Here is a 55,752-nt window from a genome sequence, read left to right as displayed (position 1 = left end):
GTCGGGGTGCGTGCGCGCGAGGTGGGCCGCGGTGCCGGCCTGCGCGTGGGCCAGCGCCAGATGGTGGGCGACGACGTCGTGCAACTCCCGGGCGATACGCATCCGTTCCTCGGCCACCCGGTGCCGCGCCTCGTCCTCGCGGCTGCGCTCGGCGTACTCGGCCCGCGCCTGCACCGCCTCCAGATACGCCTCCCGCAGCCGGACCGCGTTCCCGGCGACGACCGGCAACAGCAGCCAGGCGGCCGGGCCGACGGTCCTGAACGGCCAGGGGTGATGCACCGGCTCCACCACCGTGGCCGTGGCGATCACCAGCGTGACCGAGGCGAAGAAGCAACGGCGGGCCGTGCCGCGGCCGGTGAGAACGGCCAGCCGGTACAGCGCCAGCATCAGCGGCCCCAGCATCAGTGGGGTGAGCAGGTGGCCCAGCGCACTCGCCCCGGCAGCCGCGACCGCCGTGACCGCGACGACCGTACGAGGACGGCTCCGCTGCCGGAGCAGGGCCGCGCAGGAGACCGCGGCGAGCGTGATCGTGGGGCCCACCGCGTCCGGCCGGGGACCGCCGGAGGCGCCCAGCTCGCTGCCGAAGAGGAACATGGCGAACAGCAGGACGGCCGACATGGTGTCGACGGTGCGGACGTGCTCGTCCGCGTAGCGCTGCAGGCTGTCGTTCATGGGTGTCTCCGATGGGGCCCGGTCGATCGAGGAAAGCAGCCGGGGGACCGTCCCGTCGTCCTGCGGCTGCCGACAATCGCGACTGCTGAGAACGCGGTACGCACCGCCGGCCGTGTCATCCCCGGGTACGAGCGGCGGCGCGCGTCACACGTTCTGCAGATACGCCAGGACCGCCAGCACCCGGCGGTGCCCGCTGTCGCTCGGTGGCAGGCTCAGCTTCAGGAACACGTTGCCGATGTGCTTGCTGACCGCGCGTTCCGTGACGACCAGGGTCTTGGCGATCGTCGTGTTGTCGTGCCCCTCCGCCATCAGCTTGAGCACCTCGCGCTCGCGCGGGGTCAGTGAGTCCAGCGGGGAATTGCGACGCCGGGTGAGCAGCTCGGTCACCACCTCGGGGTCGAGCGCCGTACCCCCGGCCGCCACCCGGTCCAGCGCGTCGAGGAACTCGTCCACGCGGCCGATCCGGTCCTTGAGCAGGTAGCCGATTCCGCTCGCGCCGACTCCCAACAGCTCGGCGGCGTACGACTCCTCGACGTACTGCGACAGCACCAGCACCGGCAGCCCCGGGATCTTCTCCCGTGCCTCCAGCGCTGCCCGCAGCCCCTCGTCACGGAAGCCCGGCGGCATCCGCACGTCGAGCACGGCCACGTCCGGCCGGTGTTCGAGCAGCGCGGGCAGCACCTCCGGCCCGCTGCCGGCGATGGCCACGACCTCGTGCCCCGCCGATGTCAGCAGCAGGACCAGGCCTTCCCTGAGCAGGGCGTTGTCCTCGGCGAGCACCACTCTCACGACAGTTCCGCCTCAACTACGCTCACCAGACGCACGGCAGCTCCACTTCGATCACGGTAGGTCCCCCCACGGGGCTGGTCACAGTCACACTGCCGTCGAGCGCGGCGACCCGGCGCCGCATGCCCAGCAGCCCCGATCCGCCCGCCTCTCCCCCAGAGCCAACAGCCTGGGAGGGGCCCCCAGCCCCACCCCGGCCCTCGTCGCGCACCCGGACGCGCAGTCCGGTGCGGGCGCGGGCGAGATGCACGTCGGCGCGGTCGGCGCCGCTGTACTTGGCCGCGTTGGTCAGCGACTCGGCGATCACGAAGTACGCGGCCGCCTCCACCGCGGCCGGGGCCCGCGGCCCGTCGTGTCCGTCGGTCAGCCCGTCCACGGTCACGGTGACGGTGAGCGCGCTGCTGGCGGCGAGCGCGCGCACCGCGCCGACCAGGCCGCGGTCGGTGAGGATCGGCGGGTGGATCGCGCGCACCACGTGCCGCAGATCCGTCAGCGCCTCCTCGGCCAGCGTCTGCGCGTCGTCGAGCATCCTGCGCGCCGCCTCCGGATCCTGGTCGTAGGCCCGCTTGGCGAGACCGATCCGCATGGAGAGCGACACCAGCCTCGCCTGCGTGCCGTCGTGCAGATCGCGCTCGATCCGGCGCAGCTCGGCGCCGTGCGCGGCGATCGCGCCCGCCCGGGTCTGCACCAACTCCTCGACCCGTACGGCGAGTTGGGCCTTCGGGGAGGGTTTCAGCAGGACGGTGGACCACTGCGCGTCGAGATCCGCGAGCCGGCTGATCAACGGCAGGACGACGGACCGGCGGCGCAACAGCCCGCACCACACCCCGTCGACGACCAGACCCAGCGGCCACAGCGGCAGCATCAGCACGGGCAGCGTGCCGTAGGCGTAGTAGGCGACCAACCAGCGGAAGTCGGTCAGCGTGCTCGGGTCGCGGACCGCCGTGCGCACCCGCTCCCGCACGGTGCCGGTGAGCGGCTGGTACGCCTCGGGGATCTTCCGGCCCGTCCACCTGCCCGCCTGCTGCCGCTTGGCCCCGGCGATCCGCCGTATCAGCAGCACCGTCTCCGGGAGCATGAACGCGCCGACCACCGCGGCCGTGGCGATCGCGGTGATCAGGAGCACGGTGATGAAGATGTACGACCCGAAGGCCATCGCGGCGGAGACGACCAACTGGAGGGTGGCTCGGGCTGCCTGCCGCGAGGTAGCGCGCATGGAGATCAGGTTAGGCGCATGGGCCCGGGCACGCGGGAGCGGACGACCCGACACGGGTGCAGCCCGCTCCACCACGGGTCCGGGAGATCGCTCCCTCGTGGCGTCGGGCGGACGACGGAATCGTTGAGGCAACACGTCAGCCAAGATCCAAGTCTTCTCGATCCGGAGGAAACCACCCATGACGCCGATGCTCGCGTCGAGACCCGTGCTGTGGTTCCTGTTCCTGTTCAACCTGCTCGTCGCCACGGCCGCGCCCCTGGTCACCGACGGCGCGCAGGCCGTGCTGACCACCGTGGGCATGGGCGCCGTCGCGCTGGGAGCGGGCGTCAGCCTGTACCGGACCCGCAGGCGGGCGGCCTGACGTTCGCCTGCTCGGCGGCGCGATGCGCGGCCGGAACTCGACAACACCCGGGAGTTGATCCTCACCACGGCGGGACGGCTGTTCGCCGACCCGGACCGCCTCGACTTCCCCGGGCTGCCGACCAGGATGGGACTCCAGGTCGTCCACAGCACGTTGTACCGCCGCATCCCCACCCTCCGCAGGGCTACCGACCTCGACAGGATCCCGTTCAAGCACGACGGCGCCCTCTACGGCATCCACGAACCCCTCGGCGCGTGGTGACCGTTGGGCCACCCTGACCCGCCCGGGGCGGCGGCCGTGCGTGCCCGTCATACGGCGCTCCAGCCGTCGTCGACGGGCAGCACGGCGCCGTTGATGTGCCGGGCGGCGTCGGAGGCCAGGAAGACGAGCGCGGCCGCCTGCTCCTCCGGGAAGGCGATCCGGTAGGAGACCACGAGCCCGGGACCGATCACCCCGGGGCCGTGGGCCCGCGCGTCGACGTCGTAGGTGATGCCCGTCGCGGTGGCCCCGGGGGCGATCGCGTTGGCGCGGATTCCCTGCGCCCGGTACATCACGGCGAGGGACTTCACCAGGCCCACGATCCCGTGCTTGGCGGCGGTGCAGGCGGCGCCCGCCGCGCTGCCGCGCAGGCCGGCCTCGGCGGCGGTGAAGACGATCGCGCCGTGTCCGGCGGCCAGCATGTGCGGCAGCGCGGCCCGGGTGAGCAGGAAGGGCGCCGTCAGGTTGACCCGGAGGACCCGCTCCCACTCGGCGTCGCCGGTGTCCGCGAGGGCCGACATCCGGTCCATGATCCCGGCGTTGTTGATGAGCACGTCGAGCCCGCCGTACGCGTCGACGGCGGTGGCGACGACCTCGTCCACGACCGCCTGCTCGCTCAGTTCGCCGACGACACGCACGGCGGAGCCGCCGTCGTGCTCGATCTCCTTGACCGTCCGCTCGGCGCCCGCCCGGTCGAGGTCCGCCACCACGACCTCGGCACCCGCGAGCGCGAACTGCAGCGCGGCGGCCCGCCCGATCCCGGACCCCGCGCCGGTGACGATGACACTGCGACCTTCGAGACCGATGCCGTGCATGGCGTACTCCTTGGTTCTTCGCGGGTCCGCCGCGGTCATCCCGAGGTGGGGGAGAGGGGTTGTCCGCGGACCCGGCGCCGATCTGGGGGAGTGGCCGGCGACCGGGTCCGGGACGGCGCCGACCCCCGTCCCCACGGGTTCGGCGCGGGGGCCGCCTTCCGCTAAGGCGGCCCCGGTTCTGGTGAGCGAGGGCTCAGCTGTGCTCCTGACTCCTGGTGGCCCACCCTCACGGCGGGCTTCCTTGAGTTAGGCAAGCGTATCTGACTTACTTGACTCAAGCAATCGAATGTATATTGCTTGAGTCAGGCAAGCAGAACGGTAGGGAGACGCTCATGTCCACGTACGACAGCATCAGTGAGGCACGATCACTCGCCCGCGGTGGCGGGCAGCATCTGCTCGTCGCCGTGGACGACCCGGACAACGCCGAACTCCTTTCCACGACACTGGAGTTGGCGGGCTACCGGATCAGGACGGCCGGCAACGGCACCGAGGTGGTCTCCCGGCTCGCGGAGCAGCGGTTCGAACTGGTCGTCATCGACGCGGAGTTGCCCGAGATGGGCGCCCTCGCTCAGGGCCGCCGACTCGTCACGCACCGCCCGCCCGTCCTCCTGCTCACCGGCTGGGACGCCCTCGACAAGCTGCTGCCCGAACTGGGCGCGGGGGAACGGGACTATGTCACCAAGCCCTTCCGGATCGCCGAAGTGCTCGCCCGTATCCAGGTGTTACTGCGCGGCCGGGGCGGCGGACGCGACGGCGCGCTGCACTACGCCGACCTCGTCCTGGACGACACCACCTGCCAGGCGCGGCGCGGACGGCGCACCCTCGACCTCACGCCCGCGGAGTACCGGCTGCTGCGCCACCTCCTCGTCAACGCGCACAAGGTGCTGTCCAAGGAGCAGATCAGCCGGTACGTCTGGGGCGACTTCCGCGGCGACAACGCGATGGAGCAGCTCCTCTCCCGCCTCCGGCGCAAGGTGGACCAGGAAGGACCGGCGCTCGTCCATACACGCCGGGGCTTCGGCTACTGGCTCGGACGGGCGGCCGGTGAGGCGTGAGCGCGTGAGTGCCCCACAGGGGAGTTGCGAGGGATGCGCGGAGCAAATATGGACACCCTGTGAAGCGGGGTGCGGGGCGGTGTCACGGTGACGTGGCACGTTCCTTTTCTTGTTGCGTTCGTGAGGCGGTGGCGTCACGTCCTCGTCGGTCAACTCACCGTCAATTCATGTGAGTTGACTCTCGCTGGCATCTCTGTCCGGTTCATTGCAACAGTGCTGACGTGTGATCCGGGCCGCGTCAGGTCGTTGTCAGGGAACTGACCGGAAGGCGTCAGCCCGCTCTGTTTGCATGTGCTCATCGAGGTCTCGATCCCAGTACCCCGGCGCTCGCCCCCACGCAGAGCCCCCCACCACCGAGGAGAGACATGGCCGACACCCTGACCGACACCCCGCCCGGCACGGCCGCGGCCCCCGAATACCCGATGCGGCGGGACGCGCGCTGCCCCCTCGCCCCGCCGCCCGCCGTGCACGGGCTGCGCGACGGGAAACCGATCAGCCGCGTCCGCATCTGGAACGGCGCCACGCCCTGGCTGATCACCCGCCACGTCGACCAGCGCGCCCTGCTCACCGACCCCCCGTCAGCGACGACGACCTGGAAGCCGGCTTCCCCTACGTCAACGCGCACCGCGCCGAGATCGCCCCGCACACCCCGCGGATGATCACCAACACCGACGCGCCCGAGCACACCCGGCTGCGCCGGACGGTCAACGCGCCGTTCGTCGTCAAGCGGATAGAGGCCATGCGGGCCCCCATCCAGAAGATCGTCGACGAGCTGATCGACGACATGCTCGCCGGTCCCAACCCGGCCGACCTGCTCACCGCGCTCGCGCTGCCCGTCCCCTCGCTGGTCATCGCCGAACTGCTCGGAGTGCCGTACGAGGACCACGACTTCTTCCAGCGCAACAGCAGCATCGCGCTCGACAGCGCCGCGTCGCCCGAGGAGGCGCGGGCGGCGGGCGGCGCGCTGGTCGCCTATCTGGACAAGGTCATCGGGCTCAGGCTGGAGAGCCCGGCGGAGGGCGTGCTGTCCGAGATGGCCGGGCGCGTCGACAACGGTGAGATGACCCGCACCGAGGCCGTCCACATGGGCGTCGCCATGCTCGTCGCCGGGCACGAGACCACCGCCACGATGATCAGCCTCGGCACGCTCGCCCTGCTCCAGAACCCCGGCCAACTCGCCCTGGTGCGCGACACGGACGACCCGAAGGTCATCGCCGACGCGGTCGACGAACTGCTGCGCTACCTGACCATCGTGCAGACCGGCGTCCGCCGCGTCGCCAAGGAGGACATCGAGATCGGCGGCGTCACCATCCGCGCCGGCGAGGGCATGATCTTCGACCTGCACGCCGCGAACTGGGACCCCGAGGCCTTCCCCGAGGCCGACCGCCTCGACATCACCCGGTCCGCCCGCCGGCACCAGGCCTTCGGCTACGGCCCCCACCAGTGCCTCGTCCAGAACCTCGCCCGCCTCGAACTCCAGGTCGTCTACGGCACCCTCTACCGCCGCATCCCGACCCTCCGACTGGCCGCCCCCGGCGAGCAGTTGACCTTCGACCGCACCGGCACGACCTACGGCGTGGCCTGCCTGCCCGTCGCCTGGTGACCACCCCCCTCACGAACGAACCGAGAGCAAAGGACCCAGCCATCAAGGTCGAACTCGACGAACCGAAATGCGTCGCCTCCGGGCAGTGCGTGGTCGCCGCCCCCGACGTCTTCGACCAGCGTGACGAGGGCGGCGTGGCGATCCTCCTGGAGGAGCAGCCCGGCGCCGAACTCCTCGACGACGTACGGGAAGCCGTGGCGGTCTGCCCGGCCGCGGCCATCCGACTGGTGGAGCGGTGACACGGATCGTCGTCGTCGGAGCCTCGGCCGCCGGACTCGCGGCGGCCGAGACACTCCGCCGCGAGGGCTACACCGGCACGCTGACCCTCGTGGGCGATGAACCGCACCTGCCCTACGACCGCCCGCCGCTCTCCAAGCAGGTCCTCGCCGCCGAATGGGAACCCGACCGGATCGCCCTGCGCACCCCGGCCGACCTGACCGGGCACGACCTCGACCTGCGGCTCTGTGTCGCCGCGACCGCGCTCGACCTCGCCGCGCAGGAGGTGTGGCTCTCGGACGGCGCGCAGGTGGCGTACGACGGGCCACCGGGGTGCGGCCCCGGCGGCTGCCGGGCGAGGGCGCGCATGTGCTGCGCACGCTCGACGACGCGCTCATGCTGCGTGAACGGCTGGGTCCAGGGCGGAAGTTGGTGGTGGTCGGCGCCGGGTTCCTCGGCGCGGAGGCCGCCGCCGTGGCCTGGCGTCTCGGCGCCGAGGTCACCCTGCTGGAACCGGCCCCCGTGCCGCTGGCGCACGCCGTCGGCGAGCAGGTCGGGCAGGTGCTGGCGCAGGCGCACGTGGACCACGGCGTGAACCTGCGCACCGGTGTCTCCGTCACCGAAGGTGACCGACGAGGGCGTACGGCTCGGCACCGGCGAGGAGATCGAGGCCGACGCGATGTCGAAGGCCGAGGCCGAGTCGCCGCACGGCGGGCACATGCTCAAGATGCTCGACGACTGCGGAGCGGGACGCACCGGCACAGCCGACGAGATCGCCGACGCGGTGGCCTTCCTCACCGGCCCGCAGGCCCAGTTCATCACCGGCACCGACCTGCTCGTCGACGGCGGACAGGCCGCCTGGGTCCGCCGGCACATGCGGCACTGACCGACCCACCCCGGACGCCTGTCACCCCACGGACACCGGCGTCCGGTCTGTCGTACCGCATCACACCCTCGACAACCGCAGAGAGGACCAGCATGTCCGTCGCCCCCACGCCGGCCTCGGCTTCGACCCCGAGACGCTGCGCGCCAAGTACCGGGCCGAGCGCGACCGCCGTATCCGCCCGGACGGCAGTGCCCAATACCGGGGCAACATCGGTGAGTTCGGCTACTACGCGGACGACCCCTACGCCGACACCGACCTCACCCGCGAACCGCTCTCCGACCGTGTCGAGGTCGCGATCGTCGGCGGGGGCTTCGGCGGTCTGCTCGCCGCCGCGCGGCTGCGCCAGGCCGGTGTCCACTGCGGCATCGAGTCGTACATCTACATGCCGCTGCTGGCGGAGGTCGGCCACGTCCCCGGGTGGAAGTACGCGCCGGGGGAGGAGATCCGGCAGCATGCGCGCGCCATCGGGCGCCACTTCGACCTCTACCGCAATGCCTGTTTCCAGACCCAGGTCACCGAACTCACCTGGGACGAGGGCGAGTTGGAGTGGCACGTCGCCACCGACCGGGGCGACCGCATCAAGGCCCGGTATGTGGTCGTCGCACTCGGCACCCTCAGCCGTCCCAAACTGCCCGGCATCCCGGGGATGGAGACCTTCCGCGGCCACACCTTCCACACCAGCCGCTGGGACTACGGCTACACCGGCGGCGACGCGGACGGCGGCCTGACCGGGCTCGCCGACAAGCGCGTCGGGCTCATCGGCACCGGCGCGACCGCGATCCAGGTCGTGCCCCATCTCGGGCGCGACGCACGGAAGTTGTACGTGTTCCAGCGGACCCCGTCCTCCGTCGACGTACGCGGCAACCGGCGCACCGATCCGCAGTGGGCGCAGACTTTCACTCCCGGCTGGCAGCAGCGCCGTAGGGACAACTTCCTCGCGCACGTGGCCGGTGGGGGCGCGGCCGAGGACCTGGTCGACGACGGCTGGACCACAAGTGCCGCGCTGCTGCGGACGCTTCTGTCGGGGAGCGGCGAATCGGGCTCGGCGGACACGGCCGAGGTCGCCGACTTCCGGAAGATGAACGAGCTGCGGGACCGGGTGGACGAGCTCGTCGAGGACCCGGCGACCGCCGAGGCGCTGAAGCCCTGGTACCGGTACATGTGCAAGAGGCCCACGTTCAGCGACAGTTACCTCCAGACTTTCAACCGGCCCAACGTCACGCTCGTCGACACGGCCGACCAGGGCGGCGTCGAGAGGGTCACCGAGAACGCCGTGGTGGTGGGCGGTGTGGCCCACGAGGTGGACTGCCTGATCTTCGCCACCGGGTTCGACCTCAGCGTCGGGTCTGCCCAGCGCATGGGCATCGACATCCGGGGCCGGGGCGGGGTGACCCTCGCGGAGCGCTGGGCGGACGGGCCGAGGACGCTGCACGGGGTGACCGTGCACGGCTTCCCGAACCTCTTCCAGTTCGGCTCGATCCAGAGCGCCTCCGCCGTGAACATGGTCCACATCCTCGACGAACGCGCCACGCACGTCGCCGGGGTCGTCACCGAGGCCCGCAAGCGCCAGGCGCGGTACGTCGAGCCGACCGCCGATGCGGAGACCGCGTGGATCGCCACGATCCGGGAGAAGGCGCAGGACACCTACGCGTTCCTCGCCGAGTGCACCCCCGGCTACTACAACAGCGAGGGGAGGCCCTCCGAGCGCAGCGAGTCGTACGGCGGCGGACCCGTCGAGTTCCACGCGCTGCTCAGGGAGTGGCGGGAGGACAGTGACATGGGCGACGTCCTCGCCGAATGACAAGGGCGGGCGTGCTGCGGTCGTTCAGTCCCGCGCGGTGAGAATGCTCAGCGCGTTCGCGGCCACGACGGCACCGATGCCCGCCCACTCCGCCCAGCCCAGCCGCTGCCCGAGACCGATCCACCCGACCACGGCGGCGAGCACGGGATTGACGCTCATGAACAGCCCGAAGGCCGGAGCCGGCACCCGGCGCAGCGTGAACAGATCGGCCAGATACGGCACCGCCGACGAGAGCACCCCGGCCGCCACCGCACACGCGGCCGCCGTGAGGGTCGGCGGATGCCGGACCGTGACGACGATCCCGACCGGCAGGAACATCAGCGCGGACACCGCGGCCGCCGTCGCCGAACCCTGCGCCCCGGGGATGCGGCGGCCGACGGTCCGGTTGAGCAGGATGTACGACGCCCAGCACCCGGCGGCCAGCAGCCCGAGCCCCATGCCCAGGTAGTCGGCCGAGGGGCGCGGCCGCATCAGTGTCACCACGCCCGCCACCGCGATCAGCGCACAGCAGGCGTCCACGCGCCGCCGGGTCGCGGCCAGCGCGATGGACAGCGGACCCAGGAACTCCAGCGTCACCGCCAGGCCGAGGCCGACGCGGTCTATCGCGGTGTACAGGGACAGGTTCATCGTCCCGAACACCACGGCCAGCAGCAGCACCGGCCACCACTGTCGCCGGCTGAACTCCTGCGGCCGGGGCCTGCCCACGGCGAACAGGACGGCGGCTGCGACGTACTGGCGCACCGCGACGACCCCCACGGGCCCGATGACCGGGAAGGCGAGGGAGCCGATCGCCGCGCCGAGCTGGTTGGACAGCCCGCTGCCGGCCATGGTGGCGACCCCGGCCAGGCCCACGCGGGACGGCTGCGGGGTGCCATGTGGCTTGGTGCGCAAGGGAGTTGTCGCTGAGGAGGCTCCAGGCATGGTCCGATCGTGCGCCTGATCGGCACTTGCGCAAAATGCAACAGCGGGGCGATCTATACGCTGGAGTCATGGATCTGGAGCTGCGACAGCTGCGGTGTCTCGTCGCGATCGTCGACGAGGGCACCTTCACCGACGCCGCCGCCATGCTCGGCGTCTCCCAGGCCGCCGTCTCCCGCACCCTCGCCTCGCTCGAACGCGCCCTCGGCGTACGGCTGTTGAGGCGCACCTCGCGGGCGGTGACCCCGACGGGCACCGGGCTGCGGGTGGTCGCACACGCCCGGCGGCTGCTCGCCGAGGCCGACGACCTCGTCCGAGACGCCACCTCGGGCCACACCCATCTCCGTATCGGCTACGCCTGGTCGGCGCTCGGCCGTCACACGCTGCCCTTCCAGCGCCGCTGGAGCCGCACGCACCCGGAGACCGACCTGCACCTGGTCCGCGTCAACTCCGCCACCGCCGGCCTCGGGGAAGGCGCCTGCGAACTCGCCGTGGTGCGCCGGCCGTTGGACGACCGGCGGTTCGAGTCGGCCATCGTCGGACTGGAGCGACGACTGTGCGCGATGGCCTCCGACGACCCGCTCGCCCGGCGCCGCTCGGTCCGGCTGGCCGACCTCGCGGGGCGCACCCTCCTCGTCGACCGCCGTACCGGCACCACGACCGCCGACCTGTGGCCGCCCGACTCGCGCCCGGCGACCGAGGACACCCACGACGTGGACGACTGGCTCACCGTGATCGCCACCGGCCGCAGCGTCGGCATGACCGCGGAGTCGACCGCCAACCAGTACCCGAGGCCCGGAGTCGTCTACCGCCCCGTGCGCGACGGCGAGCCCATCGCCGTACGGCTCGCCTGGTGGAAGGACGACCCGCACCCCGCCACCCAGCCCGTGCTGGAACTGCTCACCGCGCTCTACCGCGAGGCCTGAGCCGGTCACCCTTGCGGCCCACGGTGGTGGCCTCGCCGGGGGCCGGCTCGACGCTGACACCCTGAGCCCTGGTCAAGCCCACTCGCCGAAACGGACGAGGATCGTCCTCCTGGTGGCCGTCATCGCCGCGGCCCTGGTCACCGGCCTCGCGCTGCTGCCCGACACGTTCCCGGCGGACGCCGACGCGAGCGCGCGCGAGCGTCACGAGGGTGTCCACCAGCCCCATCGCAAGGGGTGATGTGGGCAAGGACCTGCCGGTCACCAAACCGAAGATCTCCTGCGCCGACCTGTTGCGGAAGGACTTCGGCGCGCTCGACGACGCGGCGACCTTCGTCGCCTCCGCGAGCGTGGTGGCCAAGAGCGGCTCGAACGCGTACGAGTACTGCGACGTCAAGGGCACCGTCGCCCCGCAGATCCAGTTCGAACTGCGGCTCCCGACCAAGACGTACCGGCAGCGCTACCCCCAGGAGAAGGGCGCGGCCGACTACCGCGCCCACGCGCCCGACAAGCTGCCCGACGACCAGCCGTCACAAGCCGTGGACAGTATGAGAAGGTCGTAGAAATCCGCTGTCCACTGCCCGTCCATGGCCGGTCCATGGGCGGGCAGTGGCGTGTCTGCGGTAAGTATGGGCGGAAGCACGCCTGCAATACGGCGGACAAAATTGTTGACAATCTTGTTTGGCTAGATTTAGGTTCGACAGGCACTCACTCAGGAGGGCAACGATGCCGAAAGAAGCCCGTCCGAGCACCGGGGAGCAGGCCAAGCAGCATGCGCTCGCGCAGCTGCGGCAGGCGATCCTGCAGGGCGACATGGCACCGGCGCAGCGGTTGGTGGAGAACGAACTCGCCGAGCAGTTCGATGTGACGCGGGCCAGCATCCGGGCGGCGCTGATCGATCTGGCGGCCGAGGGGCTGGTGGAGCGGATCCGCAACCGGGGTTCCCGGGTGCGGGTGGTGAGCGTGGAGGAAGCGGTCGCCATCACGGAGTGCCGCATGGTCCTGGAAGGACTGTGCGCGGCCAAGGCGGCCGTCGCGGCCGGCGACGACCAGCTGACCGAACTGGCGGACCTGGGCCGGGCCATGACCAAGGCCGTGGCCGACGGCGAGCCGGTCACCTACTCCGAGCTCAACCACGAACTGCACGACAAGGTGCGGGAGTTCTCCGGCCAGCAGACGGCCGTGGCCCTGCTGGAGCGGCTCAATGCCCAACTGGTGCGTCACCGCTTCCAGTTGGCGCTACGGCCGGGGCGTCCGCAGCAGTCCCTGAGCGAGCATCTGGCGATGATCGAGGCGATCACGGCCAGGGACCCGCAGGCGGCCGAGGCGGCCGTCCGCGCCCATCTCACCAGTGTGATCGAGGCGTTGCGCGACTGACGCGCGGCCGATCGGCACACCTGGGGCGGGCGCACACCTGTCCATCAAGGAGATTCGAGTCATGACGCACGGCAACGCGCCCGCCACCCCACGATCGACACTCGTCGTCACGGCGCACGCCGGGGACTTCGTCTGGCGGGCGGGCGGAGCCATCGCCCTGGCCGCCGCCCGCGGCGAGAAGGTCACTATTGCCTGTCTGACCTTCGGCGAGCGCGGCGAGTCCGCGAAGGCCTGGCGCGAGGGCAAGAAGCTGGACGAGATCAAGGCGATACGCCGGGACGAGGCCGAGCGCGCCGCGGCCACCCTCGGCGCCGAGGTCCACTTCTTCGACGCGGGCGACTACCCCCTGGTCGCCACCGCCGAGCTGACCGACAAGCTCGTCGAGGTCTACCGCGCCACGCAGCCCGACGTCGTGCTCACCCACCCCACCGAGGACCCGTACAACGGCGACCACCCGGCCGCCAACCGGATGGCGCTGGAGGCCCGCGTCCTCGCGCAGGCCATCGGCTACCCCGGCGAGGGCGAGATCATCGGGGCCCCGCCGGTCTTCTACTTCGAGCCGCACCAGCCCGAGATGAGCGGCTTCAAACCCGAGGTCCTGCTCGACATCACCGAGGTCTGGGACACCAAGCGCAAGGCGATGGAGTGCCTCGGCGCCCAGCAGCACCTGTGGGACTACTACACCGACCTGGCCGTACGACGGGGCGTCCAGCTCAAGCGCAACGCCGGCCCGAACCTGGGCCTGGCCCACAAGACGATGGCCGAGGCGTACATGCGCCCGTACCCGCAGATCGCGAAGGAGCTGGCATAACCATGGGCGGCGTGATCGTCACCAACCCCCCGAAGGCGGACGCGAAGGACGTCGAGGCGCTGGCCGGCTTCGGTGTGGCCACCGTCAGCGAGGCCATGGGCCGCACCGGTCTTCTCGGACCGTCAATCCGCCCTGTGCAGCAGGGAGTTCGGGTCGCGGGCACCGCGGTCACGGTGCTCAGCTGGCCCGGCGACAACCTCATGATCCACGCGGCCGTGGAGCAGTGCGGCGAAGGCGACATCCTCGTCGTCACCACCACCTCCCCGTGCACGGACGGCCTGTTCGGCGAGCTCTTCGCCACCGCGCTGCAGAAGCGCGGGGTGCGCGGAGTCGTCCTAGGCACCGGCATCCGCGACACCCAGGAACTGCGCGACATGGGCTTCGCCGCCTGGTCCCGCGCCGTCTCGTCGCAGGGCACCGTCAAGGCCACCGGCGGCTCGGTCAACGTGCCGATCGCCATCGACGGCCAGGTCGTCCGCCCCGGTGACGTGATCGTCGCCGACGACGACGGCGTCGTGGTCGTCCCGCGCGAGAAGGCCCGCGAGACCGCCGAGAAGTCCGAGGCCCGCGAGGCCAAGGAAGCGGCCACCCGCGCCGCCTTCCTGGAGGGCCAACTCGGCCTGGACCGCTACGGGTTGCGCGACACCCTCAAGCGACTCGGCGTCGAGTACCGGTCGTACGAGGAGTACACCGGAGCCGGGTCGTGACCGGGCCCGCGGAGGTCCGCTGCATGCTGATGCGCGGCGGCACCTCCAAGGGCGCCTATTTCCTTGCCGAGGACCTCCCCGCCGACCCGGCCGAACGCGACGACCTGCTGCTGCGCGTCATGGGCAGCCCCGACCCGCGCCAGATCGACGGCCTGGGCGGCGCCCACCCGCTGACCAGCAAGGTCGGCGTGGTCTCCGCCTCGGCCGACCCCGAGGCCGACGTCGACTACCTGTTCCTGCAAGTCGCCGTCGACCGCCCCGAGGTGACGGACCGTCAGAACTGCGGCAACATCCTCGCCGGCATAGGCCCGTTCGCCGTGGAGCGGGGGATCGTGGCCCCCGGTGACGGTGAGACCTCCGTCCGCATCCGGATGCTCAACACCGGGGAACTGGCGATCGCCAGCTTTCCGACTCCGGGCGGGCGGGTCGACTACACCGGCACCGCGGAGATATCCGGCGTACCTGGAACCGCGGCGCCCGTGGTGATCGAATTCCCGCAGGGCACAAACCCGCTGCTTCCGACCGGCCGAGTCCGTGACGTGGTCGCGGGCACCGAGGTGACGTGCGTCGACAACGGCATGCCGGTCGTCCTGATCCCGGCCGCTGCACTGGACGTCACGGGGTACGAGACGCCCACCGACCTGGAAGAGAACCTCGCTCTCGCCGACCGCCTGCGGGAGATCCGCCTGGCCGCCGGGAAGCTGATGGGCCTCGGTGACGTCGAGCACGCCACGATCCCCAAGCTCAGCCTGCTCGCACCGCCCACGGACGGCGGCGCGGTGATGACCCGCACCTTCATCCCGGTGCGCTGCCACACCTCCATCGGAGTCCTGGGCGCCGCGAGCGTGGCGGCGGGGCTCCTCGTCCCCGGCGGGGTGGGGGAGGGCATCGCGGAGGTACCAGAACAAAGTGACCGAATTCGCATCGAACATCCCGGCGGATTCCTAGACATCGAAACTAGCGTGGACGCCGGATCCGCAGGTTCCGCTCCCGCGGTCCGCAGAACGGCGGTCGTCCGCACCGCACGCAAGATCTTCGACGGCACGGTCTTCCCCCGGCCCGCCGTCCCAACTCCCGCACCCGCACGCCCCCTTGGAGGCAACGATGGCTCCGCCGCTCGGTGACATCGCCCATATCGGCCACGCCCAGCTCTTCACCCCGGACCTGGACGCCAGTGTCGCCTTCTTCACCGACTACCTGGGCCTCACCGTCAACGGCCAGGACGGCGACACCGTCTACCTCCGGACCTACGACGACTACGAGCACCACAGCCTGGTCCTCACCGCCCGCGAACAGCCCGGCCTCGGCCGGCTCGCCCTGCGCACCTCCAGCGAGGAGGCCCTCCAGCGCCGTATCGAGGCGATCGGGGAGGCGGGCGGCACCGGCAGGTGGGTCGAGGACGAACCCGGCATCGGCAAGCTCTACGTCACCACCGACCCGGACGGCCACGAGCACGCCCTGTACTGGGAGAGCGAGCACTATCTGTGCCCTGACGCTCAGCGCCCCGCCCTGAAGAACCAGCCGCAGGCCAAGCCCAACCGGGGCGTGGGCGTGCGGCGGCTGGACCACATCAACTTCCTCGCCGCGGACGTGCTCGCCAGCGCCGAGTTCCAGCAACAGGTGCTGGGCGCCCGGCCGACGGAGCAGATCCAGCTCGACAGCGGACGGATCGCGGCGCGTTGGCTGACCTACACGAACAAGTCGTACGACGTCGTCTACACCGAAGACTGGACCGGTTCGACCGGCCGGCTGCACCACATCGCCTTCGCGACCGACACCCGCGAAGACGTCCTGCGCGCGGCCGATCTCGCCATCGACACCGGTGTGTTCATCGAGACGGGCCCGCACAAGCACGCCATCCAGCAGACGTTCTTCCTCTACGTCTACGAGCCCGGCGGCAACCGCATCGAGCTGTGCAACCCGCTCACCCGACTCGTCCTGGCGCCCGACTGGCCGCTGATCACCTGGACCGAGGGCGAGCGGAAGAAGGGGCAGGCCTGGGGCCTGAAGACCATCGAGTCCTTCCACACGCACGGGACTCCGCCGGTCGCCTGAGCGGCGCGCAAGAGCCACCGGAGTCACCCCCTCCGCGATTGTCGATGAGATTGTTGACAAAAACGTTGACTATCCAGAGGTGGCTCCTTAGCGTCTAGCGCACCAAGCACGAGAGGTAACCAACGATGTCTTCCTCCCCCTCCTCATCTCCGGCGCCGGCCGTGTCCGCGCGCGCCAGCAGACTGGCCCTCCTGGTCATCGGTCTGTGCTGGCTGGCCGTGCTCTTCGACGGCCTCGACATGTTCATCTACGGCTCGGTGCTGCCGCACCTGCTGGAGACGAAGACCTTCGGCCTCACCGCCGACCAGGCCGGCGACCTCGGCAGCTACGCCACCTTCGGCATGCTCGTCGGCGCCCTCACCGCGGGCACGGTCGCGGACCGGATCGGCCGCAAACAGCTGATGATCGGCTGTGTGACGCTGTTCTCGCTCGCCTCCGGCATCTGCGCGGTCTCGGGCAGCGTCGAGGTCTTCGGCCTCGGCCGCACCCTCGCCGGCGTCGGCCTCGGCGGTCTGCTGCCCACCGCGATCAGCATGGTCTCCGACTACGCCCCGCGCGGCCGGACCGCCCTCACCATCGGCATGCTGATGACCGCCCACCACGCCGGCGGCATCCTCTCCGCCTACGTGGCCAAGTGGCTGGTGGACCCGGTCGGCTGGCGCGCCGCGTTCTGGGTCTGCGTCGTCCCGCTGCTCTTCGTCCCGGTGCTGCTGAAGTTCCTGCCCGAGTCGCTCAGCTTCCTCGTCGCCAAGGGCCGCACCGACGAGGCCCACGCCCTCGCCGAACGCTTCGAGGTCCAACTGCCCGCCGCGACAGGCAAGAAGACCGCGGCCGACCGCTGGGACGCGCTGCTCGCCCTCTTCCGCGGCGGCGAGTGGCTCCAGACCCTGCTGTACTGGCTGGCCTCCTTCGGCGGCCTGCTCCTCGTCTACGGCGTCGCCACCTGGCTGCCCACCCTGATGCGTTCCGAGGGCTACGCGCTCGCCGACGCCCTCACCTTCGTCGTCGTCTTCAACCTCGGCGGCATCGTGGGCATGCTCGCCGCCGGCCGTGCCGCCGACCGCTTCGGTGCCCCGCGCATCTCGTCGATCTGGTTCGCGCTCACCGCCGTGGGCGTCTTCCTGCTCGGTGTCCACATGAACCAGGCCGTGACGATGCTGGTCGTCTTCCTCACCGGCGTCTTCCTCAACAGCGCCCAGACGATGATCTACGCGACCGTCTCCATCCGCTCCACCCCGGACAACCGCGCCACCGCGGTCGGCTGGACCTCCGGCATGGGCCGCTTCGGCGCCGTCTTCGGCCCGTGGCTCGGCGGCCAGCTGCTCGCCTCGGGCAACGGCGACTGGGGCTTCACGTCCTTCGCCATCGCCGGTCTGTCGTCGATGGTGTTCATCGGCATCGCGGCCCTGCGCAGCTCGAAGCAGGCCGAACGGACCGGCGTGGAGCAGGAGTTGGTCAGCACCCACTGACCGGCAGGAGTCGCACACGGACAGGACCGGACGCCGGCCACCGCAGGGGATGCGGGGGCCGGCGTCCGATCCGTGCACCGGCTCAGGGGGAACGACACGCCGCGTACGGAGCAGGGTCGCGGACCGTCGCAGGAGACGGCGTCACGCTCTACGACATGACCGAGAGCTGGGATGTACGGCGGGCGGGACCGACCGATGCGGCGAGCAGGGTGCTGATGATCCCCGGCGGCCTGTGCACGGCCGAGTTCTACGCCGAGGTGATGGCCGAACCGGCCCTGGCCGGCCTGGAGTTGACGGCGGTGACGCAGCCGGGCTTCGGGCCTACGAAGGCGCCCGCGGACGTCTCGATGGACAACTACGCCCGGTTGATGGCGGGGTACGCGGCCGAAGCCCGCAGCGACGTCGTCGTGGGCCACAGCCTCGGGGCCAACGTGGCGATCGAGATGGCCGCGGCCGGGCTCTTCACGGGACCCCTGGTCCTGCTGTCACCGACCTTCTCGCGCGGCGACGAGGCGACGTTCCTGGCCGTGATGGACGTACTCGGCAGGGTGCCCCTATTCGGGAACCTGGCTTGGACCGGCATGCTCAAGCTGCTGCCCGTGGCCATGAAGAAGGACATGCGGAAACGCCTGCGGCCCGAGCGGGCACAGGCTTTGGCGGAGGTGCTGGGCGGCAGCGATCCGGTGAACTGCCGCCGGATCGTGCGCCGTTACTACGAATATCTGGACCGGCACCGGGCCCTGGTCACCCGGCTGTGCGCGTCCGGCGTCCCGGCCTGGGTGGTGCGCGGCGACCACGACGAGATCGGCCTGACGGACGCAGAGCGACGCGAGTTGGAGGCCTGCCCGCAGGTCCGTATGGTCACGGTGCCCGACGCGGGACACCTCGTCCTGGTCGAACAGCCCGCACATGTTGCCGAGGTCGTGCTGGAGGCCAGTCGGCTCGGCTAGTCGTCGGAGCCCATCTGGTCCTCCGCCGACAGGTGTTCCACCGTCTTCCCCGTCTCCGTGAACGTCCGCGTGACGTACCCCGACGAGTACACCCACAGGATGCGCAGCGGGGTGTCGCCGATGTTCCGGAACAGGTGGGGGATCGGCGAGGGGACGTACGTCGTGTCGTACTGCTCCAGCTTCGTCACCTCGCCGTCGGCCACGACCTCCGCGCGGCCCTCCAGGACGGTCACGTGCTCGTCGCAGTTGTGCGAGTGCAACGGCGCCCCGGAGCCGACCGGATACACGCTCATCCCACTGGTGATCCGGTTCTCCCCGCCCGCCGACGGCGTCGTGACGAGAGGTGTCGTGACGACGGCACCGCCCCGGTCGAGCACGGGCACGGACGCGACCTTGATGATCGTGGTCATCCGGATTTCCTTTCCGCTTACACGCTTCTGCGTCGCATGACATTAGGGCTCGCGCGTGGGAATGGGTGCCCTCTGGCGTGCAGCTTTACCTTGCATTTCCAGGGGGGTGAGCTTCCCGGACCCGGCTGTACCGTCGGCACGCATCGCACGGATTCACGAACCGTGCACGTAACGCGCCGGAAAGAAAAGGCAGGTACAGGCCCCATGAGGCTCCCCGTTCTGACCGAAGAGGAAATGGACCCGCGCCAGCAGGAACTGGCCGCCCGCATCGCCGGCCGGCGCGGCGGGGTCCGCGGACCCTTCCGGGTCTGGCTGCACAGCCCGGAGATGTGCGAACGGGCCGAATCCCTCGGCGCCTTCGCCCGGTTCGACTCCAGCCTCCCCAAGCACCTGAGCGAACTCACGCTGCTGATGGCCGCCCGCAACTGGGACGCGCAGTACTCCTGGAACGCCCATGTGCACCAGGCCATCGAGGCCGGCATTCCGGAGGCCGCGGTCAAGGCGATCGCCGAGAAGCGCGAGGCCGTCTTCGACAACGAGGCCGACCAGGCCTTCTACCGGTTCTGCCGCGAGATCCTCGACGACCACTTCGTCACCGACGAGAACTTCGCCGCCGCGCTGGAGCACTTCGGCTCCAAGGGCCTGGTCGACACCATCGGCGCGCTCGGCAACTTCACCATGCTCGGCATGTGCCTGAACACCTTCCAGGTGGACCTCCAGGCCGACAAGGAACCCCCGTTCCCGGACATCCGCGGCTACGGCCGTGTCGCCCCGGACAGCTCCGACGGCGCCGACGGCACCGAGTCACGGCCGTGACAACTCCGGGGGGAGGAGCGGTACTTCGCGTCCGGGGGGTCACCAAGAGCTTCGGTGGCGCGGCCGCGCTCAAGGGCGTGGACCTCGACCTGTACCCGGGCGAGGTCCACGCGCTGATGGGCATGAACGGGGCCGGCAAGTCGACGCTGGTGCAGGTCCTTTCGGGGGTTCACCAGGCCGACTCCGGCACCGTCGAGGTCAACGGGCAGGCGCAGCACGGACTTACGGTCCGCAGGGCGCGCCGGCTCGGCATCGCGTCGGTGCCCCAGCGCCGGGAACTGGCGATGGGGCTCACCGTCGCCGAGAACGTGATGCTGGGCGACCTGCCGACGCGCGGCGGGGCCGTGCGCTGGAAGGCGGTCAACTCCGAAGCCCGCAAGGCACTTGAGGCCCTCGGCATCGACATCGACGTCAGGCGGACCGCGGGTTCGCTCACCGTCGCCGAACAGACCATGGTCGAGGTGGCCCGCGAGGTCCGGCGCGGCGGCCGCATCCTCGTCCTCGACGAACCGACCGCCTGTCTCAGCGCCGAAGCGGCGCAGCAGACAAGGGAGTTGGTGCGCACCCTGCGCGACGAGGGCGTGGCCGTCGTCTACATCTCGCACTACATCGACGAGGTGCTGGCCGTCGCCGACCGGGTCACGGTCCTGCGGGACGGAGCGGTCGTACGCAGCGCCCCGGCCGCCGAGTTCGACACCGCAGGTCTCGTCCGCAGCATGGTCGGCCGGGACGTCGTGTCGCAGCGGTCCGGGCGGCCCGCCCCCGAGGGCGAGATAGGGCTCACGGTGCGCGGCCTCACCGACGGACGGGCCGTACGGGACTTCACCGTCGAGGTGCGCAAGGGCGAGATCGTCGCCGTGCTCGGACCGGCCGGGGACGCGCAGTCACGCCTCTTCGACCTGCTGTCCGGGCGCCGCCGCCCCGACACCGGCCACCTCGCCGTGGACGGAACTCCGGTGCCCTTCGGCCGAGTTCACTCCTCGCTCGCCAGTGGCCTGCGCTGCATCACCGGCGACCGCCGGGCCCTCGGCCTGGTCCCGGAGCTGTCCCTGGACGAGAACCTGATGCTGGCCGGCGACCGCTTCGCCCGCCGCCGTACCCACCGACGTGCTCAACTCGCCCGCCGGGCCGCCCCGTTGCGCCGTAGCTACGGCGTGGTCGCGCTCGCCGGGAACCCGCCGGTGGGCGCGCTGTCCGGGGGCAACCAGCAGAAGGTGCTGCTCGCCAAGTGGCTGCAGACCGAGCCGGTCGCCTGCTTCCTGGAGGACCCCACCAACGGGGTCGACATCGCGGCCATGGCCGACATCCACGCCCTCGTCGACGACCTCGCCTCGCGCGGTGTCGCCGTACTCCTCGCGTCCTCGTCCGCCGAGGAGGTCATGCGCCTCGCCGACCGGGTCGTCGTCGTCCGCGCCGGCCGGACGGTCGCCGAGCACCACACCGACGCCATCACCCACGACGAACTCGTCGCCACCGCCCTCGGAAGTCAACCGCATTGAGCGTCAAGACACTTCCCGACGCCCCCGGCGTCGACGAACCACCCGGGAGAGCCCGTTCCCGCTTCTCGTCGGCGGCATTGCGCGGGGCCCCGCACACCGGGCTGATCGCCGTCCTGATCGTCGTGATCGTGGCGACCTCGATGCGGACCGACTCGTTCGCGACCGACACGAACGTGATCAACATCCTGCGTCAGGTCAGTGTCGTCGCCGTGATCGCGGCCGGACTCACGCTGCTGATGACCGCGGGCGGCATGGACTTCTCGATGGGCAGCAACGTCGCCGTGACGACCGCGGTCGGGGCGCAGTTGCTGGCCCACGGCCACTCCACCGCGTTCACCGTCGTGGTCTCGCTGGTGCTGGCCACCCTGATCGGTCTGGTCAACGGAGTGGTCGTGACGTTCACGAACGTGGCTCCGTTCGTCGCGACCCTGGCGACGGCCACGCTGCTGGACGGCGTCGCTCTGCTCGTGCTCGACAGCGTCAGCGTCTCCATCGGCACCAAGATGTTCGCCCTCGGCAACAACAAGATCCTCGGGGTGCCGTACCTGCTGGTCGTCGCGATCCTCGTGCTGGTGGCGACCGCCCTGGTCATGCGGTTCACCGTGTTCGGCCGCGACGCCTTCGCCATCGGCGGCAACGAACACGTCGCCCGGCTCAGCGGCATCAATGTCACGGCCCGCAAGCTCTCGCTCTACGCCCTCACCGGGGCCCTGTCGGGCCTGGCCGGACTGATGCTGCTGTCCCGGCTCAGCGGCAGCAGCCCCGGCACCGGCGGACTCCCGCTCCAGCTCCAGGCCGTCGCCGCGGTCGTCATCGGCGGCACCGCCCTGGCCGGCGGCTACGGCACGGTCGTCGGCACCGCGCTCGGCGTGGTCCTCCTCGGCGTGGTCGCCAACGCGCTGAACCTGCTCCAGGTCTCCAGCAACTACCAGTCGGTCTCCGTCGGCGCGGTGCTGCTCATCGCGGCCGTCGCCAACGAGATGCACAAGGCACGTTCCGCACGTCATTGACCGGCCTTGCTCCCTGCCGCATCCACAAAGACTGCATTCAGAAAAGGCGGTTCACCATGAGAATTTCGCTCCGTTCCCGCAGATCCGTGCTCGCCGCGTTCGCCGGCACCACTCTCGTACTGAGCGGTTGCGGCACGAGCGACGACAGCGGGAGTTCCGGCGATGTCACCCTCGGGTTCGTCAACGGCGGTGACACCGAGTTCCACAGCTGTCTCCAGAAAGCGGTCGAGCAGGAGGCGAAGACGCAGAACGCCAAGGTCTTCACCGCCAACTCGCACCAGAATTCCACCACCGAGCTGTCCAACATCGAGGACATGACCTCGCGCAGTGTGAGCGCGCTGATCGTGCAGACGGTCAACGTGGACGCGCTGAAGGGCGACATCGCCAAGGCGAAGGCCGCGGACATACCGATCTATGTGACCTCCGTGGCCACCAGCGACGTGAACGACATCCTCGGCGCGGCCGTCGTGGACCTCACCAAGGTCGGCGCCCTGGATGCCGGCTGGGTCGCGACCGACGCGGGCGGCGAGAGCGTCGAGGTCGGCGTGATCGCGGGTGCGCCCGGAGCCGCCTCCGACCTCCTCGTGGGCGGCTTCACCAAGGCGCTGCCCGGCACCGCGAAGGTGGTCGCGAACCAGCCGGGCATGTTCAACCCGGTGAAGGCACAGGACGTCGCCGAGAACATGATCCAGGCCCACCCGGACCTGCGGTACGCGTTCGTCGCCTCCGAGGACATGGCGCTGGCCGCCCGCAAGGCGTTCGACGCGGCAGGCAAGAAGGACGTGAAGATCGTGACCGTCAACGGCACGGACGAGGGCCTGGCCGCCGTCAAGGACGGACGGCTCTCCGCCACCGTGGCCAACTCGGCCATGGCGATAGGACAGACCGCAGTGAAGAACGCGGTCGGTCTGTTGGCCAAGAAAAAGGTTGACAAAATTGCCAACATTCCTCTTTTGTTGGTGACCAAGGACAACCTGAGCAAGGCCCCCCAGTACTGCCCGAAGTAGACGGAGTCCGGTGCCGGGAGCGACACCTGTCTCAGTGTTGTCCGAGCCGCCTGTCCGTCACATCGCCGGAATGTCCAAGTGGAGCCGCCACCAGGACATCCCGGCCGGGGTCGGACCCGTCAGTACGACCGGCACCGCCGCCGGGGCCCACCCCTGGCACATGTGGGCCTCCGGAGGAATCATGGATCGACTGCTCCTCATGCACAGCTTCGTCACCGTCGCGCAGGCCGGGAGTTTCAGCGGCGCGGCGAAGAAGCTGGGATCGTCGGGCTCACTCGTGTCGCGGCACGTCGCCGAGCTGGAGCGACAGGTGGGCGTCCGCCTGGTCAACCGCACCGCCCGCTCGGTCAGCCTCACCGAACCGGGGCTGAAGTACGCCGAGTTCGCGGCCCGCATCCTCGACGAGATCGAGGCCGAGGACGCCGTCATCTCGCACCTCCACGACCGCGCCGAGGGCACCCTGAGCATCATCTGCCCGAAGTGGATAGGCAGCCTGGACCTCGGGGACGCGATCGCCGCCTTCTCCGCCGCCCACCCCAAGATCCACGTGCGCTTCGAACTGGGCGGCATGTCCGACCGGACGTACGACTTCCTGGACAGCGGCTTCGACGTCGCCTTCCACACCCGCGACCTGCGCGACTCCAGCGTCCGCCTCAAGAAGATCGCCTCGCTGCCCTTCGTGCTCTGCGCCTCCGAGAAGTACCTGGAGCGCGGCGGCCCGCTCGCCGAGCCCAACGGCCTCGCCCACCACGACTGCCTCGTCCACGTCAACGACCCGGTCTGGCGCATCGGCCACGGCCACGCCTCCACCCTGCACAAGATCCGCAACATCGCCTTCTCGTCCAACTCGTACATCGCCCTCCAGAAGGCCGCCGTCCACGGCCGCGGCATCGCCCTGCTGCCCCAGCGCCCGGCCTACGACGACCTGATGACCGGCGCCCTGAAGGTCCTGCTCCCCGAACTGGCGGTCCCCGACCGCCCCCTGTTCGCGATCTACGGCCCCGGCCAGGCCACCCCGCGCAAGGTCAGCGTGTTCCTGGACTTCCTCGCCGAATGGTTCTCGCAGAACCCCATTCCGGCCATCGAGTCGTAGGGCCTGTCCGGCGGATCCTGTAGCGGACGCGGGGTGTGGCACGCACTCCCCCACTGCCTTGAAGGCGTGGGGGGACCCCCAGCGGCGTTGTCGTCGGTTGTCGACTCCCCCACGCTCGAACGACCTCGCGCGGGGGGACCCCCATCGCGTTGCCGCCCTCCGCCGCCTTGCAGCTGCACGCGCCACACCCCGCTCACCGGTGCTGATTAGGCACCGATGATTTCCTGCGACTTGATCCGCCGGACAGGCCCTAGCCGCAAGAAACGATTGCGAATTCAGACGAGCCCGGACCATTGAGGCCTTCCCGCCCCGAAATCTAGGCTCGCCGGGCGACCCGCGAAACGAGGCATCCATGGGAATCCAGAGAATCGAATCCGTCACCTACGGGATCGACGACGTAGACGAATGTGTCCGTTTCTTCGGCGACTTCGGGCTGTTCCTGCTGGAACGGACCGAGGAGCACGCGGTCTTCGAGACCCTCACCGGGCAGACCCTCCACCTGGACACCGTGCCCGGCCCCCTGCTGCCGCCGGCGGTGGAGGCCGGTCCGACCATCCGCGAGGTGGTCTGGGGCGTCGACACCCCGGAGGAACTGGCCCGGCTGGTCGCCGCCGCGGGCCGTGACCGCAAGGTCCACGAGAGCGCCGACGGCGTCCACCACACCGTGGACGAGAGCGGCTTCGGCGTCGGACTCACCCTGGCCCGCCCGAAGAACGCGGACGTCACCCCCCGCCCCGTCAACGTCTCGGGCAGCGTCGACCGCTGGAACACCGCGCTGGAACCGCTCACCCGGGCCTTCCCGCTGCGCATGTGCCATGTCGCGCTGAACATCGTCAAGGAGGGCCGCGAGGAAGCCGTCGCCTTCTACACCGAGCGGCTCGGCTTCCGGGCCACCGACATCGTCGAACCGATGGGCGTGTTCATGCAGGCACCGGGCGACGACGACCAGCACACCATGCTGCTGTGCCACCGCCCCGACCGCGCCGGCGTCAACCACATCGCCTACGAGGTCCCCGGCTTCGACGACGTCATCGAGGGCGGCAATTACATGATCGAGCGCGGCTGGCGGGAGGCCCGCAAGCTCGGCCGCCACACCGTCGGCTCGAACGTCTTCCGCTTCCTGCACGCCCCGTGCGGCGGCCGCGTCGAGTACGCGGCGGACATGGACCGCGTCGACGACACCTACGAGACCCGCGTCCACGAGTCCACCCCGCCGCACCACATCTGGGCGCTGCGCTCCAACCGCGACCAGCAGGACGCCCCCGCCACCTGACTCTCCTCCCCAGCCTGAGAGGGCACCCACTCATGACCTCCGACCACGGCTACCCCGCCGTCCGCATGTACATCGCGGGCGAGTGGTGCCAGGGCGGCACCGGACGGACCGCCCCGATCGTGAACCCGGCCACCGCGAAGGTGATCGGCGACGTACCCCTCGCCACCCCCGCCGACCTCGACCGCGCCCTCGACGCGGCCACCGGGGGCTTCCGCACCTGGCGGAACACTCCGATCGCCAAGCGCTCAGCGATCCTGCACGCCGCCGCCGACCTCATCACCGAACGCGCCCCCGACATCGGCCGGATCATGGCCCAGGAACAGGGCAAGCCCCTCCGCGAGGGCACCACCGAGGCCCTGCGCACCGCCGACACCCTGCGCTGGCACATCGAGGACGCCCGCCGCGCCTACGGCCGGATCATCCCGTCCGCGCCCGGCACCCTGCTCACGGTCCGCCGCGAACCGGTCGGCCCCGTCGCCGCGTTCGTGCCGTGGAACTTCCCCGTCGGCGGCCCCAACCGCAAGCTCTCCTCCGCTCTCTCCGCCGGCTGCTCGATCGTCATCAAGGCGTCCGAGGAGACACCGGGCACCGCCGCCGCGCTGGTCGCCTGCTACGCCGACGCGGGACTTCCCGCCGGTGTCCTCAACCTCGTCTTCGGTGAACCAGCCGAAGTCTCCGCCCACTTGATCCCCTCGCCGCAGATCCGCCTGGTCGCCTTCACCGGCTCGGTCCCGGTCGGCAAGCTTCTCGCCGCCCAGGCCGGCGAGGTCATGAAGCCCACCCTGATGGAACTCGGCGGCCACGCCCCGGTCATCGTCTGCGCCGACGCCGACCCCGTTAAGGCCGCCCGCAAGGCGGCGCAGGCGAAGTTCTTCAACGCCGGCCAGGTGTGCACCTCACCGAGCCGCTTCTTCGTCCACGCGAGCATCGCCGAGGAGTTCACCGCCGAGTTCGTGAAGGCCGCCCAGCAAGTCACCGTAGGAGACGGCCTCGACGCCGACACCACCATGGGCCCGCTCGCCAACGAGCGCCGACTGCAAGCCATGGAGACGCTGGTCGCCGACGCCGTCGAACGCGGCGCCAAGGTGCTCACCGGCGGCCAACGCCTCGACCGCGCCGGCTACTTCTACGCCCCGACCGTCCTCACCGACGTACCGACGGACGCGCAGCTGATGCACGAGGAACCCTTCGGCCCGCTCGCCCCGATCGTGCCCTTCACCGACCTGGACGAGACCCTCGCCCTCGCCAACTCCCTTTCCTACGGCCTCGCCGCCTACGGCTTCACTGAGTCCGCCGCCACCGCCGAGAAGCTCGCGGACGCGCTGGAAGCCGGCATCCTCTCCATCAACCACTGCGGCGGCTCCGTCGCCGAGGCCCCCTCCGGCGGCGTCAAGGAGAGCGGCTACGGCAGGGAGGGCGGCCCCGAAGCCCTCGACGCCTACCTGATCACCAAGCGCGTCTCGCACCTGCTGGCGGGCTGAACCGCCATGAGGTACACGCGAGTTGAGGTCGGCGGCCGGGCGGTGTGGGGCCGCGTGGGGGAGGAGCGCATCGAGCTGCTGTCCGAGTCCCCCCTCGACGGCGACCCCTCGGTCCTCGGCACGGTGCCGGTCGCCGACGCCCGCTGGCTGCCCGTCGTCGTACCGCCCGTGTTCTACGCGGTCGGCATGAACTACCCGCGGCACATCGCGCACGCCCGCGCCGAGACGCCCACCCGCCCCGAGGTCGGCTACCGGGCCAACAACGCGCTCACCGGCCACCGTTCGCCCATCGTCAAGCCGGCCGAGGTCGAGGGCCGCTTCGAGGCGGAGCCCGAACTCGTCGCCGTGATCGGCCGCACCCTGAAGCACGCCTCCTACGACGAGGCCCGCAAGTCGGTCTTCGGATGGACCATCGGCAACGACGTGAGCGCCCGCACCTGGCAGCACCAGGACCGCTCCTTCTGGCGCAGCAAGAACAGCGACACGTTCAAGCCCATGGGTCCCTGGATGGAGACCGACGTCGACGCCCTGGCGCAGACCACGACCCTCCGTGTGAACGGGGAGGTCCGCGCCTCGTTCGCCACCGGCGACATGGTCTTCGACCCGTTCGACCACATCGTCGAACTCACCAAGCACATCACCATGCACCCGGGGGACGTGCTGTGGATGGGCGCCGAGTCCACCTGCCAACTCGAACCCGGGGACACCGTGGACATCGAGATCAGCGGCATCGGCGTCCTGTCCAACCCCGTACACAGCGAAGGGAATCCGTCATGAGCAGCGCACCCCGCTCCATCCACCACGTCAACTTCCCCACCACCGACCCCGACCGCACCGCCGAGTGGTACACGAAGGTCTTCGGGATGAAGCGCATCATGCCCAAGTCCAACACCCGCGTGGTGCTGATGACCCGCGGCAACTTCGACCTCCACTTCACCCCGGTCGAGGAGATGGAGCGCATGGCGCCCTATCACTTCGCCGTCGAGGTCGACGACTGGGACGACTTCCTCGCCCACCTGAAGGACCTGGGCATCCGGCACACCCGGCCGATCGAACGCCCGGAGAACCAGTCGAAGTTCTGCTACATCCACGACCCCGACCACACCATGATCGAGCTCGTCTTCCACGGCCGCCGCCCCAACTAGCCACCCGCGTACAGGAGTTCACCCCCATGCCCATCGCCGACTCCGACGGCACCTCCATCTACTACGAGCGCCACGGCAGCGGTCCGGCGATCCTGTTCGTGCACGGCAGCGGCGGCCACCACGCCGCCTGGTGGCAGCAAGTGGCCGCGCTGCGCGAGGAGTTCACGGTCGTCACCGTGGACCTGCGCGGCTTCGGCAAGTCCGACGCACCCACCCCTCCGAACTCGTCCAGGCCCGAGTTCGACGGCCAGGACTTCCCCGGTGACGTCGTCGCCGTACTGGACCAAGAAGATCTGACCGACGCCATGCTGGTCGGTCAGTCCATCGGCTCCGTCGCCGCGCTCCGCGCCGGACTGCTCCGCCCCGAGCGCGTGGGCTCCGTCGTGCTCGGCCACTCGCTGGGCGGCATCAGCCACCCCGAGCTGAAGGAACTGGCCGCCGCCGACCGCGCCGAGGCCGTCAAACTCCCGGTCATCGACCGCCTGTTGACGAAGCGGTTCCAGGAGGAGCGGGCCGACCTCACCTTCCTGTTCCAGCAGATGGGCACGTTCAACGTCGCCAGGATGCAGGACCTGCGCAACCTCGACACCGACGGCCCGACCCTGGACGACATCCAGAACTCCGGCGTGAAGGTCGCGTTCCTGGCCGGCGAGAAGGACGCGGTGCTCAGCGTGAAGACCGTGACCCGCGCCCACGAACTGCTGCCCGGCTCGCACCTGGAGATCGTCCCGGACGCCCCGCACTCCATGTACTGGGAGACGCCCGCGAAGTACAACGCCGCCGTCGCCCACCTGCGCCGCACCCTCACCGCACCGAAGGAAGCAGCATGAGCAGCCTCACCCTGGACGCCGCCGAGGAGATCATCGACGCCGCCCACAAGCGCGCCCAGTCGATAGGGAAGGCGGTGAGCGTGGCCGTGGTGGACGCGGGGGGTTTCCCCATCGCCATCCGCCGTCCGGACGGAGCGCGCCCGCTCACCCCGGACATCGCCCGCGCCAAGGCGTACACGGCGGCCATCATGCAGCGCCCCGGCAAGATGCTGAAGAAGTGGCAGGAGAGCCAGCCGGTCTTCTTCGCCCAGTTGTCCCAACTCCCGGGCGCCGCCATGCCGATCATGGCCACCGAAGGCAGCCTCACCATCAAGAAGGACGGCGAGATCATCGGCGGCCTCGGCATCGCCGGCGGCACCGCCGACGAGGACCAGCAGATCGCCGAGGAGGTCCTCGCCTCGCTCGGCTACGAACTGGAGTTCGCCGCCTGGGGAGTTGCCGGCAAGCCGGCCTCGCCCTCGTCGTCGTTGCCCTCGTCCGGAAAGGATGCCTGACCCATGGCGGACACGTTCAACTACCGCATCGACCACCACGGCAGCCTGGTCCGCCCCACCGAACTGACGGCGGCCCGCGCGGCAGGCGACCCCGAGGCCCTGAAGGAGGCGGAGCTCCAGGCGGTCAAGGACGCGGTCGCCTTCCAGCGCAAGCTCCGCTCCACCGTCGTCACCGACGGAGACTTCCCCCGGGAGGACTTCCGCAGCGCGGTCCTTGACGGAGTATCAGGCTTCCGACGCACGGACGAGACGGACTCCGACGGCCTCCCCCGCTGGGTCGCGGAGTCCCTCCCGAAGGCCAACGGCCCACTGCTCGCGGCCTGGGCCGCGCGGCTCACCGAACTGACGGTGACCGCACCGAAAGCCTCGCTGCCCTCACCCGCGTACCTCGCCGCCACCACGTTCCAGCCCGGCCACGGCCCGTCCTCCGCAAGGGAGTTGGGGGAGGCCCTCGCGGAGATCGTCCTCGCCGAGATGGAGCTGCTGGTCTCCAAGGGTGTCCGCCTGATCCAGCTCAACAACCCACTTCTGCTGGGGCAGTTGGGGACCGACCCGACCGACCCCGACGCGCTCTCCTTCGCGGACGCGCTCGCCGTCGACGCCCTGGCGGTACGCCTGGACGAGCGCCCCGAGGGCGTACGGATCGGCCTCGCCCCCGGACCGGTCGCCCCCGCCGCGATCGACTGGGCCCGCGTCGAACGGCTCTACGGTGAGATCGGCGCCGACCGCTGGATCCTCCCCTTCGACCAGGGCACCCCGGCCGAACTCGCCCTCGTCAAGGCCCTTCCCGAGGACCGCGACTTCTGCCTGGGAGTCGTCGACGCGACCGTGCCCGCGCTGGAGGACATCGACACGGTGATGGCCAGGCTCGACGCCGTGGGGGAGTTCAAGGACCTGGAGGACGGCGCCGTAGCACCGTCCCGGGGCTTCGCCGACGTGGCGAGCCGGCCGCTGCTGAGCGCCGAACAGCAGCGCCGGAAGATCGAGTTGGTGGAGACGGTGGCGCGGTACGTCTGGGGCAACGAGTTCTGACGTACGGACCGGGAAGCGCGGGAGACGCACTTCCCGGCGGGGTCTCACGAAACCTGGAGCACCTCGGCGAACGTCACCCTGCGGTCGGTCAGCAGCGGCCAGATGGTCTCCACGATCAGCTCGTCGAAGTGCTCGGCGGCCTTGTGCGCGTCGAAACCGGCCCGGTCGGCGTACTGCTCGTACAGCACGAAACTCCCCGGAACATCCGCCTCGGCGTGCACCTCGTACGCCAGGTTCGCCGGCTCGGCACGGGTGAGCTCGCGCACCTTCAGCAACGCGGCGCGCACCGTGGCCTCGTCGGCGGGCGCGCAGAAGTAGCGGGCGATGACTGCGTAGGCCATGTCGTGTCTCTCCTCGTCGAAATCCTCGGCGGATCCCCGAATCCTCAAGGGATCCCCGGCTCCCGGCAGCGCGTCGGCAGCCGTTGTCCGGCCCGCCGATTCCAGCACGGATCAACCCTCCGCCGACCTGCGCGCGGCGCAAGCAATGCCTGCCTCCGCGGGGCTGGTGGCACCGCCCCCACATGGTGTGTTGTCGCATCCGGCCCACTGCGGCCGCTGACTGTGCAGACCGCGGACCCGCACCGCGGCGGACGAAGGAAGTGATCTTCATGCGAAGCCTGGAAACCCTCTCCGGTGGAGAGTGGGTGACGACCGGCGAGTGGATCGAGGTACAGAACCCCGCCGACGTCCGCACCCCCCTCGCGCGCATCCCCGCCCTCGCCGCCAAGGACGTCACCCGCGCCTACGACCACGCCGAGCGCGGCTTCGCCGTATGGAAGCGCACCAGCCCCTTCGAGCGGGCCCGGATCTTCACCGAGGCGGCCAAGCTGATCCGCGAGCGTGTGGACGAGATCGCGGCCGATGTCACCGCCGAGAACGGCAAGACCGGCGCCGAGGCCCGCGGCGAGACCCTCAAGGCCGCCGACTTCCTCGACTACTACGCGGGCCTGGCCCGCCAGGGCTACGGCACCCTCCTGCACGACGCCCGCCCCGACACCCGGGTACACACCCAGCGCGAGCCGATCGGGGTGATCCTCGTGATCAGCCCCTGGAACGACCCGCTGATCACCCCGGCCCGCAAGCTCGCCCCGCTGCTCGCCACCGGCAACGCGGCCGTGTTCAAGCCGGCCACCGAGACACCGTTGTCGGGCCTGCACTTCGCCCGCGCCCTGCACGACGCCGGCCTGCCCGCCGGTGTCCTGAACGTGGTGACGGGCCGCACCGCCGAGATCGAGGAGGCGCTCCTCGACGATCCTCGCATCGTCGGCATCACCTTCACCGGCTCCAACGAGGTCGGCAACCGCATCCGCCGTCGCCTCGCCGACCGCAACGTCCGCTTCCAGGGCGAACTCGGCGGCAAGAACGCCTCCGTCGTCCTCAAGGACGCCGACCTGCAGTTCGCCGCGAAGACGGTCGTAGCGGCCTCGTTCGGCCAGGCCGGACAGCGCTGCACCGCCACCAGCCGGGTCGTCGTGGAGCGGCCGGTGTACGAGGAGTTCACCCGGCTGCTGGTCGCCGAGGTCGAGGCGCTGAAGGTCGGCCCGGGCAGCGACCCGGCGACCACCCTGTGCCCGCTCTCCAGCCCGAAGCAGCGCGACAGCGTTCTCGCCCACCTCGCAGGGGCCGTGGAACAAGGCGCGACCGTTCTCACCGGCGGCCACGCGGACACCGACGGCGACCACGCGCATGGGTGTTTCGTCCAGCCGACCGTGCTCGCGGACGTCACCGCCGAGACGGCGATCTGGCGCGAGGAGGTCTTTGGACCGGTCCTGGCCGTGCGCGCCGTGGACGACTTCACGCAGGCTGTCGACGCCGTGAACGACTCCGACTTCGGGCTCGCGGCAGCGGTGTTCACCCGGGACCTCGCCTCCGCCTACCGCTTCGCGGACGACGCCGAGTGCGGGCAGATCGCGGTCAACGCGACCACCCCCGGCTGGGACGTGCACCTGCCCTTCGGCGGCTTCCACGACTCCGGCACGGGCTACAAGGAGCAGGGCGACGAGGTCCTGCGCTTCTCCACCCGCGTCAAGACCGTCGCCGTCCACTTCGGCGCCTGAGAACGTCGGTACGACAGAGATTCGGTACGACAGAGAGGAGGATGCCGATGGCTGACGAGACGATCGGCATCGTCGGCGCCGGCATCGTGGGCCTGGCCACCGCCCGCGAGATCGCCCTGCGCCGCCCCGGCACCCGGGTCGTGGTTCTGGAGAAGGAACACGAGGTCGCCGTCCACCAGACCGGCCACAACTCCGGGGTCGTACACGCCGGCATCTACTACGCACCCGGCAGCCTCAAGGCCGACCTGTGCGTCCGAGGCGTATCGATCCTGCGCGAGTACTGCCAGGACCGCGGGCTGCCGTGCGACGAGATCGGCAAGCTCGTCGTGGCCGTACGGCCGGACGAACTGGGCCGGATGGAGAGCCTCTACGAGAGGGCCCGGAACAACCACGTGCCCGAACTCCGCAAGATCTCCCAGGAGGAGATCAAGGAGCTGGAGCCGCACGCCGGCGGTATCGCGGCCCTGCACTCGCCGCGCACCGCGATCACCGACTACCCGGCGATCGCCCGGGAGTTCGCGAAGGACATCGAGGCTTCCGGCGGCGAGGTGAAGCTCGGTTTCCCGGTCACGTCCATCACCAATGTGCCCGGCGGCATCGAGGTCGCCTCGGGCCAACTGCGCGTCCGGGTCGACCGGTTGATCCTGTGCGCGGGGCTCCACTCGGACGCCGTGGCGAAGCTGGCGCAGGACAAGAGGGAACCGCGGATCATCCCGTTCCGGGGCGAGTACATGCTCCTCAAGCCGGACCGCACGAACCTGGTGCGCGGGCTCATCTACCCGGTGCCCGACCCCCGTTACCCCTTCCTCGGCGTGCACTTCACCCCGCGCGTCGACGGCAGCGTCGAGGTCGGCCCGAACGCCGTCCTCGCCCTCGCGAGGGAGGGCTACAAGCTCAGCCGCGTCTCCCTGAAGGACCTCGCCGGGCTCGCCGCCTACCCCGGCTCCTGGAGGATGGCCGCCCAGCACTGGCGGACCGGCATCAAGGAGTACCGCGGCTCGCTGTCCGCGAAGGCCTTCATGAAGGACGCCGAGCTGTACGTCCCGGGCGTCGGCGTCTCCGACGTCGTACGCGGCGGGGCGGGCGTCCGCGCCCAGGCACTGGACCCCGACGGCACCCTCGTGGACGACTTCCGCATCCACCAGGTCGGCCGGATCACCGCCGTACGCAACGCGCCCTCGCCCGCCGCCACGGCGTCCATGGCGATCGCCGAGCACATCGTCGGCGCCGTGTTCAGCGCCCCGTCCGCAACCTGAGAATGCCCTGCGTACAGCGGTGTTTCGCGCAACTACTGCTTGCGCTCCCGGGGCTCGGCAAGGCCTCGCGACCCGCCTAGCGTTCCTTCCGCAGCACCACCTCACCGGCCCCTTCGCAAGACCTTCGAGAGAAAGAGCTCACGACATGTTCGTTGTCGACACGCAGATCCACATCTGGAAGGAAGAGACCCCGGACCGCCCCTGGGTCCCGGGCGCGCGGGAGCGCATCCGCCTCAACGGACACCGCGAGGACCCCTTCTCGTACGAGGAGGCCCTGGAGCTGATGGACGAGGCCGGCGTCAACCGGGCCCTGATCCTGCCGCCGTCCTGGGAGGGCGACCGGATCGACTACGCCCTGGAGGCCTGCGAGGCGCACCCGGACCGCTTCGGGATCATGGCGCGCATCCCGCAGAACAAGCCCGAAGAGGGCAAGGCGATGCTGGCGGACTTCGCGCAGAACCCGCATGTGAAGGGCACGCGCCTCACCTTCCACCGGCCACAGGACCGCAACTGGATGATCGACGGCACCAACGACTGGTACTGGCCGATCGCCGAGGAACTGCGCGTCCCGACGATGGTCCACGCGCCCATCTGGAAGCGGGAGTTGGGCGAGATCGCCGCCAAGCACCCCGAGCTGAAGATCATCATCGACCACATGGGCATCATGGCCCGCTGTGTCGACGACGCGATCGGCTACTGGGTCTCGGAGACCGCCGACCTCGCCGCCCACCCGAACATCTACGTGAAGCTCTCGGCGCTCCCGGGCTACTCCACGCAGCCGTTCCCGAACAACAACATCCAGAAGTACGTCCGCGAGATGGTCGACAAGATGGGCCCGCAGCGCTGCTTCTACGGCACCGACATCACGCGGCTGCTGGGGCACGGCATCACGTACACCGACACGATCGAGCAGTTCACCAAGCACTGGGACTTCACGCCCGAGGAGCTTGAATGGATCATGGGCCGCGGTATCTCCGAGGTCCTGAACTGGCCGATCGAGGGCTGAGGAAGCACGAGAGATGACCGACACCACCAACACCCCGGACGCCGACGGCGGCGACGCTCTCGTCACCGCCTTCAACGCCGTCGGCGCCGACTACGTCTTCTGCTCGTCGGGCTCCGAGTGGGCCCCCGTCTGGGAATCCCTCGCCCGTCGGCACCGCGACGGACTGCCCTGCCCGCAGTACCTGGACCTGACCCACGAGACCGTCGCCGTCGGCATGGCCACCGGCTATGGCCTCGTCAAGCGCCGGCCGCAGGGCGTGCTGCTGCACGCGGCCCCCGGTCTGCTCCAGGGCTCGATGGCCGTGCACGGCGCGCTGCTCGCGGGCGTCCCGATGGTGGTCAGCTCCTCGGAGTCCACCACGTACGGCGACGGCCCCGGCCAGGATCCCGGCGGCCAGTGGTACCGCAACCTGTCCGTCGTGGGCGGCCCGCACCAGATCGCGCAGCCCTTCACCAAGTGGTCCAACGAGGCCGCCAGTGTCCACACCCTTCCCACGATGGTGACGCGGGCGGCGGAACTGGCCTGGCGGGCCCCGGCGGGACCGGCGTACCTCAACGTCCCGCTGGAGATCCTGCTGGAGGAGTGGGACGGGCGCGAGGCCAAGCCGATCGTGCCGCCCGGTTCGACGCACAGTTCGCCGGAAGAGGTCGATCCTGTCGCCCAGTTGATCCGCGAGGCGACGAACCCCGTCATCGTCACGGAGACGGCCGGGCGGGAGGCGGGCGGTTTCGAGGCGCTCGTCGCCTTCGCCGAGGCGTGGAACATCCCGGTCGTCGAGCCCGACTCGGCGGTCTGCGGCAACTTCCCGCGCACCCACCCGCTGCACGCCGGCAGCGACATCGGCCCGTGGATGGACGAGGCGGACCTGATCCTCCTCGTCAACTGCCGCGCCCCGTTCTATCCGCCGTCGCGCCGTCCCTCCAAGGCGACCGTCGTCGTCATCGACGAGGTGCCGCAGCGCCCGCACGTCGTCTACCAAGTCCTGTTCGCCGACACGTACTTGGAAGGCAACGTCGCCAACACCCTGCGTCAGCTGGCCAAGCGGGCGAAGGACCTCGACGAGGCGTCCGTCGCCGTACGCCGTGCGGCCCAGGAACGACGGCACGCAGACGAGCAAGCTGCGATCGCCGGCGCCGAGACAAAAGCTGCGCAGGCGGAGGGCGTTGACCCGATCCTCGTCGCCGCGACTCTGCGCAAGCTGCTGGACGGTCAGGGCGGGATCGTCGTCGACGAGACCATCACGCACAGCCGGGTCGTCAAGCGTCACGTCCAAACCGCCGACCCCGACTCGTACTTCTACGTCCAGGGCGGCCTCGGCCAGGGCATCGCGGTCGCGCTCGGCGTCAAACTCGCCGCACGGGAACGCCCGGTGGTGCTCACCATCGGCGACGGCGCGTTCACGTACAACCCGGTCATCCCGTCGTACGACGCCTCCAACGCCTACGAACTCCCGCTGCTGATCGTGGTGTTCAACAACCGCGTCTACAAGTCGATGAACCTCAACCACCGCAGGTTCTACCCCGAGGGCGCCGCCGCCGACACCGGTGAGTGGCTCGGCACCGATCTGCACCGGCTGCCCCGACTCGCCGCGTTCGCCGAGCCGTTCGGGATGCACACCGAGACCGTCGACGCACCCGAGGCTCTCGCGCCCGCGCTGGAGCGTGCGCTCAAGGCCGTGGCGGAGGGCACCACCGCCGTCGTCGACGTCCTCGTCACCCGCTGAACCAGGAAGGCACCCGCCACCATGTCCGACACCGCAACGCCCAAGCCGGGCAAGGTACTTGTCGCCGCCGACGACCTGCGCACCTTCTCCGCCGCACTCCTGGAGAAGGGCGGCCTGAACGCCGAGCAGGCGCGCACCACCGCCGACGTGTTCGTGTGGGCCGCGCTGCGCGGCGTCGACTCGCACGGCATCGCCCGCGTCCCCGCCTACCTGGAGCTGCTGGCCAAGGGCGTGGCCAACGCCGACGCCGACATCAGGATCGAGTCGACTGCCCCGGCCGCGGCCGTCCTTGACGCCGACCGCGCCCCCGGCCCGGTCGCCCTCAGCGCCGCCGCCGACGAGGCGGTCACCCGGGCCAGGATCAGCGGAGTCGCCGCCGTCGGGGTCCGCCGTACCGTCCACACCGGCGCCATCGGCTACTACGTGTCGAAGATCGCCGAGCAGGGACTCGTCGGCATCGGCTATGTCGCCGGGATGCCCAACATGGGCTACACCGGCGTCAAGGGCGCCGCCGTGGCGACCAGCCCGCTCGCCATCGCCGTGCCGGCGGAGTCCCACGCTCCGCTGCTGCTCGACATGGCCACCGCCACCATCGCCCTCGGCAAGATCCGCCAGGCGAAGGCGAGCGGTACCCCGCTGCCCGAGGGCGCGGCGGCCACCGCGGACGGCACCCCGACCACCGACCCCGAACTGGCCGTCATGCCACTGCCGTTGGGCGGCGCCAAGGGCTCCGGGATGTCCCTCGCGTTCGAGCTGCTCACCAGCGTGCTCGTCGGGGCGCCGATCTTCGCCGCGTTCCACTCGGACGACCCGCAGGGCCGCAAGCACCGGCAGAACGCGCTGCTCATCGCCCTCGATCCGGCGGCCTTCGGCGACCCGGACGCCTTCACCGCGGCGGTCGACGAAACGCTGGCCACCCTCAAGCAACTGCCGCCGGCCGACGGTGCGGAGGGTGTCTTCTACCCCGGCGAGCGCAGTGCGACGGTCGCCGAGGGGCGCGGTGCGAAGGGCATCCCCGTCGCGCCCAAGGTATGGCGTGAACTCACCGAGGCGGCGGGGAAGTTCGGCCTCACGCCGCCGGAGCCGGTGCCGGCGGCGTGACCCAGCGGCACTTCGCCGACCGTCCGAGGGGGGTGGTCGGCGAAGTGCGTTGCCGGGGAGGGGGGTTCAGGCGGTGTCCACGGCTTTCTGGAGCTGACGGGCGATCAGGGCATAGGTCTGCAGGGCCCGTTCGTCGTCCGTGCCGTCGTAGCCGTGGTCGGCTCCGGCGACATCGACGTGCTCGACCAGCGCACCCGCCGTCCGCAGCCGGTCGGCGTAGGCGGTGCCCTCCGCCTTGAGGAGGTCGTACTCGGCCGTGATGACCAGGGCCGGGGCGATGCCCTTCAGGTCCGCGGTGTCCGACGGATGCGCGGGCGACACCAGCCGGTCGGCACGCACCTTCGGATCCGGGACGTACGACGTGTCGAAGACCTCCGCCATCCAGGGCCGCAACACGGGCTTGGCGATCGCGGACCGCTTGTCCTTGGCGCTGGTCGCCAGGTCCAGCGGCGGATAGTGCAGCACCTGGAGCGCGATGGAGGGACCGCCCTCCTCCAGCGCCTGCCGGGCCACCGCCGCCGAGAGTCCGCCCCCGGCACTCTGCCCGCCCACTGTGAGCCGGTCCCCGTCCCAGCCCTGCTCTCCGCCGTGCTCGGCGATCCACCGGGCGACCTCGAAGGCCTGCCGGGGCGGCGCGGGGAACGGGTGCTGCGGTGCGACGACGTAGTCGACGTTGATCACGACGACGCCCGCCTCCGCCGCGAGGAAACGGCACAGCGGGTCGTCGAGCTCGGTCAGCGGGACGACGTAGCCGCCGCCGTGGAAGTTCACGTGCACCGGCGGAGGCGGCCCCTCACCGGCCGGCAGATACACCGTGGCGCGTGCTGGGGCGATGCTGGTCGGGATCGTCAACTCCCGTGTCCGGCGCGGAAATTCAGGCAGCCGCTGATGCGAGGAGGCGGCGGAACCACGCCCGCTCGGGCGCCGGTCCGCCATCACGGAAAGACGCTGCAGGGACTTGGCGGCGAGGGCGGCCACCGCCGGCCGGGCCAGAACAGACATGCCGCTCCATTCGTGGAGTGAGCGCGACGGGGGATTCGGGTCTGATCGCCGGGGTGCTGATCGACAGGATTCCTGGCGATGGGTAGGGCGACGATAACACGGGTGTATTGCGCGTGGATGTTGTGATCGGCGCTGTTCAGGGGACGACGTCGGAGGGCTGCGGCTGCGGCTGCGGCTTCGGGTGCGGGGTCGCACCGACCCCAGGTCGGTGTCCCGGAGTGTTCCTCGACGCGGCCACGGCGCCGACCCTGTGGTCAGCGGTGCTGGACGGGCCCCGCCGGCTCCCCGTGGTCGCAGCACACCCCATGCGGCGAGACCGACACCCCCGGCGTCGGCACGGTCGCCGCCTGAGTCGCCACGCATGCCGCATGCTGCGCCGTCTCGATCATCTGCTCGCTGTCGGTCGCGGCGTCGGCCAGGCTCGCGCAGCACACGACGAGCAGGGCGGCGCCCGCGACGAACGGCAGGGCCCGGCGCGGGGGAGGGGGTGCGAGCAGCGCCCGGACCCGCTGCGGTACCGCCCCGCCGGTCGCGGCGAGTGCCGGGCGGGAGCGGTTCGCGGAGGTGGCGAGCGCGGCCCGGCCCACTGCGTGGGCGACGACCGTACGATCGCCGACGCGCACCGCGGCCTCCTCGTCGGCCCAGCGCTCCAGGACGAAGCCGCCCGCCTTGGACAGCGGTCGTAGCAGCGGATTCACGGCGGCGGAGAGCCGCCAGAGGGTCTGGAAGAGATGGTGCCGGCCGCGCAGATGAGCCCGCTCGTGGGCGAGAAGTGCCTCGCGTTCGCGGTCGCCGAGGCAGCGCAGCATCGCGCTCGACACGACGATCCGTCCGGGCGCCCCGGGCAGCGCGAACGCCTCCGGCGACTCGATGTCCAGGACGGCCAACTCCGTGTCGCCGGGCAGGAGCCGGCATTCGCGGCGGGCCCAGCGCAGGTGCCGCAGCTGACGTGTCGCGGCGATGGCGAGGCCCGTGACGGACACGAGGAGGGCGAGGGCGGCGGCACCGGCGACCGTGAGGTAGACCGGGTCGGAGGCGCGCACGGCCGCGACCGACCAGCGGCCCTCCTCGGCGACCTCGGGGAGCTGCGCCAGCCCGGCGAACGCCAGCAACGCCAGGGAGCCCAGCCAGCCCAGCGACGCGACCAGCGCGGCGGAGGCCAGTGACCAGGCGGCCGGGCGCGGCGCCAGCCGGGGGGCGGCGCGGGGTGCGAACACCGCGATGACCATGGTGATCAGAAGGGGGACGTACACGCTGATCAGCACCGGCTCACGGTCCTTCGTCGGTGTGGCCGGTGGGGTGGTGTCCGTCGTGCCCGGAGAGCAGTCGCTGGAGCAACTGCTCGTCCTGTGCGGAGAGTTCGGAGACGAAGCGGGTGAGTACCGCCTCGCGGTCGGTGCCGCGCTCCAGCAGTGAGCGCATCCGTTCCGCGGTGTGGGTCGCCTCGTCCCGGGCCGGCGCGTACGCGTACCCGCGGCCCGCGCGGTGCCGGACGAGCATCCCCTTGTCGTACAGGCGCGACAGGATCGTCAGAACGGTCGTGTACGCGAGGTCCCCGGGCAGCCGGTCCTTGACCTGGCGGGCGGTCTGCGGCTCGTCGGCCCCGTAGAGGGCGGTGAGAACCCCGCTCTCCAGCTCACCGCGCGCCCGCCTGCCGGACGCCGCGCCGGGCTCGTCGTTCTTCCGGTCGTGCACTGTTCACCCCACCGCCTCTCACCGCTCGACGTCCCAGCCTACCCGGGTGCCTACTACGGCCTGTAGGAAGTGCGCCAGGGGCTCGAAGGGATGGACCGAAGGGCCGGAGAGATCGGCCAGGTGGTCGATCAAGGGCTTTGCGAACGCTATCTACTACATGTTGTACGAGCTTACCTACTACATGTTGTAGAGTTTCGCCGCTCCACTCCACCTGCGGAGGAAAAAGCCCATGCCCCACCCCGGAAACACGGTGCGCCGTCCGTCGTCGGCCGAGCGTGTCGTGATCGTCTCGGCGAGTGTCGGAGCCGGTCACGACGGCGCCGCCGCCGAACTGGAACGGCGGCTGGTGGCGGCCGGTCTCACGGTCGACCGGTTCGACCTGCTGGACGTGCTGCCCGCCCGGCTCGGCCGGCTCGTGCGGGACGGCTACCACCGTATGCTCGTCCGGGCACCGTGGGCCTACCAGCGGATCTACAGCAGCACCGAGCGCGCCGGAGGCGGCGGCCCCGTCGCGCGAGCGCTGCTGCGCTCCGCCGAGGAACGGCTGCTGCGCGCCCTCCCCGCCGACACGGGCGCCGTCGTGTCGACCTACCCGGGCGCGAGCCGGGTCCTGGGCAACCTCCGTCTCGACGGCCGGCTGACCGTCCCCGTCCTCACCTACCTCACCGACTTCTCGGTGCACCCGCTGTGGGTGGCCGACGGCGTCGACGTCCACCTCGCGCTGCACGCCGTTCCGGCCGCGCAGGCCCGGGCCGCCGGTGCGCGCGACGTCCGCGTGTGCGGCCCGGTCGCCGACCCGCGCTTCCACCCCGTGGACGCGCCGGAACGTGCCGAGGCCCGCGCCCGCTTCGGCCTGCCTCCAACTGCCCCACTGGCCCTGCTGGTCGCCGGTTCCTGGGGCGTTGGACCGGTCCGGGAGGTCGCCCGTGACCTGCGCGACTGCGGCGCGGCCGTACCGCTCGTGGTCTGCGGCCGCAACGAGACGCTGGCCGGCCAGCTCCGCGCGGACGGCATCGAACACGTCCACGGCTGGGTCGACGACATGCCCGGCCTGATGCACGCGGCCGACGTCCTGGTCCAGAACGCCGGCGGCCTGACCTCCCTGGAGGCCTTCGCCGCCGGCCTGCCCGTCGCCAGCTACGGCTGCATACCCGGCCACGGACTGACCAACGCGGCCGCCCTGGACGAGGCGGGCGTCGCCGCGTGGATCCGTGACCCGGCTCAACTCAAGCACGTACTGGGCGAGTTGATCGACGGTCCGCGCGGGCTGCTGCAACGGGAGGCGGGCCTCGCCCTGTTCGCGGACGGCTCGGACGGAGGCCCAGCCGCCGAGACGGCCAGGATCTGCCGCGCGGACATCGGTCCCGCCACGCCACTCACCACTGGGCCCGCGATCCCGCCCACCACTCGCCGGACCACCCGCCCGACCGCCCGGCGGCTCGCGACCACCACCGCCCTGGCCTGCGCGGTCTGGGCAGGCGCGGTCGGCACGGCGGTCGCCACGACCGAGAGCGGCCCGGGCCTGATGCACGCGATAGGCCAGGGCCTGGACCTCGACGACCTGAGCCACGCCCACCACACGGGCCACGTGTCCCATGGGGGTTATGCGAAGGGGCGTCACGCATGAGCGACGTAGGCCTTCTTCTGACGACCGAGTGCTCCGCACCGCACAACTCCGCTGCCGCGCGCGCCGCTTCCATCGCGGGTGGCGCGAGGAGGCGCCGGGCATGACGACCGCAGGCCTTCTCTCTTACGATCACCGGTGTCATGCCGTGCAACTTCGTTGCCGCGCCCGCCACTTCCACCGCGAGTCGCGCGAGGAGGCGCCAGGCATGACGGCCATGGGCCTTCTCCCTGTGACCGCCCGCGCCGCACCCCGCAACTTCGTTGCCGTGCGCCGCTTCCGCCGCGGGTGGCGCGAGGAGGCGCCGGGCATGACGACCGCAGGCCTCCCCCCGGAGACCGGCTATGCCGCGTCGCGCGTCCACGACGCCGTCCGCTCCGCCCGCGCCGCGTCCGCCGTGAGCTTCACGAAGGGCCGCCTCTCATGACAGCCACCCGTCTCTTCCGTGCGACCGCCCGCGTCGCGCTGCCCGCGCTGCCGATCCTCGCCGTCGCGTACGCCGCCCCCGTCCTCTCCACCTACGGCCCGCTGCGCAACCGCGTGATGCCCCGCCTCTCCGGCCGTGGTCGGCCGGACCATGTGGCGCTCACCTTCGACGACGGGCCCGACCCGCTGTCCACCCCGCTGTTTCTGCGCCTGCTCGACGAGCGCCGGGTGCATGCCACGTTCTTTCTCCTCGGCAGCCAGGCGGTACGCGCTCCGGGTCTGGTCCGCGAGATCGCCGCCGCCGGACACGAGATCGCCGTTCACGGCTGGCTGCACCGCCCGCTGCTGCTGCGCGGCCCCCGCGCCACCCACGACGACCTGGCCCGCGCCCGCGACACGGTCGGCGACCTCACCGGGCGCGCGCCACGGCTCTTCCGCCCGCCCTACGGCGTGATGTCGACCGCCGCCCACCTCGCGGCCCGCCGCCTGGACCTCACGCCGGTGCTGTGGACGGCCTGGGGCGAGGACTGGAGGGCGCGCGCCACACCCGAGTCGGTCCACCGGACGGTCACCGAGGACCTGCGCGGCGGTGGCACGGTCCTGCTGCACGACTCCGACTGCACCTCGGCCCCCGGCAGTTGGCGCGCCACCCTCGGCGCCGTGCCCCGCATCCTCGACACCTGCGCGCTGCGGGGCCTGTCCGTGGGTCCGCTGCGGGAGCATGCTGTGGATCTGCTCTGAAGTCGACAATATTGTCGGCGCTCCCGGTCGGGCGGAATTTACGTTCGCAAGTACCTAGACCAGGGAGCCCCCCATGCTTTCGAACGCCATGAACCGTCGGACTTTCCTCAACGGGTCGCTGACCGTCGCCGCGACGGCCGCACTCGCCGGTACAGGAACGAGCGCCGGCGCGGCGGACCGCACGACCTCCGGAACCCCGCTCACCGGACCGCTCCGGATCGACACCGGCCGTGTGTCCGGCGTGGCCTCCCTCGTCTCCGGCGTCCCGTGTTCAAGGGCCTGCCGTACGCGGCGACCACGGCGGGTGCCAACCGCTGGCGCCCACCGAAGCGGGCGACACCCTGGACCGGCGTGCGCGTCGCCGGCACCTTCGGGGACATCTGCCCCCAGCAGATGACGGGTTCGGCCTCGGTCACGATGAGCGAGGACTGCCTCAACCTCAACGTCTGGACTGGCGCGGCGAGTTCACGCGAGAAGCGCCCGGTCCTGGTCTGGATCTACGGCGGCCGGTTCACCGGCGGCTACGCTTCCGACCCCGGTTTCGACGGCGCGGGCCTCGCCGCCAAGGGTCTGGTCGTGGTGACCCTCAACTACCGCACGGGAGCGTTCGGGTTCCTCTCCACCCTCGAACTCAGCGCGGAGTCCGGTCACCAGGCGTCCGGCAACTACGGTCTCCTGGACCAGATTTCGGCCCTGCGCTGGGTACGGCGCAACATCTCCGCGTTCGGCGGCGACCCGAACCGCGTGACCATCGCCGGTCAGTCGGCGGGCGGTGCCTCGGTGATGCACCTCATCTACTCCCCGCTCGCCAAGGGCCTGTTCCAGGGCGCGATCTCCGAGAGCGGCGGCGCCCGCGCCACCGGCGGCCCCGAGATCGCGGCGCTGGCGGCGTCGTACCGCATGCTGGAAACGGCGGAGAGCCAGGGCACCGCGTACGTCACCGTGCTCGGCGCCACCTCGCTGACCGCTCTCCGGGCCCTGGACAGCACCAAGTTGATGGCCGGTCAGAACGCCAACGACACCACGGTCAACGGGCCGGTGAACGGCAACCCGCCGGAGTTCCGCCCGGTCCTCGACGGCTGGGTCAAGCCGTGGACGTACGAACAGGCCTTGGCGGGCGGCCACTTGGACGACGTGCCCGTACTGGCCGGCGGCAACAAGGACGAGAACGGCGCCTCCCCGACCCCGACGGTGAAGCTCGCGGACTATGTGAGCACCGCCGAGAAGGAGTACGGCACTCTCGCCGACGAGTTCCTGAAGCTCTACCCCGCCACCACCGACACGGAGGCGGGCCAGGCCCGCAACGCCTCCGCCCGCGAGGGCTCACGCGTCTCCGCGAACCTGTGGGCGGCCGAGTGGGCGAAGACGGCGAAGAGCCCGGTGTTCACGTACTACTGGGAGCATCTCCCGCCGACCGCGACCGGGGCCAAGTCCCGTGGCGCCTACCACGATTCGGAGATCAACTACGTCTTCGACAACCTCTACGCCACCAGCCTGCCCTGGACCGACGAGGACCGCACGATCGCCGACACCCTGTCCGACTACGTGGTGAACTTCGCAACTCACGGCGACCCCAACGGCTCCGGCCTCACCCGCTGGCACGCGGCGAACCACCGCTTCGCGACCACGATGGAACTCGGCGGCCGCTTCGGCTCGCTCGCCCTCGCGGACGCGGCCAAGGTGGACTTCTTCGAGCGGTTCTTCGCGGGCCAGAAGCGCTGGTGACGCTTCGCTGAGGTGGGCCCGGAAGCGGAAGCGGGAACGGGAACGGGGCGGGGAGCGGGGGCGGCGGAGAGGCGGAACGCCCGGCAAGTACTCTCTCCGCGGTACGCGCGCCAAGCGAATGCAGTAATTTACTTGAGTTACGCAACAATATGGTAAAGTGGGTCGCATGTCCACACCAGCGATCCCCGAAGCCCCCGCCTCCCCGGAGGTGACCGAGATCGAGCGAGCCCTCACTCGGATCACCTACCTGAGCACGCGCGCCCGCCAGCACGACCGGCTTATGGCCCTCGCCGGTGTGCCTCTGGACCGCGCGGCGGTGGCGTTGCTGCGGCAGGTCGCCGACTCCGACCCGCTGCGTCCGGGGGAGCTGGCCCATCGCCTCGGGGTCGAGGCCTCGCATGTGACGCGGACGGTGCAGCAGCTCCAGAAGTCCGGCTACGTCACCCGCGTGCCCGACCCCGACGACCGCCGCGCCCAGCGGATCGAGCTGACCGAGGCCGGCCGGAAGGCCGTGAGCAGTGTCCGGGACGCCGGTGCGCGCGGCATGCAAATGGCCCTCTCGGAGTGGTCGACGGATGAACTGCAGCAGCTGGCAACGCTGTTCCACCGCATGGTCGACGACTTCCTGAAGTACGCGATCGACGATGACGGCGAGCCTGAGGTCGTGGCGCCGGCCGACGCGGTCTAGTTTCCTGGCCGGTGCGGGTCGTCTCGGTGCCGGGTGCGGACCGGGTGAGCCCCGGACCCGGGTCGCGTCGGCGTCACCCGAGGTCGGCGACGATCTGCGGGAGGTCGGCCGTGGTGCGGATTCCGGGGGCTGCCGCGCAGACGAACGGCACGGCGTTCACCGCACGGTTCGCGGTGTAGGACGGGGACATCGCCGCCATGCGGTCGAGGGGCACGGGGAACCTCAGGTCGATGTCGAGCGGCGCGTCTCCCTCGACCGAGACGTGCCAGCCGGTCGCGCGGAGATCCCAGGCGGGGTCGAGGTCGGTGGTGCAGTACCAGTTGGCGCGGAACCGCAGCAAGGGTTGGCCCTTCCGCAGGCCGGACACGGTGATCCGCTGCGCGGCCACCGTGCCGACCGGCAGCGTGCCCGCGGCAATCCGGGTGGCGCGCCGGGCAGTTGCGACCTCGCCGACCGCCTCCACCGAGTCGAGTGGTGTCGAGAGCGCCTCGGCGAGCAGCCGCAACGACGGGCCGAAGCTGTCGCGCAGTCCGGCCAGGCGCTGTTCGCCGAACTCGGCAGGGGGCCGGCCGAAGCCCATCACCTCGAACAGCAGCCCGGGGGAGTCCCGTTGGGAGAGATCCGCGAACTCGTCGATCGTCAGCGCGTCGAGCCGCCGCTGGATCGAGGTGAGCGCGAGCGGCAGCGCCTCCGTGATGAATCCGGGACTGCTGCCCGTGCTGTGCACCGAGGTCCCGCCCCGCTCGCACGCGTCCTCGATCCGCTTTCGCGTGACCGGGTCGAGGCTGGGCGCGTGATGGAACTCGCCGCGCGTCGACACGACGTTCACACCTGACGAGAGCAGCGTGCACACCTCATCGAAATCGCAGGTGCGCGGGGTGTGGAGGACGCAGTCGGCGCCGAGCGCCAGGATCTCGTCGATGTCGTGCGTCGCGACGATCCCGGTGGTGCCGGCCCCGCCGCCGCCGCTCAACTCACCCGCGTCCAGACCTGCTTTGGCCGGGGTGTGGACATACACCCCGGCCAGGGTCAGATTCGGATGCTCCAGTACGGCACGCATCGTGCGGGCGCCGATGTTCCCGGTGGCCCACTGTACGACTCGGTAGCGCTGCACTCCATGCCGTAGCGGCTCGGTCATCGCCCACCCCTCGTTCCGGTGCGCGAGAACCGTACTCTCCGCTGTGAAGAGCGTCAATCACATCGACGGATACCCGTCAGTCGTCCGTCAGTTGTGCACGGGGACGCCCGAGAGGCCGCCGAGACAGAACTGCCAGACCTCCTCGGCGGTGACCGGAGCCGCGTGGCTGCCGGCCGGAACTCCGTTGCCCTGCGCGACGAACATGACCGTCTGCATCAGGATCGAGGCCTGGCGGCGGGGCTTCCCGGCGGGGATGACGCCGGCGTCCTCGGCCTGTTCGACCAGCTCCGTGAACACCTGGTGCAGGGGGAGATGAGCGGTCGCCACCTGCGCGGGATGCTTCACCAGGAGCTGGAGCGCGAAGTCGCTGAACAGGGGGCGCTCCACACCGGGGTTGGAAAGCGACTGCTCGAACAGCATCGTCACGCCGAGCCGCAGTGCCTGGAGCGGATCCGACTGGGAACCGGCCGTTTCGCGGATCTCCGCCGCCGACTTGGACAGCGCGTCCTCGAACAGGGCGAGCAGCAGCTCGTGTTTGCCGTCGAAGTGCTGGTAGAAGCTGCGCAGTGACTGTTTGGAGCGGTCCACGACCTCCTGGACCGTGAAGTCCGTCGTCCGCTTCTCCGCGATGAGTTCCTGCGCCGCATCGAGGAAGCGCTGCACACGTTGTTCGGCGCGGAGCTTGGCGGCACGGGTGGAACGCTCAACGGCGCGCTGGCGCCAGGCTGGTTGTTCTTCGGGGACAGCTGTCACTTGAAGAACGATACTCCACTTCAGCGGTAACACCTCGGCTTCCCCTACCGAAGGACGCACTGCAAGTTTCGAGACTCTTACTTGCGTGAGATGAGAATGATAGTCTCACTGCCATCCGTCCGGGTTGGCAGGAGGTTCGTCTGACATGGCATGGGACTTTTCCACCGAGCCGGAGTTCGAGGAGAAACTGGAGTGGATCCGGAGGTTCCGCTCCGAGCGCGTGGAGCCGCTGGACCTGCTCCATCCCGACCGGGCGTACCACCCGCTCGACGACGAACTCGGCCCGATCGTCCGGGCGTTGAAGCAACAGGTGCGTGACGAGGGCCTGTGGGCACCGCACCTCGGCCCCGAACTCGGCGGGCGCGGCTTCGGCCAGGTCAAGCTGGCGCTCATCAACGAGATCCTGGGCCAGTCGAGTTGGGCCCCCGTCATCTTCGGCACAGCCGCACCCGACACCGGCAACGCCGAGATCATCGCCCGCTACGGCACCGACGAGCAGAAGGAGCGCTACCTCCAGCCGTTGCTCGAAGGCGAGTGCTTCTCCTGCTTCTCCATGACCGAGCCGCAGGTCGGCGCCGACCCCACGATGTTCACCACCCGCGCCGAACGCGACGGCGACGAGTGGGTCATCAGGACAACCGGGGGCCGTCACGGCCGAGCCGTACGGGAGCCTCGGCGGGACGGGGGGTACGCCGGGGCGCGGCGGCCAGCCAAGCCCGGAAGTCCACTCCGCCCTGAAGCGTCGAGTACGCGAGGGATTCGAGAACCAGCCTGTCCGGGGTCGAGAGCCCGCCGCCCATCCGCAGCACCTGCACGAGAGCGACGGCCGCGGCGGGTCGGCTCTCGACGAGGTCACCCAGCTGCCGGGCCGTGGCATACGGATCCGCGCACCCCACCCACGGCCGGGGTGGATCGGGAACGCCGGTGAGCAGGATGTCGAGGCCCTCCACCGCATCCGTGGGTTCCGCCGCCACGCCGATCGCGACGCGGTCCCGTTCACGCCGTTCAGTTTCATGCGCGGGGGCGGGGTCGTCGGGGGTGTGGTCCAGATCGATGATCACGAAGGGCGGCTCCACGGTGATCTCCCTCCAGGCGTGGACCGGAGTGTAATTTGGGATCACCTCGGGAGAGAAGGGGGTTCGACTCATGGAGAATCGCGCTCTCCACGACTGGATGGACTCCGTCGAGCCGTTTCTGGACCCCCTCGCCGACACAGCCCGCTCGTTCACGGAACTAACGGGCGTGCCCGTCGACCTGCCGACCGCTCTGTTCCTACGGGCCCAACTGGCTGGCCTGGAACGGCCGGGCAGGACATCCGCCAACGGTTCCTGCCACCTCCTCCAAACCGCCGACGGCTGGGCCGCTGTGAACCTGGCCCGCCCCGACGACCTGGCCGCCGTACCCGCACTGCTGGCGCTTCTCGGCTCACCTGATGAGCCCGGCGGCCTGCGCACGGCGGTTCGACGGGTCGCGGCGGCCGAAGTCGTCGAGGCCGCGCAGCTGCTCGGCATCGCCGCCGCGCTACCGGGATCGACTCAGGGCACACGGCCCGCGGTGCACGCCGAGCGGTTCGGGGAACGGCGTAGCCGCGCGATGGCGGAGATACGGATCGTCGACTTCTCCGCGCTCTGGGCGGGGCCGCTGTGCGCACGGCTGCTGGGGCTGTCGGGGGCGCGGGTGGTGAAGGTGGAGAGCGCGACGCGACCCGACGGTGCGCGCTTCGGGACGCCCGCCTTCTATCGCTGGCTGCACGACGACACGACAACCTGGTCGTGGATTTCGCCCCGGGTGCGCTGGACGAGATCGTCGCCGAGGCCGACGTCGTCATCGAGGCGTCACGGCCGAGCGCGCTGCGCCGACTCGGCCTCCGCGCCGAGGAGTTCCTCGCCGCCCGTCCCGGCCGGGTGTGGGTCGGCATCACCGGATACGGACGCGAGAACGACCGTATCGCTTTCGGAGACGACGCTGCCGTGGCCGGCGGTCTGACCGGCGTCGACCCGAACGGCGACCCCGTCTTCCTTGGAGATGCGCTCGCCGATCCCGTCACCGGTGTGTTCGCTGCTCATGCTGCGGCCCGTTCCCTCGCCGCAGGGGGCGGAGAACTGCTCTGCGTCTCCATGGCGGCCTGCGCCGCGACACTCACGGACGCACGAACCCGGGTCCACCCGCCGTGCTGATCAGGAACGTGGAGATCGAGGGCCACGAGGCGGTGGTGGACGTACGGATCGACGGCGGGCGGATCGCCGAGATCGCGCCTGCGCTGCCGGGGCCGGGCGACGTGGACGGCCGGGGCGGTGCGTTGCTGCCGGGCCTGCACGACCACCACGTACACCTCGCGGCGCTGGCCGCCGACGCCGCCTCCGTGCGGGTCGGGCCGACGGACGTACACGACCGAACGGCGTTTGCGGCGGCCTTGGTTGGCGGGCCGCCGGGGGAGTGGGTGCGGGCGGTCGGCTATCACGAGAGTGTCGCGGGGGAGTTGGACCGGTGGGTGCTCGACGCGCTCGCGCCGGACCGGCCGGTACGGGTGCAGCACCGGACCGGTGCGCTGTGGGTCTGGAACAGCGCCGCGCTGCGGGCGGTCGGGCTGGACGGCGACGGGCGGTTCTGGCGCGAGGACGAGCGGCTGCGCGGTTTTGTGCCGCCCGTACGGCTGGACCTGGAGGGGGTCGGGCGGCGCGCGGCGGCGCTCGGCGTCACCGGGTTCACCAACGCTGATCCGCATCCCGCGAGCGGGCTCACCCAGATGCTGGCGATCCTTCCACAACGGCTCCTGGTGATGGGCGTCGAGGAGCCCGTGAAGCTGATGCTCGACGATCCGACACTCCCCACTCCCGCCCAACTCGCCCGCACCATAGGGGAGATCAGACCCCGGCCGGTCGCCGTGCACTGTGTGACCCGGGTGCAGTTGCTGGTGACGCTGATCGCCCTGGACGAGGTGGGACCGGCCGACGGCGACCGGATCGAGCACGGGTCGGTGATCCCGGCCGAGACGATTCCCTGGCTGCGGAGGCTCGGGGTGACGGTCGTGACCCAGCCCCACTTCCCGGTCGAGCGGGGCGCGGCGTACGCCACCGACGTGGACGCCGACGACCGCCCCCACCTCTACCGTTGCCGGACCCTGATCGAGGCGGGCGTCCCGGTCGCCGCCGGCACCGACGCGCCGTATGGCACCTCGGACCCCTGGGCCGTCATGCGGGCCGCGACCGAAGGGGGCGACGCGGAACGACTCCAACCCCGGGCGGCGCTACGGCTGTTCACCGGTGAGCCCCAACACCCGGCGCGGACACGCCGGTTGACGGTCGGGTCGGCCGCCGACCTGTGCCTGCTCCATGTACCGCTGCGCGAGGCCCTCCACACGCTGACCGGGGAACTGGTCCGTGCCGCTTACGTGGCCGGCCGACGTATCAGCCCTTCGTGACCTACACGCTGTAGCCGCCGTCAACTCCCAATGCCTGTCCGGTGATGAACCCGGCCCGGTCCGAGGCGAGGAACGCGACCGCCTCCGCGATGTCGGTCGCATCGCCGAAGCGGCGCAGCGGGATGTTGCGCCGGGTGACGGCGAGGGCGGCCTCGTCCAGTTCGCCGGAGCTGATCAGACGGCCGGCGATACCGTCGTTGAGCATGCCGGGCGCCACGCAGTTCACGCGGACGCCGTAGCGGCCCTCCTCGGCGGCGAGCGCCCGGGCGACCGCCTCGACCGCGCCCTTCGCGCCCGACGACAGCCCGTCCCGGACCGGGAAGCGGCGGGTCGCGACGGTCGTGACGGCGACGATGTTGCCCCGGCTCTCGCGCAGCAACGGCAGCGCGGGATGCACCAAGTTGAAGAACGCCACGGCGTCGCCTTCGAGTTGGGCGCGGTACTCGCTCGGCGTCACCTTGCTCAGGTGCCGCATGGGTACGTGCGGGCCCGCCGCGTACACGAGGGTGTGGATGCCGCCGCTCACCCCCGACACGGCCTCGGCTGTGGCGGACTCGTCGGTCAAGTCCACTCGCAGCGGCCGGACGTGACGGCCCAGCTTCGTGACCTCGGCGGCCACGGCGTCCGCCGCCTCCTGGTTGGCGCGGTAGGTGAACACGATGTCGCTGCCGCGCTCGGCGAGGAGCCGGACTACCGCCGCCCCGATTCCGCCCGAGCCGCCCGCGACGAACGCGACACCTGGTCTGCTGGAGAACTCCGGCACCGTAACCGCCTCACAATCCGAGGGACTTGGCGATGATGACCTTCATGACCTCGCTGGTACCGGCGTAGATGCGGGTGATGCGTGCGTCCGCGTAGAGCCGGGCGATGGGGTATTCCAGCATGTAGCCGTAGCCGCCGAACAGTTGCAGGCAGCGGTCGACCGCGCGAGCCTGCATCTCGGTGCAGAACAGCTTGACCTTGGCGGCGTCGGGTCCGCTCAGTTCGCCGGCGACGAGGTCGAGCACCGCACGGTCCAGCATCGCCTGCGCGGCCTCGATCTCGGCTGACACGGCGGCGAGTTCGAACTTCGTGTTCTGGAAGGAGGCGACCGTCTTTCCGAACGCCTTGCGTTCCTTGACGTACGAGATCGTCGTGTCCAGGGCAGCTCGTGCCTGCGCGACCGAGCCGACAGCCACCGTCATCCGCTCCTGCGGCAGGTTGTTGCCCAGATAGCCGAACGCGGCGCCCTCCTCGCCGAGCCGGTTGGCGACCGGGACCCGTACGTCGTCGAAGGCCAACTCCACTGTGTCCTGCACCTTGATGCCCATCTTGTGCAGCACCCGGCCGCGCGTGAAGCCGGGCATGCCGTCCTCGACGACCAGCAGGGTGAGCCCGGCGCGGCGGTTGTCCGGGTCGGTCGACGTACGCGCCACGACGATCACCAGGTCGGCGAGGAGGCCGCCGGTGATGAATGTCTTCGCGCCGTTGAGAATGTACGAGTCCCCGTCGCGCACGGCCGTCGTACGGATCCCCGCGAGATCGGAGCCCGTGCCCGGCTCGGTCATCGCGATGGCGGTCAGCAACGTTCCGGAGGCAAGGCCCGGGAACCAGCGTTCGCGCTGATCCTGGTCGGCGTAGGAGAGGAAGTATGGCAGTACGACGTCGAGTTGGGTGCGCACGGTGCCCAACGTCACCAGGGCGCGCGCCGATTCCTCTTGGAGAACGACGTTGTAGCGGTAGTCGGCGAGGCTGGCTCCGCCGTACTCCTCGGGGACGGCCGTACCCAACAGGCCCAGCGAGCCCAGCTGTTCGAAGAGCGCGCGGGGGAGCCGGCCGGCCTCCTCCCACTCGGCGTAGTGGGGGACCACCTCCTTGCCGATGAAGTCCCGCGCGAGCCGGCGGAAGGCCTCGTGGTCGTCGGTGAAGACGTCTCGGCGCACAACATCCCCTGTCAGGAAGCGAGTTCGACGACGGTGGCGTTGGCGGTGCCGCCGCCCTCGCACATGGTCTGCAGGCCGTAGCGGATCCCGTGGTCCCGCATGTGGTGGATCATGCGGGTCATCAGGACGGCGCCCGACGCGGCGAGCGGGTGTCCGAGCGCGATGGCGCCGCCGAGCGGGTTGAGCAACGCCGGCTCCGCGCCGGTCTCGGCCAGCCAGGCGAGCGGGATCGGCGCGAAGGCCTCGTTGACCTCGAAGACGCCCACTTCCGGGAGGCCGACACCTGCCTTGCGCAGCACCTTCCCGGTCGCCGGGATCGGTCCGGTCAGCATGAGGACCGGGTCGGAACCGGTGACCACGCCCGCGCGGTAGCGGACGATCGGCGTCAGGCCCAGCTCGCGTGCTTTTTCAGGGGTGGTGACCAGCAGGGCGGCGGCCCCGTCGGAGATCTGGGAGGAGTTGCCCGCGTGGATCACCCCGTCCTCCTGGAAGGACGGTCTCAGCCGCGCGAGAGTGTCGACGCGGGTACCGCGCCGTATGCCCTCGTCCGCGGTCACCGTGTTCGTGCCGTCGGTCACCGGCACGATCTGCGCGTCGAACGCCCCGCCGTCCTGCGCGGCCGCCGCCCGCTCGTGCGACAGCGCGGAGAACTCGTCGAGGACACCCCGGTCCAGTCCCCACTTCTGCGCGATCTTCTCGGCGGAGATGCCCTGGTTGAAGGGGAACCCCTCGTAACGGGCGAGGACTTGGGGGCCGTACGGCATCCCGCCGGCCCGCGAGGCGCCGAGCGGTATCCGGCTCATCACCTCGACGCCGCCCGCCACCACGACGTCCTGCTGGCCGGACATGACCGCCTGGGCGGCGAAGTCCAGCGCCTGCTGACTCGATCCGCAGGCACGGTTCACCGTGGTCCCCGGGATGGTCTCGGGCCAGCCCGCGGCCAGCACCGCGTAGCGGCCGATGTTGCTCGACTGGTCGCCCAACTGGCCGACACAGCCCCACACCACGTCGTCGACGACCTCGGGGTCAAGACCCGTGCGGTCGACAAGGGCCTGAAGGACGACGGCGGAGAGGTCGGCCGCGTGCACACCGGCCAGCCCGCCGTTCCGTCTGCCGACGGCGGTGCGGACCGCCTCCACCACCACTGCCTCACGCATCACGTGTCCTCCGTAGCTGTCGGCACGGCCGTTCCTGGCACCGCTGTTCCGGGGACCGCCCAGCGCCCCGTGTAGCGAGGCGGGCGCTTCTCCACGAAGGCGGCGTACGCCTCCGGAACGTCTGCCGTGGCGAAGTTCATGGCCTGCGCTCGTGCCTCGCCGGCAAGGGCCTCGCGCAGGGTGCGATCGGCGTTCTCGTTGAGGAGCGCCTTGTTCTGCGCGAGCGCGACCGGCGCTCCGGCCACCAGCCGCGCGGCGAGGTCGTCCGCGAAGGCGTCGATCTTGTCGGCGTCCACGACCCACGTCACCAGGTTCAGGGCGCGGGCCTCCTCGGCGTCGATCGTCTCGGCCAGCAGCACGAGTCGCTTCGCCTGCTGCAACCCCACCAGCTTCGGCAGCAGCCACGAGCCGCCGCAGTCCAAGGACAGGGCGCGGCGCGCGAAGATCTGCGAGAACGTGCTTTCCGGAGTCGCCACGACGAAGTCGCAACCCAGGGCGAGGTTCCAACCCGCCCCGACCGCCACGCCGTTGACCTTGGCGATGGTGGGGATCGGCAGCTCGTGCAGCAGCAGCGTGACCTCGCTCAGGGTCCGCATCCGGTACAGCGGGTGCTCGCCGCTGACGCCCTTGCGGATGTCGGCCCCGGAGCAGAACGCGCCGCCGGCACCGGTCAGGACCAGCGCACGCACCGTACGGTCGCTGCCCGCCGCGGAGAGTGCCGTTCTCAGGGCGTCCCAGAGTTCGGCGTCGATCGCGTTCTTACGGTGGGGCCGGTTCAGGGTGAGTGTCCGCACGCCGTCGGCGTCGCCGGTCAGCAGTACCGGTTCCCCGGTCACCGGACCGCTTTCTGCGCACGGAGAACGGCGATCTCCTCGTCCGCCAGGCCGAGTTCGGCGAGTACGGCGTCCGTGTGCTGGCCGAGAGCGGGAATCGCGCCCATCGGCGGGTCGTACCCGGCGATGACCGGAGGTGGCAGCAGCGCCGGGACCGGACCCGACGGTGTGTCGATCTCGCGCCAGCGGTCGCGGGCCTGCAGATGGGGGTGGGCGATGACGTCGCTGGGCGTGTTGTAGCGGGAGTTGCCGATCCCGGCCGCGTCCGCACGGTTCTGTACATGGGCGAGGTCGTGCCGCGCGCACCAGGCGCTGATCTCCGGGTCCAGCAGTGCACGGTGCTCCACCCGCCCGGCGTTGCTGCCGAAGCGCGGGTCGTCCGCCAGGTCCGGCCGGTCGATCAACTCCCTTGCCAGGCGCTGCCATTCACGGTCGTTCGTCGTGCCGAGGATCACCGTGTGACCGTCGGCGGTCCGGTGGGCGCCGTACGGTGCGACGGCGGGGGAGCTCATG

Annotated in this window: 56 protein-coding genes and 4 pseudogenes (2 of these 60 only partly in view); 43 read left to right on the top strand and 17 right to left on the bottom strand. The window is 70.7% G+C overall.

All coding sequences use genetic code 11. The features are described 5' to 3' along the window. The 3 genes from ACGFY9_RS41420 to ACGFY9_RS41410 all read right to left on the bottom strand — a co-directional run. A protein-coding gene (locus ACGFY9_RS41420; protein WP_393763158.1) for a sensor histidine kinase crosses the window boundary here: on the bottom strand, positions 1-672 show its 5' end (the start). The gene continues 678 nt to the left of window position 1, outside the view; the window shows 672 of its 1,350 coding nt (coding positions 1-672); it begins with the start codon at positions 670-672; the stop codon falls past the left edge of the window. A gap of 144 nt (positions 673-816) precedes the next feature. Further along, positions 817-1,461, bottom strand: a complete 645-nt coding sequence (locus tag ACGFY9_RS41415) for a response regulator (protein ID WP_393763156.1) — start codon at positions 1,459-1,461, stop codon at positions 817-819. Positions 1,462-1,483: 22 nt separating this feature from the next. Then, positions 1,484-2,674: a histidine kinase gene (locus ACGFY9_RS41410; protein ID WP_393763154.1), complete on the bottom strand. Its 1,191-nt coding sequence runs from the start codon at positions 2,672-2,674 to the stop codon at positions 1,484-1,486. A gap of 178 nt (positions 2,675-2,852) precedes the next feature. Between ACGFY9_RS41410 and ACGFY9_RS41405 the strand changes: the two genes are divergently transcribed. After that, a complete protein-coding gene (locus ACGFY9_RS41405; protein WP_393763152.1) occupies positions 2,853-3,035 on the top strand; it encodes a hypothetical protein in 183 nt (60 codons plus the stop codon). 54 nt (positions 3,036-3,089) lie between these two features. Then, entirely contained in the window at positions 3,090-3,296 is a 207-nt protein-coding gene (locus ACGFY9_RS41400; RefSeq protein WP_393763150.1) for a hypothetical protein, read from the top strand. A 47-nt stretch (positions 3,297-3,343) separates the two neighbouring features. Here ACGFY9_RS41400 and ACGFY9_RS41395 read toward each other — a convergent pair whose 3' ends face one another. Continuing rightward, positions 3,344-4,108 carry an SDR family NAD(P)-dependent oxidoreductase gene (locus ACGFY9_RS41395; protein ID WP_393763148.1) on the bottom strand — a complete coding sequence of 255 codons (765 nt, stop codon included), beginning with the start codon at positions 4,106-4,108 and terminating at the stop codon, positions 3,344-3,346. Positions 4,109-4,440: 332 nt separating this feature from the next. Between ACGFY9_RS41395 and ACGFY9_RS41390 the strand changes: the two genes are divergently transcribed. From ACGFY9_RS41390 to ACGFY9_RS41370, 5 genes and pseudogenes are all read left to right on the top strand, one after another. Beyond that, positions 4,441-5,163 carry a response regulator transcription factor gene (locus ACGFY9_RS41390; protein WP_393763146.1) on the top strand — a complete coding sequence of 241 codons (723 nt, stop codon included), beginning with the start codon at positions 4,441-4,443 and terminating at the stop codon, positions 5,161-5,163. A gap of 365 nt (positions 5,164-5,528) precedes the next feature. Further along, a pseudogene (locus ACGFY9_RS41385) lies at positions 5,529-6,766 on the top strand (cytochrome P450). 41 nt (positions 6,767-6,807) lie between these two features. Beyond that, the gene (locus tag ACGFY9_RS41380; protein ID WP_393763202.1) at positions 6,808-7,005 is read left to right on the top strand and encodes a ferredoxin; all 198 of its coding nucleotides are present in this window, start codon (positions 6,808-6,810) and stop codon (positions 7,003-7,005) included. Then, positions 7,002-7,868, top strand: a pseudogene (locus ACGFY9_RS41375) (SDR family oxidoreductase). Before ACGFY9_RS41380 ends, ACGFY9_RS41375 begins: the two are co-directional and overlap by 4 nt. 136 nt (positions 7,869-8,004) lie before the next feature. Continuing rightward, positions 8,005-9,669 carry a flavin-containing monooxygenase gene (locus ACGFY9_RS41370; RefSeq protein ID WP_393763200.1) on the top strand — a complete coding sequence of 555 codons (1,665 nt, stop codon included), beginning with the start codon at positions 8,005-8,007 and terminating at the stop codon, positions 9,667-9,669. Positions 9,670-9,693: 24 nt separating this feature from the next. Here ACGFY9_RS41370 and ACGFY9_RS41365 read toward each other — a convergent pair whose 3' ends face one another. Next, positions 9,694-10,590 (bottom strand): DMT family transporter, encoded by an 897-nt coding sequence (locus tag ACGFY9_RS41365; protein ID WP_393763144.1) that lies wholly within the window; start codon positions 10,588-10,590, stop codon positions 9,694-9,696. A gap of 68 nt (positions 10,591-10,658) precedes the next feature. On the opposite strand from ACGFY9_RS41365, the gene ACGFY9_RS41360 reads away from it, so the two are divergent. The 10 genes from ACGFY9_RS41360 to ACGFY9_RS41315 all read left to right on the top strand — a co-directional run bounded on the left by ACGFY9_RS41360 (position 10,659) and on the right by ACGFY9_RS41315 (position 18,879). Beyond that, positions 10,659-11,513, top strand: coding sequence for a LysR family transcriptional regulator (locus tag ACGFY9_RS41360; protein ID WP_393763142.1), 855 nt, complete (start codon positions 10,659-10,661; stop codon positions 11,511-11,513). 112 nt (positions 11,514-11,625) lie between these two features. Then, on the top strand, positions 11,626-11,751 hold the full coding sequence (locus ACGFY9_RS41355) for a hypothetical protein (protein WP_393763140.1): 126 nt from the start codon (positions 11,626-11,628) through the stop codon (positions 11,749-11,751). Then, positions 11,723-12,073 carry a hypothetical protein gene (locus ACGFY9_RS41350; protein WP_393763138.1) on the top strand — a complete coding sequence of 117 codons (351 nt, stop codon included), beginning with the start codon at positions 11,723-11,725 and terminating at the stop codon, positions 12,071-12,073. Before ACGFY9_RS41355 ends, ACGFY9_RS41350 begins: the two co-directional genes overlap by 29 nt. A gap of 163 nt (positions 12,074-12,236) precedes the next feature. After that, a complete protein-coding gene (locus tag ACGFY9_RS41345; protein ID WP_393763136.1) occupies positions 12,237-12,887 on the top strand; it encodes a GntR family transcriptional regulator in 651 nt (216 codons plus the stop codon). A gap of 61 nt (positions 12,888-12,948) precedes the next feature. Then, positions 12,949-13,698 carry a PIG-L deacetylase family protein gene (locus ACGFY9_RS41340; protein ID WP_393763134.1) on the top strand — a complete coding sequence of 250 codons (750 nt, stop codon included), beginning with the start codon at positions 12,949-12,951 and terminating at the stop codon, positions 13,696-13,698. Positions 13,699-13,700: 2 nt separating this feature from the next. Then, complete coding sequence (locus ACGFY9_RS41335; protein ID WP_393763132.1) at positions 13,701-14,405, top strand: 4-carboxy-4-hydroxy-2-oxoadipate aldolase/oxaloacetate decarboxylase; 705 nt, start codon at positions 13,701-13,703, stop codon at positions 14,403-14,405. Next, positions 14,402-15,529 carry a 4-oxalomesaconate tautomerase gene (locus tag ACGFY9_RS41330; RefSeq protein WP_393763130.1) on the top strand — a complete coding sequence of 376 codons (1,128 nt, stop codon included), beginning with the start codon at positions 14,402-14,404 and terminating at the stop codon, positions 15,527-15,529. Before ACGFY9_RS41335 ends, ACGFY9_RS41330 begins: the two co-directional genes overlap by 4 nt. Continuing rightward, the gene (locus ACGFY9_RS41325) at positions 15,510-16,460 is read left to right on the top strand and encodes a catechol 2,3-dioxygenase (protein WP_393763128.1); all 951 of its coding nucleotides are present in this window, start codon (positions 15,510-15,512) and stop codon (positions 16,458-16,460) included. The genes ACGFY9_RS41330 and ACGFY9_RS41325 overlap by 20 nt, the downstream gene beginning before the upstream one ends. 125 nt (positions 16,461-16,585) lie before the next feature. Beyond that, on the top strand, positions 16,586-17,929 hold the full coding sequence (locus tag ACGFY9_RS41320; protein WP_393763126.1) for an MFS transporter: 1,344 nt from the start codon (positions 16,586-16,588) through the stop codon (positions 17,927-17,929). A 155-nt stretch (positions 17,930-18,084) separates the two neighbouring features. Then, positions 18,085-18,879: an alpha/beta fold hydrolase gene (locus tag ACGFY9_RS41315; RefSeq protein ID WP_393763124.1), complete on the top strand. Its 795-nt coding sequence runs from the start codon at positions 18,085-18,087 to the stop codon at positions 18,877-18,879. Here ACGFY9_RS41315 and ACGFY9_RS41310 read toward each other — a convergent pair. Continuing rightward, positions 18,876-19,289: a cupin domain-containing protein gene (locus tag ACGFY9_RS41310; protein ID WP_393763122.1), complete on the bottom strand. Its 414-nt coding sequence runs from the start codon at positions 19,287-19,289 to the stop codon at positions 18,876-18,878. The two genes, ACGFY9_RS41315 and ACGFY9_RS41310, sit on opposite strands and share 4 nt — an antisense overlap. Positions 19,290-19,523: 234 nt before the next feature. On the opposite strand from ACGFY9_RS41310, the gene ACGFY9_RS41305 reads away from it, so the two are divergent. The 12 genes from ACGFY9_RS41305 to ACGFY9_RS41250 all read left to right on the top strand — a co-directional run bounded on the left by ACGFY9_RS41305 (position 19,524) and on the right by ACGFY9_RS41250 (position 30,969). After that, a complete protein-coding gene (locus tag ACGFY9_RS41305) occupies positions 19,524-20,105 on the top strand; it encodes a carboxymuconolactone decarboxylase family protein (protein WP_393763198.1) in 582 nt (193 codons plus the stop codon). After that, a complete protein-coding gene (locus ACGFY9_RS41300) occupies positions 20,102-21,604 on the top strand; it encodes a sugar ABC transporter ATP-binding protein (protein WP_393763120.1) in 1,503 nt (500 codons plus the stop codon). Before ACGFY9_RS41305 ends, ACGFY9_RS41300 begins: the two co-directional genes overlap by 4 nt. Continuing rightward, positions 21,601-22,614, top strand: coding sequence for an ABC transporter permease (locus tag ACGFY9_RS41295; protein WP_393763118.1), 1,014 nt, complete (start codon positions 21,601-21,603; stop codon positions 22,612-22,614). The genes ACGFY9_RS41300 and ACGFY9_RS41295 overlap by 4 nt, the downstream gene beginning before the upstream one ends. A gap of 56 nt (positions 22,615-22,670) precedes the next feature. Next, positions 22,671-23,621, top strand: coding sequence for a sugar ABC transporter substrate-binding protein (locus ACGFY9_RS41290; protein WP_393763116.1), 951 nt, complete (start codon positions 22,671-22,673; stop codon positions 23,619-23,621). 181 nt (positions 23,622-23,802) lie between these two features. Next, positions 23,803-24,714 (top strand): LysR family transcriptional regulator, encoded by a 912-nt coding sequence (locus ACGFY9_RS41285; protein WP_393763196.1) that lies wholly within the window; start codon positions 23,803-23,805, stop codon positions 24,712-24,714. 352 nt (positions 24,715-25,066) lie between these two features. Further along, on the top strand, positions 25,067-25,987 hold the full coding sequence (locus tag ACGFY9_RS41280) for a VOC family protein (protein ID WP_393763114.1): 921 nt from the start codon (positions 25,067-25,069) through the stop codon (positions 25,985-25,987). A gap of 32 nt (positions 25,988-26,019) precedes the next feature. Beyond that, entirely contained in the window at positions 26,020-27,468 is a 1,449-nt protein-coding gene (locus tag ACGFY9_RS41275) for an NAD-dependent succinate-semialdehyde dehydrogenase (protein ID WP_393763112.1), read from the top strand. A 6-nt stretch (positions 27,469-27,474) separates the two neighbouring features. Further along, positions 27,475-28,245, top strand: a complete 771-nt coding sequence (locus ACGFY9_RS41270; RefSeq protein WP_393763110.1) for a fumarylacetoacetate hydrolase family protein — start codon at positions 27,475-27,477, stop codon at positions 28,243-28,245. Beyond that, positions 28,242-28,613, top strand: a complete 372-nt coding sequence (locus tag ACGFY9_RS41265) for a VOC family protein (RefSeq protein WP_393763108.1) — start codon at positions 28,242-28,244, stop codon at positions 28,611-28,613. The genes ACGFY9_RS41270 and ACGFY9_RS41265 overlap by 4 nt, the downstream gene beginning before the upstream one ends. A 26-nt stretch (positions 28,614-28,639) precedes the next feature. After that, positions 28,640-29,443 carry an alpha/beta fold hydrolase gene (locus ACGFY9_RS41260; protein WP_393763106.1) on the top strand — a complete coding sequence of 268 codons (804 nt, stop codon included), beginning with the start codon at positions 28,640-28,642 and terminating at the stop codon, positions 29,441-29,443. Next, entirely contained in the window at positions 29,440-29,937 is a 498-nt protein-coding gene (locus ACGFY9_RS41255) for a heme-binding protein (protein WP_393763104.1), read from the top strand. Before ACGFY9_RS41260 ends, ACGFY9_RS41255 begins: the two co-directional genes overlap by 4 nt. A gap of 3 nt (positions 29,938-29,940) precedes the next feature. Further along, on the top strand, positions 29,941-30,969 hold the full coding sequence (locus ACGFY9_RS41250) for a methionine synthase II (cobalamin-independent)-like protein (RefSeq protein WP_393763102.1): 1,029 nt from the start codon (positions 29,941-29,943) through the stop codon (positions 30,967-30,969). Positions 30,970-31,013: 44 nt separating this feature from the next. On the opposite strand, the gene ACGFY9_RS41245 is transcribed toward ACGFY9_RS41250, so the two are convergent. Beyond that, the gene (locus ACGFY9_RS41245) at positions 31,014-31,310 is read right to left on the bottom strand and encodes a putative quinol monooxygenase (RefSeq protein ID WP_393763100.1); all 297 of its coding nucleotides are present in this window, start codon (positions 31,308-31,310) and stop codon (positions 31,014-31,016) included. 269 nt (positions 31,311-31,579) lie between these two features. Here ACGFY9_RS41245 and ACGFY9_RS41240 point away from each other — a divergent pair, with 269 nt between their 5' ends. The 5 genes from ACGFY9_RS41240 to ACGFY9_RS41220 all read left to right on the top strand — a co-directional run bounded on the left by ACGFY9_RS41240 (position 31,580) and on the right by ACGFY9_RS41220 (position 38,114). After that, a complete protein-coding gene (locus tag ACGFY9_RS41240; protein ID WP_393763098.1) occupies positions 31,580-33,028 on the top strand; it encodes an aldehyde dehydrogenase family protein in 1,449 nt (482 codons plus the stop codon). Positions 33,029-33,075: 47 nt separating this feature from the next. After that, positions 33,076-34,284 (top strand): L-2-hydroxyglutarate oxidase, encoded by a 1,209-nt coding sequence (gene lhgO / locus ACGFY9_RS41235; RefSeq protein WP_393763096.1) that lies wholly within the window; start codon positions 33,076-33,078, stop codon positions 34,282-34,284. A 145-nt stretch (positions 34,285-34,429) separates the two neighbouring features. Next, the gene (locus tag ACGFY9_RS41230) at positions 34,430-35,290 is read left to right on the top strand and encodes an amidohydrolase (protein WP_033282910.1); all 861 of its coding nucleotides are present in this window, start codon (positions 34,430-34,432) and stop codon (positions 35,288-35,290) included. Between the two features lie 13 nt (positions 35,291-35,303). Beyond that, positions 35,304-37,013, top strand: a complete 1,710-nt coding sequence (locus ACGFY9_RS41225; RefSeq protein ID WP_393763094.1) for a thiamine pyrophosphate-dependent enzyme — start codon at positions 35,304-35,306, stop codon at positions 37,011-37,013. A gap of 21 nt (positions 37,014-37,034) precedes the next feature. After that, entirely contained in the window at positions 37,035-38,114 is a 1,080-nt protein-coding gene (locus ACGFY9_RS41220) for an Ldh family oxidoreductase (protein WP_393763092.1), read from the top strand. A gap of 66 nt (positions 38,115-38,180) precedes the next feature. Here ACGFY9_RS41220 and ACGFY9_RS41215 read toward each other — a convergent pair whose 3' ends face one another. The 3 genes from ACGFY9_RS41215 to ACGFY9_RS41205 form a co-directional block, all read right to left on the bottom strand. Further along, positions 38,181-39,116 (bottom strand): alpha/beta hydrolase, encoded by a 936-nt coding sequence (locus tag ACGFY9_RS41215; RefSeq protein WP_393763090.1) that lies wholly within the window; start codon positions 39,114-39,116, stop codon positions 38,181-38,183. A gap of 254 nt (positions 39,117-39,370) precedes the next feature. Next, the gene (locus ACGFY9_RS41210) at positions 39,371-40,381 is read right to left on the bottom strand and encodes a M56 family metallopeptidase (protein WP_393763088.1); all 1,011 of its coding nucleotides are present in this window, start codon (positions 40,379-40,381) and stop codon (positions 39,371-39,373) included. A gap of 4 nt (positions 40,382-40,385) precedes the next feature. Next, positions 40,386-40,811: a BlaI/MecI/CopY family transcriptional regulator gene (locus ACGFY9_RS41205; protein WP_393763086.1), complete on the bottom strand. Its 426-nt coding sequence runs from the start codon at positions 40,809-40,811 to the stop codon at positions 40,386-40,388. A gap of 229 nt (positions 40,812-41,040) precedes the next feature. Here ACGFY9_RS41205 and ACGFY9_RS41200 point away from each other — a divergent pair, with 229 nt between their 5' ends. The 5 genes from ACGFY9_RS41200 to ACGFY9_RS41180 all read left to right on the top strand — a co-directional run bounded on the left by ACGFY9_RS41200 (position 41,041) and on the right by ACGFY9_RS41180 (position 46,015). After that, on the top strand, positions 41,041-42,438 hold the full coding sequence (locus ACGFY9_RS41200) for a glycosyltransferase (RefSeq protein ID WP_393763084.1): 1,398 nt from the start codon (positions 41,041-41,043) through the stop codon (positions 42,436-42,438). A 205-nt stretch (positions 42,439-42,643) separates the two neighbouring features. Next, positions 42,644-42,862 carry a hypothetical protein gene (locus tag ACGFY9_RS41195; RefSeq protein WP_393763082.1) on the top strand — a complete coding sequence of 73 codons (219 nt, stop codon included), beginning with the start codon at positions 42,644-42,646 and terminating at the stop codon, positions 42,860-42,862. Continuing rightward, a complete protein-coding gene (locus tag ACGFY9_RS41190) occupies positions 42,859-43,602 on the top strand; it encodes a polysaccharide deacetylase family protein (protein ID WP_393763080.1) in 744 nt (247 codons plus the stop codon). The genes ACGFY9_RS41195 and ACGFY9_RS41190 overlap by 4 nt, the downstream gene beginning before the upstream one ends. 267 nt (positions 43,603-43,869) lie before the next feature. Continuing rightward, on the top strand, positions 43,870-45,327 hold the full coding sequence (locus ACGFY9_RS41185) for a carboxylesterase/lipase family protein (RefSeq protein WP_393763078.1): 1,458 nt from the start codon (positions 43,870-43,872) through the stop codon (positions 45,325-45,327). A 166-nt stretch (positions 45,328-45,493) separates the two neighbouring features. Further along, complete coding sequence (locus ACGFY9_RS41180; protein ID WP_393763076.1) at positions 45,494-46,015, top strand: MarR family winged helix-turn-helix transcriptional regulator; 522 nt, start codon at positions 45,494-45,496, stop codon at positions 46,013-46,015. Positions 46,016-46,088: 73 nt separating this feature from the next. On the opposite strand, the gene ACGFY9_RS41175 is transcribed toward ACGFY9_RS41180, so the two are convergent. Together ACGFY9_RS41175 and ACGFY9_RS41170 are read right to left on the bottom strand one after the other, a co-directional pair. Next, positions 46,089-47,153 (bottom strand): dihydrodipicolinate reductase, encoded by a 1,065-nt coding sequence (locus ACGFY9_RS41175; protein ID WP_393763074.1) that lies wholly within the window; start codon positions 47,151-47,153, stop codon positions 46,089-46,091. 87 nt (positions 47,154-47,240) lie between these two features. Next, positions 47,241-47,906 carry a TetR/AcrR family transcriptional regulator gene (locus ACGFY9_RS41170; protein ID WP_390162957.1) on the bottom strand — a complete coding sequence of 222 codons (666 nt, stop codon included), beginning with the start codon at positions 47,904-47,906 and terminating at the stop codon, positions 47,241-47,243. Positions 47,907-48,051: 145 nt separating this feature from the next. Between ACGFY9_RS41170 and ACGFY9_RS41165 the strand changes: the two are divergent. The 4 genes and pseudogenes from ACGFY9_RS41165 to ACGFY9_RS41150 all read left to right on the top strand — a co-directional run. Continuing rightward, positions 48,052-48,537 (top strand): annotated as a pseudogene (locus ACGFY9_RS41165) (acyl-CoA dehydrogenase family protein); the annotation flags it as partial. Positions 48,538-49,052: 515 nt separating this feature from the next. Next, positions 49,053-49,586: pseudogene (locus tag ACGFY9_RS41160) on the top strand (hypothetical protein); the annotation flags it as partial. Then, a complete protein-coding gene (locus ACGFY9_RS41155; RefSeq protein WP_393763194.1) occupies positions 49,550-50,083 on the top strand; it encodes a CoA transferase in 534 nt (177 codons plus the stop codon). The pseudogene ACGFY9_RS41160 and the gene ACGFY9_RS41155, both read left to right, overlap by 37 nt. After that, entirely contained in the window at positions 50,077-51,327 is a 1,251-nt protein-coding gene (locus ACGFY9_RS41150) for an amidohydrolase family protein (protein ID WP_393763072.1), read from the top strand. The genes ACGFY9_RS41155 and ACGFY9_RS41150 overlap by 7 nt, the downstream gene beginning before the upstream one ends. Position 51,328: 1 nt before the next feature. Here ACGFY9_RS41150 and ACGFY9_RS41145 read toward each other — a convergent pair whose 3' ends face one another. The 5 genes in view from ACGFY9_RS41145 to ACGFY9_RS41125 are tightly spaced (at most 11 nt apart) and all read right to left on the bottom strand, a layout consistent with a single transcriptional unit that may run on beyond the window. Next, positions 51,329-52,090: an SDR family NAD(P)-dependent oxidoreductase gene (locus ACGFY9_RS41145; RefSeq protein WP_393763070.1), complete on the bottom strand. Its 762-nt coding sequence runs from the start codon at positions 52,088-52,090 to the stop codon at positions 51,329-51,331. 10 nt (positions 52,091-52,100) lie between these two features. Beyond that, complete coding sequence (locus ACGFY9_RS41140) at positions 52,101-53,249, bottom strand: acyl-CoA dehydrogenase family protein (protein WP_393763068.1); 1,149 nt, start codon at positions 53,247-53,249, stop codon at positions 52,101-52,103. 11 nt (positions 53,250-53,260) lie between these two features. Then, on the bottom strand, positions 53,261-54,406 hold the full coding sequence (locus ACGFY9_RS41135; protein ID WP_393763066.1) for a thiolase family protein: 1,146 nt from the start codon (positions 54,404-54,406) through the stop codon (positions 53,261-53,263). Next, complete coding sequence (locus ACGFY9_RS41130; protein WP_393763064.1) at positions 54,406-55,242, bottom strand: enoyl-CoA hydratase/isomerase family protein; 837 nt, start codon at positions 55,240-55,242, stop codon at positions 54,406-54,408. Before ACGFY9_RS41130 ends, ACGFY9_RS41135 begins: the two co-directional genes overlap by 1 nt. Next, positions 55,239-55,752, bottom strand: partial view of a CaiB/BaiF CoA transferase family protein gene (locus ACGFY9_RS41125; RefSeq protein WP_393763062.1) — the end only. The gene runs 689 nt beyond the window's last position; 514 of the gene's 1,203 nt are visible here — the last part of the coding sequence; its start codon lies off the right edge, out of view — the gene reads right to left on this strand; the stop codon is at positions 55,239-55,241. Before ACGFY9_RS41125 ends, ACGFY9_RS41130 begins: the two co-directional genes overlap by 4 nt.

It is taken from the genome of Streptomyces sp. NPDC048504 (assembly GCF_043200035.1).
Taxonomy (GTDB): domain Bacteria; phylum Actinomycetota; class Actinomycetes; order Streptomycetales; family Streptomycetaceae; genus Streptomyces.
The sequence above is the reverse complement of the archived record's forward strand: the minus strand, read 5'-3'. Positions and strand labels throughout refer to the sequence as shown.

Excerpts from the sequence above, each read along its gene's own strand:
- ACGFY9_RS41410 (WP_393763154.1), bottom strand. The coding sequence starts at position 2,674 with ATGCGCGCTACCTCGCGGCAGGCAGCCCGAGCCACCCTCCAGTTGGTC.
- ACGFY9_RS41405 (WP_393763152.1), top strand. The coding sequence starts at position 2,853 with ATGACGCCGATGCTCGCGTCGAGACCCGTGCTGTGGTTCCTGTTCCTG.
- ACGFY9_RS41395 (WP_393763148.1), bottom strand. The coding sequence starts at position 4,108 with ATGCACGGCATCGGTCTCGAAGGTCGCAGTGTCATCGTCACCGGCGCG.
- ACGFY9_RS41390 (WP_393763146.1), top strand. The coding sequence starts at position 4,441 with ATGTCCACGTACGACAGCATCAGTGAGGCACGATCACTCGCCCGCGGT.
- ACGFY9_RS41365 (WP_393763144.1), bottom strand. The coding sequence starts at position 10,590 with ATGCCTGGAGCCTCCTCAGCGACAACTCCCTTGCGCACCAAGCCACAT.
- ACGFY9_RS41360 (WP_393763142.1), top strand. The coding sequence starts at position 10,659 with ATGGATCTGGAGCTGCGACAGCTGCGGTGTCTCGTCGCGATCGTCGAC.
- ACGFY9_RS41345 (WP_393763136.1), top strand. The coding sequence starts at position 12,237 with ATGCCGAAAGAAGCCCGTCCGAGCACCGGGGAGCAGGCCAAGCAGCAT.
- ACGFY9_RS41340 (WP_393763134.1), top strand. The coding sequence starts at position 12,949 with ATGACGCACGGCAACGCGCCCGCCACCCCACGATCGACACTCGTCGTC.
- ACGFY9_RS41335 (WP_393763132.1), top strand. The coding sequence starts at position 13,701 with ATGGGCGGCGTGATCGTCACCAACCCCCCGAAGGCGGACGCGAAGGAC.
- ACGFY9_RS41325 (WP_393763128.1), top strand. The coding sequence starts at position 15,510 with ATGGCTCCGCCGCTCGGTGACATCGCCCATATCGGCCACGCCCAGCTC.
- ACGFY9_RS41320 (WP_393763126.1), top strand. The coding sequence starts at position 16,586 with ATGTCTTCCTCCCCCTCCTCATCTCCGGCGCCGGCCGTGTCCGCGCGC.
- ACGFY9_RS41315 (WP_393763124.1), top strand. The coding sequence starts at position 18,085 with ATGACCGAGAGCTGGGATGTACGGCGGGCGGGACCGACCGATGCGGCG.
- ACGFY9_RS41310 (WP_393763122.1), bottom strand. The coding sequence starts at position 19,289 with ATGACCACGATCATCAAGGTCGCGTCCGTGCCCGTGCTCGACCGGGGC.
- ACGFY9_RS41305 (WP_393763198.1), top strand. The coding sequence starts at position 19,524 with ATGGACCCGCGCCAGCAGGAACTGGCCGCCCGCATCGCCGGCCGGCGC.
- ACGFY9_RS41290 (WP_393763116.1), top strand. The coding sequence starts at position 22,671 with ATGAGAATTTCGCTCCGTTCCCGCAGATCCGTGCTCGCCGCGTTCGCC.
- ACGFY9_RS41285 (WP_393763196.1), top strand. The coding sequence starts at position 23,803 with ATGGATCGACTGCTCCTCATGCACAGCTTCGTCACCGTCGCGCAGGCC.
- ACGFY9_RS41280 (WP_393763114.1), top strand. The coding sequence starts at position 25,067 with ATGGGAATCCAGAGAATCGAATCCGTCACCTACGGGATCGACGACGTA.
- ACGFY9_RS41275 (WP_393763112.1), top strand. The coding sequence starts at position 26,020 with ATGACCTCCGACCACGGCTACCCCGCCGTCCGCATGTACATCGCGGGC.
- ACGFY9_RS41270 (WP_393763110.1), top strand. The coding sequence starts at position 27,475 with ATGAGGTACACGCGAGTTGAGGTCGGCGGCCGGGCGGTGTGGGGCCGC.
- ACGFY9_RS41265 (WP_393763108.1), top strand. The coding sequence starts at position 28,242 with ATGAGCAGCGCACCCCGCTCCATCCACCACGTCAACTTCCCCACCACC.
- ACGFY9_RS41260 (WP_393763106.1), top strand. The coding sequence starts at position 28,640 with ATGCCCATCGCCGACTCCGACGGCACCTCCATCTACTACGAGCGCCAC.
- ACGFY9_RS41255 (WP_393763104.1), top strand. The coding sequence starts at position 29,440 with ATGAGCAGCCTCACCCTGGACGCCGCCGAGGAGATCATCGACGCCGCC.
- ACGFY9_RS41250 (WP_393763102.1), top strand. The coding sequence starts at position 29,941 with ATGGCGGACACGTTCAACTACCGCATCGACCACCACGGCAGCCTGGTC.
- ACGFY9_RS41245 (WP_393763100.1), bottom strand. The coding sequence starts at position 31,310 with ATGGCCTACGCAGTCATCGCCCGCTACTTCTGCGCGCCCGCCGACGAG.
- ACGFY9_RS41240 (WP_393763098.1), top strand. The coding sequence starts at position 31,580 with ATGCGAAGCCTGGAAACCCTCTCCGGTGGAGAGTGGGTGACGACCGGC.
- lhgO (WP_393763096.1), top strand. The coding sequence starts at position 33,076 with ATGGCTGACGAGACGATCGGCATCGTCGGCGCCGGCATCGTGGGCCTG.
- ACGFY9_RS41230 (WP_033282910.1), top strand. The coding sequence starts at position 34,430 with ATGTTCGTTGTCGACACGCAGATCCACATCTGGAAGGAAGAGACCCCG.
- ACGFY9_RS41225 (WP_393763094.1), top strand. The coding sequence starts at position 35,304 with ATGACCGACACCACCAACACCCCGGACGCCGACGGCGGCGACGCTCTC.
- ACGFY9_RS41220 (WP_393763092.1), top strand. The coding sequence starts at position 37,035 with ATGTCCGACACCGCAACGCCCAAGCCGGGCAAGGTACTTGTCGCCGCC.
- ACGFY9_RS41215 (WP_393763090.1), bottom strand. The coding sequence starts at position 39,116 with ATGTCTGTTCTGGCCCGGCCGGCGGTGGCCGCCCTCGCCGCCAAGTCC.
- ACGFY9_RS41200 (WP_393763084.1), top strand. The coding sequence starts at position 41,041 with ATGCCCCACCCCGGAAACACGGTGCGCCGTCCGTCGTCGGCCGAGCGT.
- ACGFY9_RS41195 (WP_393763082.1), top strand. The coding sequence starts at position 42,644 with ATGACGGCCATGGGCCTTCTCCCTGTGACCGCCCGCGCCGCACCCCGC.
- ACGFY9_RS41190 (WP_393763080.1), top strand. The coding sequence starts at position 42,859 with ATGACAGCCACCCGTCTCTTCCGTGCGACCGCCCGCGTCGCGCTGCCC.
- ACGFY9_RS41180 (WP_393763076.1), top strand. The coding sequence starts at position 45,494 with ATGTCCACACCAGCGATCCCCGAAGCCCCCGCCTCCCCGGAGGTGACC.
- ACGFY9_RS41175 (WP_393763074.1), bottom strand. The coding sequence starts at position 47,153 with ATGACCGAGCCGCTACGGCATGGAGTGCAGCGCTACCGAGTCGTACAG.
- ACGFY9_RS41135 (WP_393763066.1), bottom strand. The coding sequence starts at position 54,406 with ATGCGTGAGGCAGTGGTGGTGGAGGCGGTCCGCACCGCCGTCGGCAGA.